This window comes from Streptosporangium sp. NPDC023963, from assembly GCF_040639135.1.
Lineage (GTDB): Bacteria > Actinomycetota > Actinomycetes > Streptosporangiales > Streptosporangiaceae > Streptosporangium.
The window spans coordinates 822,389-880,059 of the sequence record NZ_JBEZZK010000002.1 but is presented as its reverse complement, the minus strand read 5'-3'; the positions used below and the strand labels follow the sequence as shown (position 1 = coordinate 880,059).

Genomic DNA, 57,671 nt, shown 5'->3' with positions numbered 1-57,671 from the left:
CCGGCCGCGGGGCGGCGAGGACGCACATGGCCAGCACCAGCCGCTGCTGGTAGGGGCCGATGTCCAGCGCCGCCCCTCCGTCGGCGAACGCCCCGACCGGGCCCAGCACACGAAAGTCCATCCGACCGCCTCGCTCACGAACTGCGCCGAATAGTAGCCTTCCGCCTTCACCACCCCGACCCCCGTACATCCCCACGCCGCGATGGTCCGGTTGTGTCCTTTTTCGACGAAACCCCCGGAAAACACGGAAGTTTGGCCGCCCACAGGTGGGTAGTGCGACCGTCCTCACAAGTGGAGGACATGAGCGATGGGCGGATTCAAGAAGTTCCTGCTGAGGGGCAACCTCGTCGAGCTCGCCGTGGCCGTCGTGATCGGGGCGACCTTCAGCGGGCTGGTGCAGGCACTGGTCAAGGACCTCATCACGCCGTTGATCGGAGCGATCACCGGCGGCAGGAACCCGGACTTCTCGCAGTACGTGTTCACGATCAACGGTTCCCGGTTCATGTACGGCGACTTCATCAACCACCTGCTGAGCTTCCTGATCATCGCCGCGGTCATCTACTGGCTGGTCGTGATGCCGATGACCCGGCTGATCGGCTTCTTCGACAGGAACAAGAAGGCCACCGAGAAGGAATGCCCGGAGTGCCTGAGCGACATCCCGGTCGACGCCAGGCGCTGCGCGTTCTGCACCGTGGAACTGTCGCGGGTCGCCGCCGCCGACAGGCCTCCCGCGTAGCACCCGCTCGGCGGGATCCCCCTGGACTCCCGGGTTCCGTGGCTCGTTCCAACCCCCGGGCATCGTTAACGATCATTGACGGTCGGGGGGAGGTCAGGCAAACTTGGCCACTGCGAAGCCTTCCAGGGGAGTGGTATGGACTTCTCCGTCCTGGGGCCGGTCGAAGTGAGGGCCGACCACCAGCCGCTTCCCCTGGGCGGACGCAAGCAGCGGGCCCTGCTCGCGATGCTGCTCCACCACGCCAACAGGTCCGTGGCCGACGACCTGCTGGTGGACGCGCTCTGGAGCGAGCACCCGCCGAAGACGGCCGACAACAACCTGCGCCTGTACGCCTCCCGCCTCCGCCAGTCCCTGGGCCACGAACGGGTCCTGCGCCGGCACGGCGGCTACCTGCTGGTCGTGCACCCCGGTGAGCTGGACGTCCATCGATTCCAGTCGCTGGCGAAGAACGGCCGCGACGCGTTCCTGCACGGTGACCACCACGAGGCCGCGGACTTCCTCCACCGGGCCCTGCGGCTGTGGCGCGGTCCCGCGTACGGCGACCTGCGTTTCGTCGAGGACCTGTCGGGCGAGGCGGCGCGCCTGGAGGAGCTGCGGCTCACCACGCTGGAGAACCGCGTCGAGGCCGACCTCGCGGTGAGGTTCCAGCCGGAACTCGTCGCCGAGCTCACCGGCCACGTGAACGCGCACCCGCTCCGCGAGCGCCTGCGGGCGCACCTGATGGTGGCGCTCACCCGGGCCGGCCGGAGTTCCGAGGCGCTGACGGTGTACGCCGACACCCGGCGCCTGCTGAACGAGGAGCTGGGCGTCGAACCCGGGGACCGGCTGCGCGACCTGCACCGGCTGATCCTGGCCGGGGAGCGGGCGAATCCCGGGCATGCCGCGAGCGGGCCCGCGAGGGACGACCGGGGCGGGCGGCCGGGAACCGGACGGGGGCCGGCCGAGCCGCGCGAGCCCCCCGCGGAACTGCCGATGAACATCGCCGACTTCGCGGGGCGCGAGCAGCACGTCAGGGAACTCGTCGCGCAACTGGACGACCGTTCCGCGACGACCGTCTCGGTCATCACCGGGATGGGCGGCATCGGCAAGACGGCCCTGGCGGTGCGCGTGGCGCACCGGCTGGCCGACAGGTTTCCCGGGGGGCAGCTCTACGTCGACCTGCACGGCGCGCACGACGAGGAGCAGGAGCACCCCGGCGACGTGCTCGGGCGGTTCCTCGTCGCGCTGGGCGTACCCGGGTCGAGCATCCCGGAGTCGGTCGAGGCCCGTGCCGCGCTGTACCGCAGCCGCCTGGCCCGCGCGAACGTCCTGATCGTCCTCGACAACGCGGCGTCCGAGCAGCAGGTGAGACCCCTGCTCCCCGGCGCCTCCGGCTGCGCCGTGATCGTCACGAGCCGCGCGAGGCTCTCCGGCCTGGAGGGCGTGCGAGCGGTCGAACTGGACGTCCTGAGCACCCAGGAGGCCGTGGAGCTGCTCTCGCGGCTGATCGGGCAGGACCGCGTCGCCGCGCAGCTCTCCGCCGCCACCGAACTCGTCTGGCTGTGCGACCGCATCCCGCTCGCCGTGCGCGTCGCGGGCGCGCGGCTGGCCGCCCGCCCCCGGCAGAGCATCTCCTGGCTCGTCGGGCGGCTCGGCGACGAGCGCGGGCGCCTCGACCAGCTGGTCGTCGGCGACCGCGCGGTCAGGGCGAGCCTGGCCCTGAGCTACGTCGGCCTCCCCGCGGACGCGCGGCGCGCCTTCCGGCTGCTCGGCCTTCTCGACGTCCCCGGCTTCGCGAGCTGGGTCCCCGCCACGCTGCTCGACCGCCCGCACGAGGAGGGGGAGACATACCTGGAGTCGCTGGTGGACGCGCAGCTCGTCACCATCTCCGGGGTCGACGCCACCGGGCAGGCCCGCTACCGCTTCCACGACCTCGTCCGGCTGTACGCCCGCGAGCGCGCGGAGGCCGAGGAGGAACCGGCCGAACTCCTGCTCGCGACGACCCGGGCGTTCGGCGCGTGGCTCTGGCTGGCCGAACAGGCCATGGAGCACGTCCACGGCGCCTGCTACGCCGTGCTCCACGGCCCGGCGCCGCGCCGGACACTGCCCGGCGACGTCGCCGCGTCCCTCCTGCGCGACCCGCTCGCCTGGTTCAACGCCGAGCGGACCGCGCTGGCCGGTCTCGTCGAGCAGGCCTGCGCCCTGGAGCTCGACGACTTCGCCTGGGACCTCGCCGGGTGCCTCGAACGCTACTTCGACTCCCACGGGTTCTTCTCCGAGTGCCGGCGCCTCAACGAGCGGGCCATGCTGGCCTGCCGTACGGCGGGGAACCTGCTCGGCGAGGCCGTCATGCTGCGCGGGCTGCTCGACGTGACCACCTGGACCGGGGTCGAGCACGAGGGCGGCGCCATGGTGGCGCTGCACACCAACGCCGTCCGGCTCGCGGAGATGTTCACCGAGGCCGGCGAGTTGCGCGGGCTGTCGGACGCCCACGTGATGTGCGCCTGGGGCCTGGCCGCGCAGGGATTCGTCGAACCGGCCGTGGAGTCGGCGGAGACGGCGCTGCGCCTCGCGGAGGAGACCGGCCACCTCGGCGGCCGGGCGCGCGCCCACCTGGCGCTCGGCATCACGCACGGCCAGCGGGACGTCCTGTCGGCGATCCCGCACCTGGTGAGCGCGCTGGAGGTGGCGGAGACCCTGGGAAACCCCCGCTTCGAGGCGACGTCCCTGCAGTTCCTCGGCCTCGCGTACGTCGAGACCGGCCAGCCGGAACCCGCGGAGCGGTGTCTCAACCGCTCCCTCGTCATGTCCCGGGTGGCGCGGGACCCGGCGTCCGAGACGATGACCCTGGTCACGCTGGCGAAGCTCTACAGCGGCGAGGGCGACGAGCGGGCGCGCCCCACGGCCGTCACCGTGGAGGAGCTCAGCCGCCGCTACAACCTCACCCACCACCTGGCCGACGCCCTGTGGATCCTGGGCGACCTCGACCGCGCCGACGGCGACCACGCGCGGGCGGTCGAGCGCCTGACGGAGTCCGTGGCGCTGTGGCGGACCCGCAGCTGGACGACGTACCTCGGAGGCGCGCTCCGCAGCCTCGGCCTCGCCCACGCGGCGGCCGGCGACAGGGAGAGGGCCCTCAGGTGCTGGCGTGAGGCCCACGAGCTCTTCACCGTCGTCGGGGACGGGACGAAGGCGGACGACCTGGCCGGACTCCTCGAGTCGTCGATCACCGGCTGCCCCTGATCGGCTTGTCCGGCATATGCGGAAAATATGCAGCGGCTCCGTAGCGTCCGGATGGCAGGAGATCATGTGGTCGTTCGAGGCTTCACGATCCGCACAAGGATGAGCGGGCACGGCGGGCTCATCTCCGGCAGGGTCACACAGGGGCTGACCCTTTCCGCGCATCGCGAGCGCTCAGGCCACCGGCGCGTCCTCCGGGTCGATCACCCGATCGGTCCGGCCCTTTTCCACCGGGAAAGGCACCCGGAGGACAATGGAGCCGTGAGCTTCGAACTGGCCGTCTGGTACGAGCCCAAACCGATCACCAGGGAACACGCGGAGAACGTCTTCCGATCCCTCCGCCGTGGGGCGCCTCATCGCGCCGGACCTCACCTCGGGGACCAGGATGACGCCGGAGAGCGTGAGGCGGCGCTCCCGCATGGCGGGGAACCCCGTCCCGGAGAACAGGGAAAGCCGGAAGACCCCGAGGCGCACCCGGGAGTGACGGCGTTCGCCGACCGGCTGCCCGGGGCCGAGTGGCTCTCCCCTGACCACATCCTGGTCGGCGTGGACCCGGAGCGGGCCGACGAGGTGTCCGCCGAGGTCTTCGCCTTGGCCACCGAGTGCGGGCTGGTCTGCTACGACCCGCAGCGCGGCCTGGTGCACAACCTGTCTCCGCGAGGCGTCTACCCGACCATGGAGATGCGGACGGGCGACGGGATGATCGTGGTCGGGCCCGACCTCCAGCTCATCTCCGACGCGCTCGCCACCATGTCCCCGCAGAACCCGTTCACCGCCCTGGTCGTCTTCGGCGAGCACTTCGTCCAGAGCTCCCCGGAGATCTCGGGCTACGAGCTGGAGTACAAGGACAGCGTCAGGAACCGGATGTTCCGCACGCACGTCCCGGACCTGGGGGCGGTCCAGGAGGCCTTCACCGAGTACGCCACCGGCGAGCGCGCCTTCCTGGAACGCCACGACTGGCTCCTCGTCTGACAGCGAGGAGGTAGGTGAACGCCTCCCGGTGGAGAGACGGAGGCCATGGCGATGTGGTTGGCCGTGTGCGGCCAAAGCCAGGGCTGGGAGATGAGGTGCGCCCGCTCCAGATGCCGCCACCGGTCGTCGGGGTCGGTGGTTGGCCCAGGTGGACGTCGCCCAACGCCTCCAGCGACTCCTGACCGACACGACCGCCCCGAGCCGTGGGACGGCTGTCGCGGCCTACGGCGCCGCGGCCGGACTGCTCAGCGGACCCCTGACGGTGCTGATCTCCCCCGTCATCTGCACCCTCCTGCAGCCCGCCCCGGCAGCCGCCCGGACACCCCGCACGGCCCAGGAGCGGGTCGCTCGATCACCGGGCGTCAGGCGTGAGCGCCGGTGTGACGTGAGCACCGCGGTAGACGTGGAGCCGTCGGCGACAGCTGGTGATCATGGCGGTGCGGGGGCCGGGCGACGGCGTGCGATCAGGGCGGCGATCACCGTCACCAGCGGGCCGATGGCCAGCAGGACGGCGAGCGCGGCGAAGCCGTACGCAAGGGTGAACAGGGTCGCGACGCCGGCGACCAGGAGGGGGCCGCCGGCGTCGCCGAGTTCGCGGCCGAGTTCGGCCGAACCCATGGTCTGGCCCAGGCGCTCTGGCGGGGTGGCGGCGGCCAGGGCGGCGAAGCCGAGCGGGGTGATCAACCCGGTCCCTGCGCCGATCAACGGCGCGCTGATGAGGATGCCGCCCAGGCCGGGGAGCACGGCGCAGCCGAGCCCGGCCGCGGTGATCAGCAGGCCGGCGGTCAGCCCGGCGCGTGTGCTGAGGCGGCCGGCGTCCAGGGCCCGCCCGGCGAGCGGCTGAACGAGCGCGGCGCAGGCCGCCAGGACGGAGACGGCGGCGCCGGTGGCCACGGGGCCCAGCCCGGCGGCGGCGCCGGAGACGGGCAGGAAGCCGACGCCGACCGACAGCGCGGCGGTCGCCCCGGCGAGGGCCGCGGTCGGGATCAGGAACGCGGGCGCGCTCAGGCGGCGGGCCAGGTCCAGCACGGTCTGGCGGGCGCGCGGCAGCGGCGGTACGGCGGGTACGGCCAGCGCGGCCCACAGGGCGACGGCCACGCCGAGCAGCGCCATCACCGCAAACAGCAGGCGCATCCCGCCGGCCCACACCAGGACGCCGCCCAGCAGCGGGCCCAGGGTGTAGCCGATGGACTTGTAGAAGCCGTAGCCGCCGAAGGCCCGTCCGCGCTTGGCGGCCGGGTTGAGCCGGGCGACCAGCGCGGAGGCCGAGGGGGAGAACGCCGAGGCCGCCGCGCCCTGGCCGAGGCGGGCCGCCCACAACCACGACGGGCTGTCGGCGACCGCGTACAGCGCGGAGGCTGCGGCGAAGGCGACCAGCCCGCCCAGCAGCACCGGCCGGGCGCCGATGCGGTCGGCCAGGCTGCCGAAGAGGGGCTTGAGCAGCACTTCCGCCCCGTCGTAGAGGGCCAGCAGGCCGCCGAGCACCAGCAGCGAGGTGACGGCGTCGGCGGAGAAGCCGCCGAGGTTGGCGGCGATGGCGTGCGCGCCGAACGCGGTGGTGAAACCGGCCGCATACAGCGGCCACATCGCGGCCCGGGAGGCCGGGCGAGCAGCGGCAGGGACGTTCATCACGCCTGCTCCGGGACCGACCGGTGGAGTTCCGCGAAGACGCGCTCGGCGTAGTCCTCGCAGAGGCGTTCGCAGTCTTTGAGGCGCTCGGCGGCCTGGCCCGCTTCCGGTGCGGTGAAGACGTCGCGGGCGCTCAGGTCGCGGTGCCAGCGTCGCAGCCGCTCCAGGCTCTGTTCCTCCTCCTCCAGTTCGGCCAGGGTGAACTTGGCGATCCGGATCTCCTTGGCGATCTCGGCCTCGAACTTGGCGCAGTCGGCCAGGAATTCCGTCCAGTCGGCCGATCGCGCGGCGGTGAACAGCTGCTGGAAGTGGGCCGCGTCCCGGGGTTCGCGTCCGGTGGCGGTCAACGTCATGGCCTGGCCGCCGGCGGTGTCGGCGAGCTGCAGGACGCGACGGACGCCATCGGTGAAGGCGGAGACGTCCGGGACCGCCCAAGTGCCCTGTCCGAGGGTGATCGCGCCGGCTTTGCGTAGCTCGCGCCAGACCGCCACCCGGTGGCGGGACGGTTCGGCGGGTAGCTTGATCACCAATACCAGCCATTGCATCTCACGGGTCGTCACGTCGTGAAATGTAGCAGCCGTTACGTTCTCCTGGTATATCAAGCGGAAGGCCCCTCGGTTATGCCGACGCGACATGGCGCAAGCGCCACCCAGTGGCCCGGGTATGCACCGCGGTCCGTGCCTCGCGCTGAGGTGGGTGGTCAGCGTCGGCCCCCATTCCCATGACGCATCTACTGACACTCTCGTGTCGCTTGGCGGTCCGCGCGCTGACACTCTCGCGGCAGTCGGCATCAGCCGGCCGATGATTTTGCGGCGTACTCAGTCGCCGTGTCCGTCGAGTCGGCCGCCTGGCTCGGGACACCCCGCTGTACACCGGCGGCCTGATCGAACGGTGCGATGAGAGTCCGGACGTCGGCCTTGCACGGCTACGGAGGGCTCGCGAAACGGACGCCTCATGCGGCAACCAGGACGACGGCCACGCCGGCGCAGTACGCGACCACGAGGGGGATGGCGTCGTGCCGGCTGATCGAGCCGCGCCGCAGGCGCAGAGCCGGCGACTGGGATCGGTGCGGGTGCTTCGCCTGATCGGGGAGCTGGACGCGGTGACGGTTCCGGACGTGGCGGTGACGCTGGATGAGGCACCGCTCACCTTCGAGGGCCGCCCATGAAGAGATCTTGCGCATGTCGGCGCGACCCGGTCCAGGGCCGGGCGCCGAAAGCCCTCCCATGCCTGTTTCACTTCCCGCCGAGAAGTGAAGGGAAAGCCGGCCTGGTCACCTGGCCCGGATGCCCGCGCGGAAGACCGCTCGAACGTCCCGGAGCCGGTCGAGATCGTCGAGGGGGTTCCCGGTCACGGCCAGCAGGTCGGCGTCCGCGCCCACCGCGATCCGCCCCTTCCGGCCGGGGACCCCGCACGCCCGGGCGGCGACGCTGGTCGCCGCCGTGAGCGCCTCCAGTGGGGAGGGGCCCTCCGCGGCGAACTGGGCGACGGCGTACGGCAGCACGTCGTGCGGCTTGGCCGGCATGATGCCGGCGTCCGTACCGAGCACGATGCGGGCACCGAGCCTGTAGAGGGCCCTGAGGGCCTCGTGTACGGCCTGCACGCGCTTGGCGACCTCCGGCGGCAGGACGAGCGGTGAGTCGCCGGGGACGACTCCGATCGTCACGCTCACGAAGACGTCGCTCCCGGCGATGGCGGCGAGCAGGGCGGGATCCGCGTCGACGCCGTCCGCGGTCACGAATGTCGCGTGCTCGATGCTGTCCACTCCCGCCGCCAGCGCGTCCCCGATCGCTCGCGTGCCGTGCGCGTGGGCGGCGACGGGCAGGCCGAGCCGATGCGCTTCGTCGACGACGACCCGCAGGTCGGCCGCCGAGTACTGCGACTCGTGTGGCGGCGGCGAGCCCGGCGTCATGTTGCCGCCGCTCAGCATGATCTTGACCACCGCGCAGCCCCGCTCGTGCCGGTCCCGCACCGCGGCACGCAGGGCGGCGGCCCCTTCGGCCGCGCCGCCCATGAAATGGCAGTGGCCGCCGGGCGTGGTGATCGGGGGCCCGGCTGCGAGGATCTCCGGTCCCTCTCCGGGGCGTCGCTCCGTCTCCGCGCTCAGCGCCAGCGCCAGATAGCCGCGGTCACCGAGGTCACGCACGGTCGTGATACCGGCCCGGAGCGCCCTGCCGGCCGCGGTCCGCATCCTGGCCAGCAGCTCCGCGTCGTCGGCGGTGGTGAACGCGGTCACCGGGTCGGAGCCGGCGTCGAAGCCGAGATGCACATGAGGGTCGACGAGTCCCGGCATCAGGAAGGCGTCCGCTCCGAGGTCGATCAGGTCCACCCCGTCCGGCGGAAGCGCGCCCGTGGCGTCCACGCCGGTGATGCGCCCGTCCTCCACGAACACCGTCGCGGGGCCGGACAGGCTCGTGCCGTCGAACATCAGTCCGGCGTGAATCGCGAGAGGCGTCATGGTCGGGAGGCTCCTGGGGAGAGGTGGCGTGCGCGGCCCCCCGTCCCGTTCCCCGGGCGTTGCGGGTCCGGTGACGGCGGCGGGCACAACAACATCACGAACGACCTGAGAGGCTCCTGAGAAGGGCGCCTCGAACACCGGACACGGATCCCGTACATCCGACATCGATGAGCAGCCGGGGCGGCCTGTGGCGCCTCAGCCCTGGACTGGGTCCTGTCAGTGGCGCTTCAGCTACGGCGACCCGCCCTGAGCCGGTCCTTTCAAGACGCTTCAGCGGCGGTGGGACCACCGGGCGGCCGGAAAGTAAGCGACTACGGCCCGCACCCCCTACGGCCAGAACGCGCACAGCGGAGGTGGGCGGGTGTTCCGGCCGGCGTGAAAAGAGCCCGCAACCACCACGCCCGAGCAGGCCGGAGGCCTGAACCACCAGAGCGCAACCGACACGGCCGGCCGGAACACCCGCCCACCGCAGCGAGCACCGACAACGACCGCACCGAACGCACCCGGAAAACGCCCCACCCGCACACCCGGAAACCCCCAAAGCACGCGGGAAGGGAAACACCTCAGGTGTGCGGGAAGGGAAACATCTCACACACCCAGATCATTCACCGGGAAAACGGACACCCACCTGCGAGCGGACCTCGTCCATGACGCCCATCACGTCGAGAGTCGCCTGCCAGGGCATCAGCGGGCTCTCCAGCAGACCCTCGCGCAGGCAGCGCATGGCCTCGTTCGCCTCGTGCAGCATGCCCTTCCCCTCGTACGGAACGTGGAAGGTCTCCGGCTCGCCCTCCGTCGGGTTCAGGGTGAAGGTGTCGGGGCGGAAGAACGGGCCGGGCAGCTCGATCCGGCCCAGCGTGCCGGAGATGGACGCGGCGACCGGGCTGTGCGTGGTGATGCCGCAGGACAGCAGGGCGACCGCCCCGCTGTCGTAGCCGAGCAGCACGCCGGTGTTCTCGTCCACTCCCTCGGGGGTCAGCCGCGCCCAGGATCGCACCCCGGCGGGAGCTCCGAGCACCATGTGGGCGAAGGAGATCGGGTAGACGCCCACGTCGAGCAGGGCGCCGCCGCCCAGCGCCGGGTTGCGGAGCCGGTGCTCGGGCGGGACGGAGACGGAGAACCCGAAGTCGGCGTGGATGGTCTGGACCGAGCCGACGGCGCCGTCCTCGACCAGCTCCATGATCTTGCGGACGGCCGGGATGCAGCGCGTCCACATGGCCTCCATCAGGAACAGGCCCCGCTCCCGCGCGAGGTCGACCAGCTTGGCGGCCTCGGCCCGGTTGAGGGTGAACGCCTTCTCGCACAGTACGGCCTTGCCTCCTTCGAGGCAGGTCCGCACGGCGTCGTAGTGGGCGTTCTGGGTGTTGGCGACGTAGACGATGTCCACGTCGGGGTCGGCGGCCAGCTCCGCCCAGCTCCCGTGGGCCCGCGGGATGCCGTGCCGGTCGGCGAAGGCCCGCGCGGACTCCTTCGACCGGGATCCGACCGCGGCCACCTCGGCGTCCGGCAGGAGCTTCAGGTCCTCGGTGAAGGACGCGGCGATGCCGCCGGTCGCCAGAATTCCCCACTTAATCGCGCTCATAACGACATATCTCACCACGAAAGCCCGACGGGGAGGCCCCCGGTACCCGGACCTCCCCGTCTCACGTCACGCGAGACCCGACTCCCCGAGGGGAGGTCAGCCGCGCGTGTCGGCGAGCAGGGCGTTCAGCACCAGGTCGGGGTTGTCGCGCATCACGCCGCGCATGCGCCACTCGTCGGTGAACAGCGCCAGCAGGGCACCGTCGAGCGAGCGGGTGAAGACCTCCACCCCGCGCTGGCGGGCCAGGAGGGGCGCCGACTCGGCGTCGGTGAGCCTGGCGATGCCGAAGTCGAGCCGGTCCATCAGGATCTCGGTGTTGAACTCGGCGGCCATCCGGTGCTTGACCACGTCGAACTGCATCGGGCCCACCGCCGCGAGCACCGGCGACTGGTCGCCGCGGACGTCGGAGCGGAGCACCTGGACCACACCTTCGGCGTCGAGCTGCTCGATCCCCTTGCGGAACTGCTTGGACCGGCTGGAGTCGCGGACCCTGGCGGTGGAGAAGTGCTCGGGGGCGAAGCTCGGGATCCTCGGGAACTCGACGGGCGGGCCGTCGTAGAGCGTGTCGCCGGGACGCAGGGCGCTGGCGTTGACCAGGCCGACGACATCGCCAGGATACGCCTCGTCGATCGTGGCGCGTTCCTGGCCGAAGACCGACTGGGCGTACTTGGTCGCGAACGGGCGGGCGGTGGCCGCGTGGACGAGCACCATGCCGCGCTCGAACCTGCCCGAGCAGACCCGGACGAAGGCGATGCGGTCGCGGTGCGAGGGGTCCATGTTGGCCTGCACCTTGAAGACCAGGCCGGAGAACGGCTCCTCCAGCGGGCGCGGATCGTCGGCGACGTCCGGGCGGGGCGTGGGGGCGGGGGCGATGTCGACCATGGCGTCCAGCAGGCGGCCGACGCCGAAGTTGGACAGCGCGGCCCCGAACAGCACCGGGGTCGACTCGTGCGCCTCGAAGGTCTTCTGGTCGTGGTCGGCGCCGATCGCGGAGAGCAGGTCGATCTCGTCCTTGGCCCGCTCCCAGTCGCCGCCCAGCTCCGCCAGGGCCTGCTCGGCGCTCAGGTCGGTCTCGATGGCCTTGGTGGCGCCGCCGGGGGTGCGGGTGTAGCGGACGATCCGGTCGGCGGCGCGGTCGGCCACCCCGTGGAAGAAGCCGCCGGTGCCGATCGGCCAGGTGATCGGCGTGGGCTTCAGGCCGGTGCGCTCCTCGATCTCGTCCAGCAGCTCCAGCGCCTCGCGCCCCGGACGGTCCCACTTGTTGACGAACGTGATCACCGGGATGCGCCGGTGCCGGCAGACCTCGAACAGCTTCAGGGTCTGCGGCTCCATGCCCTTGGCCGCGTCGAGCAGCATGACCGCGCAGTCGACGGCGGCCAGCACCCGATAGGTGTCCTCGGAGAAGTCGGCGTGGCCGGGGGTGTCGACCAGGTTGAACATGTGGCCGCGGTACTCGAACCGGAGCGCGGCGGAGGTGATGGAGATACCCCTAGCCTTCTCCATCTCCATCCAGTCGGAGGTGACCCCGCGCCGCCCGGACTTACCGTGCACCGCGCCCGCCTGGCTGATCGCGGAGGCGTGCAGCGCCAGCGCCTCGGTCATGGTCGACTTACCCGCGTCAGGGTGGCTGATCACCGCGAACGTGCGGCGACGAGCCGCCTCCTGAAGGATCGCGGCCATTACTGATCTCCTAGCGATGCGTAAGGTGGGGTACTTCGGGCACAGTGCGGGGGCACCGAAGGGGCGCATGGGTGGCACTGAAACCAGCTTACGCGCCACCACAGGTGTCAACAGATGTGGCAACACTTCCCCAGGCCGCTTGCGCCACCATGGTGTTAAGTGGATCGTGGAACATCTCGGTTCGCCCTATGCCCATCCCAACTGTCCGAAAGCGGCTCAGCTCGTGCAACTCGACGATCTAGTGATGTGCAGATGATCACGCTGCGCTATACGGCAGGTTCCGACGTCGGCCGGATCCGGCAAGGCAACGAGGACGCCGCCTACGCGGGCGCCCGGCTTCTCGCCGTCGCCGACGGGATGGGCGGCCACGTGGGCGGGGAGGTCGCCAGCTCGGCGGCGATCGCCACCGTCGCCTCCCTGGACCAGGAGTGCCCCGGCGACCTCGCCGCCGCCGCCGAGGCGGGGGTCCGCAAGGCCAACCAGCGCCTGCGCGAGCTGGTCGAGGAGGACCCGTCGCTCACCGGCATGGGCACCACCCTGACCCTGATGCTCTGGAACGGCTCTCGCGTCGCCCTCGCCCACATCGGCGACTCCCGCGCCTACCTCCTGCGAAACGGCGACCTGTACCAGATCACCTACGACCACACCCTGGTCCAGACGCTGATGGACGACGGCCGGATCACCGCCGAGGAGGCCGCCCGCCACCCGCACCGGTCGATCCTGCTGCAGGTCCTCGACGGCGGCGACAACCTCGAGCTCGACCTCTCCCTGCGGGACGCCGAGCTCGGCGACCGCTACCTGCTCTGCTCCGACGGGCTGTCCGGGGTGGTCGACGCCGAACGGCTCCGCCAGGTGCTCGCCGAGGTCGACGACCTCGGCGAGGTGACGCGTCAGCTGATCGCGCTCGCCTGCGACGCGGGAGGTCCCGACAACATCACCTGCGTGGTCGCCGACGTGGTCGAGGGGGAACTCTCGGACTCCACGGTGGTGGTCGGCTCGGCCGCCCCCTCGTAACGGCCGCCCCCTCGTAACGGTCGCCCCCTCGCGGGACCGGGGCTCCTCGCGGGAACCGGCCTCTGCGAGGGACCGGCCTCTGTGAAGGACCGGCCTCTGTGAAGGACCGACCTCTGTGAGGGACCGGTCTCTCGTCGCGGGCGACCCGGTGCGCGCCGGGTTCTGGTCGCCGCCGGAGACAGCGGCTATCGTCGGAAATCAGCGCTCCTCGCCGATCACCGCTCCGGAGGGATGTTCCTCATGTACAAGGAGTTCGCCATCGAGGCGATCGTGTGGCTCATTCCCGTCGTGATCCTCGTCGGTCTCGCCTACATGATCACCCGCCCCGCCTGACCTCCCGGGACGGCTCTCCGGGACAGGGCCGAGGACGCGGAGCCCCGCTCCCGCTCCTCGGCTTCTCCATGCACCGGTCCTCCGTGCACCGGTTCTTCATGCACCGGTCCTCCATGCGCCGGTTCTTCATGCACCGGTCCTCCATGCACCGGTCCTCCATGCGCCGGTCCTCCATGCACCGGCTTTTCCGTGCCCCGCCGCTCCCCGCCGCCCCGTCTCCCCGCCTCGGGTGGTGGCCGGGTGAGCCCCGCGCGTCGACAGCCCCCGCGGGCGAGAAATCCATGCGAATATTTTTCCGCTTTGGGAACTATTCCCTTTAACAGATCTTTATCTGTATATAGTCACCTACACGTGCTCGGGGGAGCACGTTCCGGTATGCCGGCAGGGGGATCTCACACGCCAATGGGCCAGTTCGTCGATGCCGCGCTGTCTTTTCCGACCGTCCTGTTCACGTTCCTGCTCCTGGTGATCGTCGCGTACTGGGTGCTCGTCGTGTCCGGGGTGTTCGGGTTCGACGGCGGCGACGGTGACGGGTCCGAGGCGACGGGGGCCGGTGGCCTCCTGAGCGGTCTGGGACTCGGCGGAGTCCCCGCCGCGGTGGCCGTCTCGCTGCTGGTCGTCGTCGCGTGGTTCGCGAGCCTCGTGGGCGGCACGCTGTTCACGAGCACCCCCGCCCTGGTCGCGGTACTGGTCGCGGCACTGGTCTGCGCCTGGGCGTGCACGCGCCTCGTCGTCCTGTCACTCCGGCGTCTCGTCCCGAAGGAGCGCGTCCCCTCCCGCGCCGACTTCGTGGGCCGCGTGTGCGTCGTCCGCACGAGCCGCGTCGGCCGCACCTTCGGCCAGGCCGAGGTCACGTCCGCCGACGGCTCCTCCGCTCTCGTTCAAGTACGGCAGACCGGCGACGAGGTTTTCGCAGCCGGCAGCGTCGCCCTGATATTCGCCTATGACTCCCCCGGCGAATTCTTCTGGGTGATGCCGTACGACGCGGAACTCGACCCTGATCGTCCTATTTAACAGAGGGACCACATTGGACGTCATCTCCACCGGGCTCGGCATTCTCCTCGCCGTCGTCCTCCTCGTCGTCATCGCCGTGCTTTTCATGATCAGCCGGCTGTTCCACAAGGTGGAGCAGGGCAAGGCCCTGATCATCTCGAAGATCAACAAGGTCGACGTCACCTTCACCGGGGCCGTCGTGCTGCCCGTCTTCAACAAGGCCGAGCTGATGGACATCTCGGTGAAGACCATCGAGATCGCGCGTACCGGCCGTGAGGGCCTGATCTGCCGCGACAACATCCGCGCCGACATCCGCATCACCTTCTTCGTCCGGGTCAACAAGACCGTCGAGGACGTGGTGAAGGTCGCCCAGGCCATCGGCACCGCGCGGGCGAGCGACCAGGAGACGCTGCAGGAGCTGTTCAACGCCAAGTTCTCCGAGGCGCTCAAGACGGTCGGCAAGCAGCTCGACTTCGTGGACCTCTACACCCAGCGCGACCGGTTCCGCGACCAGATCATCCAGGTCATCGGCACCGACCTCAACGGCTACAGCCTCGAGGACGCGGCCATCGACTACCTCGAGCAGACCGCCCTGCACTCCCTGGACAAGAACAACATCCTCGACGCGCAGGGCATCAGGAAGATCACCGAGCTGACCGCCATCGAGCACGTGCGGACCAACGAGTTCCAGCGGCGCGAGGAGAAGGAGATCACCCGCCAGAACGTGGACGCGCGGGAGGCCATCCTGGAGCTGGAGCGCCGCCAGGCCGACGCGGAGACCAAGCAGAAGCGCGAGGTCGAGACCATGCGCGCCCGCGAGGAGGCGGAGACCGCCAAGGTCCAGGCCGAGGAGCGGCTCAAGGCGCACGCCGCCCACCTGCGTACCGACGAGCAGCTCGGCGTCCAGCAGGAGAACCAGGCCCGCGAGATCGCGGTGGCGGCGAAGAACCGCGAGCGGGTCCTCGCCATCGAGACCGAGCGGATCGAGAAGGACCGGCTGCTGGAGGTCATCGCCCGCGAGCGCGAGACCGAGCTGTCGCGCATCTCCAAGGACAAGGAGCTGGAGGGCGAGAAGCGCTCCATCGCCGAGGTGATCCGCGAGCGGATCGTGGTGGAGAAGACGGTCGCCGAGCAGGAGGAGAGCATCAAGCGCCTGCGCGTGGTCGAGGAGGCCGAGCGGACCCGCCAGGCCGTGATCATCCAGGCCGAGGCCGAGGCGCAGGAGAGCCTGGTCAAGGACATCAAGGCGGCCGAGGCCTCCGAGGCCGCGTCCAAGCACCGGGCGCGCGAGGCGCTGGTGCTGGCCGAGTCCCGGCAGCAGGCGGCCGAGCTCGACGCCCGTGCCAAGATCCGTCTCGCCGAGGGCGTGCAGGCCGAGGCGGCCGCCGCCGGTCTGGCCGAGGTGCAGGTACGCGAGCGGGACGCCGCGGCGATCGAGAAGGTCGGCCGCGCCGAGGCCGCCGTCGAGCGGGAGAAGGCGCTGGCGGTCGCCGAGGGCGAGCAGGCCAGGGCCCACGCCGCGGCCACCGCGGTGCGCGAGAAGCTCAAGGCCGAGGCGGAGGGCGAGCAGGCCATGGCGCTGGCCGCCGCCGCGACGGTCGGCGAGAAGCTCAAGGCCGAGGCCGAGGGTCTCACCGAGAAGGCCGCAGCGATGGCCGCGCTCACCGACGCGACCCGTGCCCACGAGGAGTACCGCCTGCGGCTGGAGGCCGAGAAGGAGATCCGCCTCGCCGGGGTGAACGTCCAGCTCAAGATCGCCGAGGCGCAGGCCTCCGTGGTGTCGGCCGGGCTGTCCAAGGCCAACATCGACATCGTCGGCGGCGACACCGTGTTCTTCGACCGGCTGATGGGCTCGATCAGCATGGGCAAGGCCGTGGACGGCTTCGTGGAGAACTCCGACGTCGCCCGCACGCTGGCCGGGCCGTACCTGGACGGTTCGGCGAGCCTCCCCGCCGACCTGGGCAGGGTCCTCGGCTCGATCGACACCGCCGACGTGCGGAACCTCTCGCTGTCCGCGCTGCTGATGAAAATGATCAAGGAAGGCGGTCCCGACGCGGACCGGCTGCGCGGCCTGCTGGGTGAGGCCCAGGCGGCCACCACGACCGAGGTCCCCGTCGCCGCGCTCACCGGTACCAATGCCGGCGCCGGCAACTCCGCCGGTAACGCCGCCGGTTCCGCCAAGCAGTGACGTCCTCCACGGCGGAGGCCGTCACCGGCGCCCCCGGCGAGGGGGCGGGGCTGGACGCGGGCACCTACGAGGTGCTCCGCGCCCGGCTGGCCGAGCAGGCCGCCGAGCTGGCCCGGCAGTCCGACGCGCTCAACGCCGAGCGCCTGGCGGTGTTCGGCGGGGCCGAGCTGCGCCTGATCGGCACCGAGCGGATACGCACCGAGAACAACTGCGTGCCGCGCGACATCGTGTCGGTCGGCGGGCTCATGCTCTTCGGCTACAACGTGTTCATCGGGATGAAGCCGGAGACGACCGTCGAGGACGTCTTCTCCGTGCACACGTTCGTCAGGGACGGCGGGGACGGCGGGGACGCGTTCCGGTTCGACCCCGCGCCGATGTTCCGCGACCCGCGCTTCGAGCGGGACTTCGCCGAGCTCTACCGGTACTACCGGGAGACCCGGCTGCTCCAGCTGCGCCGCGTCGAGGGCAAGATGCTGGCCGTCTTCCGGACCGGCCCGCAGGACACCCGCGTGCTGCGCTGGCAGGTCGGCGCGGACGGCACGCTCTCCTACATCGACGACCGGGGGGAGCGCGACCACACGTTCCCGCCCTCACACGACTTCGAGTGGATCCCGGCCACCCGCGACGACCACGTGACGGGCCGCCACCCGCACATCTCGATCGAGGGCGAGGTGTTCGTCGAGACCGTCGGCGGCGACCTCACCATCAAGATCGAGAACAACACCGAGACCGGGGAGGGCGTCTACCGCGAGCCCGTCGCGGAGCCGCTGCAGAGCCTCGCCGACGCGGAGGTGCACCACGCCAGGATCGGCCCGCTGATCCTGCTGCGGGTGCGGCCGTACAAGGAGCCCGAGTGGCGGCACCTGGTGTTCAACACCCGGACCAAGGGCGTGGTCCGCCTCGACGGCATCGGGCAGGCCTGCCAGCGCCTGCCCGAGGACCAGGGGATCATCTTCCCCGGCGGCTACTACCTGTCCACCGGGGTCAGCAAGACGTTCGACACCGACGTGTCGGAGCTGGAGTTCGAGCGGGTCATCCGCTCCCCCAACGGCGAGGACGTGCTGTACGTCTTCCACGCCCGCGCCGAGGGGCGGTCGCTGCTGCTGCCGTACAACGTGATCCGCAAGCAGGTGGAGACTCCGCTGTCCTGCCACGGGTACTCGCTGTTCGACGACGGCACGCTGGTCGTCTTCAGGGCCACCTCCGACGAGCCCACCCGCGTCCACCCCATGCAGGTCTGGCAGACGGCCTACCAGTCGGACCTCTACGCCGCCGGGCGCCCGGCCGGCACCGGGCCGCTGGAGCGGATCGGCAACGCGGAGCTGGTGCGGGGCATCTCCGACTGCCTGTCGGTGGCGCGGATGGTCGAGGAGATGGCGCCGTCCGTCCCGGTCTTCGAGGCGCTGATCGCCTCCTGCGCCCGGGTCTTCGACCACTACCACTGGCTGGGCGAGCACCGGCTGCGCGGCCCGCTCGCCGACCTGCGGGCCACCGCCGAGCAGGTGCTGGACGAGTTCGAGAAGGTCCAGTCGCTCACCCGGCAGGCCGCCGAGGCGCTGGAGAGCGCCGCCGCCGAGGTCACCGCGCTCGTACGGCACGCGCGCGGCGAGGCGCCCGGGTCCGCGCAGGGCTGGGTCGACCGGCTGTCGGAGCTGCGGCGGTCGCAGGGGCACCTGGTGACCCTGCGCGAGCTGCGCCACGTCGACACCGCCAGGATCGACGCGCTCGACGCGGAACTGGCGGCCGAGCTGGACAGCACCGCGCAGCGCGCGGCGGGATTCCTGCGGGGCGACGACGCCTTCGCCGGGTACCACGCGGAGGTCGAGCGGCTGGTCTCCGATGCGGGCGCCATCGCGACCGTGGCCGAGGCCGGACCGATCGGCGAGCGGCTGGAGCGGCAGGCCCGGGGCCTGGAGATCGTGGTCGAGGTGGTCGGCACGCTCGACATCGCCGACGCCACCGTGCGGACCGCCATCCTGGAACGGGTCGGCGAGGTGCTCGGCGGGGTCAACCGCGCCCGCGCCACGCTGGAGGCCCGGCGCGGGGAGCTGCTGGCCGGTGAGGGGCGGGCGGCCTTCGCGGCCGAGTACGCCCTGCTGGGGCAGGCGATCACCGGGGCGCTGGCGATGTCCGACACCCCCGAGCGCTGCGACGAGCAGCTGGGCCGCCTGATGCTCCAGCTGGAGAACCTGGAGTCGCGCTTCGCCGAGTTCGACGACTTCCTGGGGCAGCTGGCCGCCAAGCGGGAGGACGTCTACGAGGCGTTCTCCTCGCGCCGCCAGGCGCTGCTCGACGAGCGGGCCCGCCGCGCCGACCGGCTGGCCGACTCCGCCACGCGGATCCTGTCGAGCGTGCGGCGGCGGGTGGCCGGGCTGGCGTCGCTGGACGAGGTCAACACCTACTTCGGGTCCGACCCGATGGTGCTCAAGCTGAGGGGCGTGGCCGGGGAGCTGCGCGCGCTGGGCGACCAGGTGCGCGCGGAGGAGCTCGAAGGCCGGATCAAGTCCGCCCGCCAGGAGGCGGGCCGCGCCCTGCGCGACCGGCTCGACCTCTACACCGACGGCGGGGAGACGATCCGGCTCGGCCGTCACCTGTTCGCGGTCAACACCCAGCCGGCCGACCTCACCCTGGTCCCGTACGAGGACCGGATGGCGTTCGCCGTCACCGGGACCGACTACCGCTCCCCGGTGCGCGACGCGGCCTTCGAGGACACCCGGCCGTTCTGGAACCAGCTGACGGTCTCGGAGTCGCCGGAGGTCTACCGGGGCGAGCACCTGGCCGCCTCGATCCTGGCCGCCGCCGAGGCCGGAACGCCGCTGTCCCCCGGCACCGGCGGGGCCCCGGTCTCCCTGGACGCGCTGCACGAGGCCGCGGTGACCGGCGGGGAGCTGCTGGAGATCGTCCGCCGGGTGGCGGAGACCCGGTACGACGAGGGCTACGAGCGGGGCGTCCACGACCACGACGCCACCGCGATCCTCCAGGCCGCGCTCCGCCTGCACGCGGGCGCGGGGCTGCTGCGCCACCCGCCCGCCGCGAGGGCCGCCGCCCAGCTCTTCTGGGCCTTCGGCACCGACGAGGCCGCCCGGGCGGCGTGGACCACCCGGGCGACGTCGCTCGTGCGGGCCCGGACCCTGTTCGGCAGGGTGGAGGCGGTGAAGGAGACCCGCGCCGCCCTCGGCTCCGCGATCGCGTCCTTCAGCCGGGGTCTGCACGGCGACACAGGAGACGAGAGCCTTTTCGAGCTGGCCGGGGAGTATCTCTTCGAGGAACTGGCGGGCAAGCCGTTCGGTTTCGTGACGAGCGCGGGGGCGCGGTCGCTGCTCGACCGGTTCGACCGGGCGCTGGGGCCGGCGCGCGCGGAGTTCGAGGACGACCTGCGGGCGCTCGGCGACGACCTCGCCGCGCGCCACCGCCTGGCCGAGGCGTGGCTCTCCGCCTTCGACGTCTCGGCTCCGCGCTCCGGCCGGGAGCCGGGCACGGGTGCGGGTACGGCTGCGGGGGCCGGGTCGGCGGAGCTGGTGGAGGCGGTGGCCGTACTGCTGTGCGAGGTGCCGCGGCACGACTCCTCGGCGGCGCTGACCACCACGGTCGAGGGGCTGCTCGGCGCGCACCCCCGCGTCTCCGGGCGCGCGATGGAGCTGCGCCTGGACGAGTTCCTCGCCAGGACCCGGCACTTCCGCGACCACCGCGTCCCCGCCTACCGCGCCTACCAGCGGCGGCGCAACGAGCTGGTCGCGGCCGAGCGCGAGCGGCTGAGGCTGGAGGAGTTCCGGCCGAAGGTGATGACCGCCTTCGTCCGCAACCAGCTGCTCGACGAGGTCTACCTGCCGCTGATCGGCGACAACCTGGCCAAGCAGCTCGGCGCGGCGGGAGACGCCAAGCGGACCGACCAGATGGGCATGCTGCTGCTCATCTCCCCGCCGGGCTACGGCAAGACCACCCTCATGGAGTACGTGGCCAACCGGCTCGGGCTGATCTTCGTCAAGGTCAACGGCCCGGCCCTGGGCCACCTGGTGACCTCGGTGGACCCGGCGCAGGCGCCCGACGCGACGGCGCGGCAGGAGATCGAGAAGATCTCCTTCGCGCTGGAGATGGGCAACAACGTCCTGCTCTACCTGGACGACATCCAGCACACCTCCCCCGAGCTGCTGCAGAAGTTCATCTCCCTGTGCGACGGCCAGCGCCGGATGGAGGGCGTCTGGGAGGGGAGGACCCGCACCTACGACCTGCGGGGCAAGCGCTTCGCGGTCTGCATGGCGGGCAACCCGTACACCGAGGCGGGCAAACGCTTCCGCATCCCCGACATGCTCGCCAACCGCGCCGACGTGTGGAACCTGGGCGACGTGCTGTCGGGGCGGGACGAGCTGTTCGCGCTGAGCTACATCGACAACGCGCTCACCTCCAACCCGGTCCTGTCGCCGCTCTCCACCCGCGACCGGGGCGACATCCGCCTCCTGGTACGGCTGGCGCGCGGCGACTCGGGGGTCCGGGCCGACCAGCTCTCCCACCCGTACTCCTCGGTGGAGCTGGAACAGGTCCTCGCGGTGCTGCGCAAGCTGCTGCGGATCCAGCGGGTGGTGCTGGCCAACAACCAGGCGTACATCGCCTCGGCCGCCCAGGCGGACGCGTCGCGGACCGAGCCGCCGTTCCAGCTCCAGGGTTCGTACCGGAACATGAACAAGCTCGCGGCCCGGGTCGTCCCGGTGATGAACGACGCCGAGCTGGAGGCCGTGATCGACGACCACTACCTCGGCGAGGCCCAGACCCTCACCTCGGGCGCGGAGGCCAACCTGCTCAAGCTGGCCGAGCTGCGCGGCACCATGACCCCCGCACAGGCCGCGCGGTGGGCCGAGGTGAAGGCGGCCTACCTCCGCTCCCAGGCCCTCGGCGGCGCCGAGGACGACCCGATGACCCGCGCGGTCGGCGCGGTCGGCCTGCTGGCCGACCGGGTGAGCACCGCCATCGAACACGCCGCCGACCGCCTGTCCCCCGAACCGTGAGACCCGGGGCCGGGCCACCGCCGGATCCGCGAGGTGGGCACCCCGGCACCGGGCGACCTCGCCTCGGCCGCTCCACCGGCCTCGACCCGTCGCACACCGACATTTGCCACCACCTGTGGCTGCCCTCGCCGGTCGCCGGGGAATGGTCACCGTATGGCTGCCGAACCAGAGGTACGGGTGCGCCGGGTCTACGAGGAGCCGGAGCCCCAGGACGGTGCCCGGGTGCTGGTCGACCGGATCTGGCCGCGCGGGCTGTCCAAGGAGAAGGCGCACCTGGAGGAGTGGTGCAAGGCGGTGGCGCCCTCCACCGAGCTGCGCACGTGGTACGGCCACGATCCGGCCAGGTTCGAGGAGTTCGGCCGCCGGTACCGGGCCGAACTCGAGGATCCCGAGCGGGCCGCCGCTCTGGAACACCTGCGGGAGCTGGCGAGAGGCCGGACGGTGACACTCCTGACCGCGACCAGGCAGGCCGACATCAGCGAGGCCGTGGTCCTCGCCGGCCTGTTGCGAGGGTGAGGGACGTCGCGCTCCTCGCCGGCCTGACGCGGAGGCGAGGGCGGCCGTGGTTCTCGACGGCCGCCGTCGTTCTCGTCCCGGTCGGGCCCGGCACATGGGCAGGGCCGGGGCCGGTCGTCCGGCAGGGCGGGCGCGGGTCGTCGCCGGGTGTCGAATACGGTGAGCAGGTGTCGGTCAGCGACCGGCGGCCCGCAGACGGCCGCCGGGTCGAGCGAGAGCAAGGAACGCAGTGAAGCTTCTTCATTCCGGGAAGGTCCGCGACGTCTACGAGGATCGCGGGGACATCGTCCTCGTGGCGTCCGACCGGGTGTCGGTGTACGACGTGATCCTGCCCACCCCGATCCCCGACAAGGGGAAGATCCTCACGCGGCTGTCGCTGTGGTGGTTCGAGCAGCTCGCCGACATCGTGCCCAACCACGTGATCTCGGCGACCGACGTGCCCGCCGAGTTCGAGGGGCGTGCGGTGCGGTGCCGGAGGCTGGAGATGGTGCAGGTCGAGTGCATCGCGCGCGGTTACCTGACCGGCAGCGGGCTGAAGGAGTACCGGGCGCACGGGTCGGTCTCGGGCGTGCAGCTGCCGCCCGGACTGGTCGACGGCTCCAAACTCCCCGAGCCGATCTTCACCCCGAGCACCAAGGCGCCGCTCGGGCAGCACGACGAGCCCATCTCCTTCGAGGAGGTCGTCTCCCGGGAGGGCGCGGAGGCCGCCGAGGAGTTCAGGCGGATCACGCTGGAGGTCTACCGGCGCGGCTCCGAGCTCGCCGCGGAGCGGGGCGTCATCATCGCCGACACCAAGATCGAGCTGGGCCGGGCCGCCGACGGCGCGCTCGTGCTCGGCGACGAGGTGCTGACCTCCGACTCCTCCCGCTTCTGGCCCGCCGACCGGTGGGAGCCCGGCCACGCGCAGTTCTCCTTCGACAAGCAGTACGTGCGCGACTGGGCCACCGGCACGGGCTGGGACAAGAAGGAACCCGCCCCGGAGGTGCCCGCCGAGGTCGTGGAGGCCACCCGGGCGCGCTACATCGAGGCGTACGAGCGCATCACCGGCAAGACCTGGTGAGTTCCGGGGGCTCGTGACCCGTCCGGCGAGGACGTCCGCCGACCGGCCCGTCCGGCGAGGACGTCGGCGGGCGAGGGCCGGGTCCCGCGAGGCCGGGAGAGCCGGAGCCCGCGGGACCCGGGGATCGGGCCCGCGGGGCCGCGGGTCAGAGGGAGAGTCTCCGCTCGACCGCGGCGCCCACGATCGTCGGGCCCGCCGGAGCCGCGTCGGTGGGCGTCCCGAAGTCGGCCACGACGCAGGTGATGTTGTCGGGGCCGCCGCCCCGGTTGGCCAGGTCGATGAGCCAGCGGGCGGCCTCGTCGGGGTCGGAGATCTCGGTCAGCGTGTTGAACAGGGTCTCGGGGCCGACCACGGCGGTCAGGCCGTCGGAGCAGAGCAGGTAGCGGTCCTCGGGATAGGCCTCGCGCAGCGACAGGTCCAGCTCGCCGTCGCCGGTGCCTTCGAGGACCCGCAGCACCATCGACCGGCGCGGGTGCTCGGCGGCCTGCTCCGGGGTGATCCGCCCCTCGTCCACCAGTGACTGGACCAGGGTGTGGTCGTGGGTGATCTGGTAAAGGGCGCCGTCGCGCAGCATGTAGGCCCGGGAGTCCCCGACGTGGGCCAGGGCGAAGGTGGCGCCGTCCCAGAGCATGGCGGTCAAGGTGGTGCCCATGCCGCGAAGCGTGGGGTCCTGCTCGCTCATGTCGCGCAGCGTGTGGTTCACGTCCCTGGCGGCGCCCTTCAGCGCGGCGAGCAGGTCGACACCGCCGGCGGGCAGGGTGTCGTCCAGCTTCGCCATGGCGGTGACGGCAAGTGAGCTGGCGACCTCTCCACCCGCATGACCACCCATGCCGTCGGCTATGGCAAGCAGTCGCGCGCTCGCGTAGCCCGAGTCCTCGTTGGCCTCACGGCGGACACCCACGTCGGAGCGGGCCGCGTAGCGCAGTGCAAGTGGTTGGTTCAGTGCCATGAGGGCAGTAAATCATTGGTTGAAGCACTTCACAAGCAAAGTCGTTGTAGACCGTTGCGGCACAGTCAACTACTGTTGCCCACCATGGAGGAGAGCCAGGAGATCACCGTGAACGCGGGCGACATCGCCCGGCTCGCCGGGGTCGGCAGGGCAGCGGTGAGCAACTGGCGCCGCCGCCATGATGACTTTCCCCAGCCGGTGGGCGGCACCACCTCCAGCCCGCTGTTCTCCCTGCCCGAGATCGCCGTGTGGCTGCGCGCGAACGGCAAGTCTTTCGAGGTCTCGCTCGGCGACCTGGTCTGGCAGCGGATGCGCACCTCGGTCGACGACCTCAGGCTGGGCGAACTGGTGGCCAAGGTCGGCGCGTTCCTGCTGTTCCTGCGCCGCGAGCCCACCGCCTGGCGTGATCATGGCACGAAGTCTCTCACCCGCGTGGCCGAGGTGACGACGGATCTCCCCGGCTCCGCCGATCTGCGCCTGGACGACCTGGCCCTCGTCCGGCTGGTCGCCGAGCTGGCCGCCGAGCGCGGCCCTCTGGAGGTCTTCGAGTTCCTGTTCGGGCGCTACGCCGAGGCCCACTCCCGCCAGCTCCCGGTCACCAGGGACGACGTGGCCGCGCTCATGGTCCGGCTGGCGGCCGGGAACGGGGGTGTCGTCCTCGACCCCGCGTGCGGCGTCGGGACACTGCTGCTGGCCGCGGACTCCCGGGCCGGGCGGGGCGGCGCCTCGACGGGCCGGGGGACGAGCGCCCGGGCGGGACGCGGGGCCGTCCTGATGGGGCAGGAGATCAACGAGACGAGCGCGCTGCTCACCGCCGTACGCCTGCTGCTGCGCGGAGCCGAGGCGCGGATCGTCGCCGGCGACTCCCTGCGCGAGGACGGCCTGGCCGGTGAGCCCGCCGACGCCGTGGTCTGCGACCCGCCGTTCAACGAGCGGGTCTGGGGGCACGAGGAGCTCGCCGGTGACCCGCGCTGGGAGTACGGGTTGCCGCCGCGCGGGGAGTCGGAGCTGGCCTGGGTGCAGCACTGCCTGGCCAGGGTGCGGCCGGGCGGACTGGTGGCGATCCTGATGCCCACCGCCGCCGCCAGCCGCCGTCCCGGCAAGCGGATCCGCGGCAACCTGCTCCGGACGGGGGCGCTGCGGGCCGTGGTGACGCTGGCGCCCGGCGGCCCCGACCTGTGGATGCTCCGCAGGCCCGACGGCGGGCGTCCGCCGTCGCAGCTGCTGGTGGTGGACGCCGCCGAGGACCTGTCGATCGTGGAGCCCGCCTGGCGCGCGTACATGGAGGACCCGGAGGCCGAGCTGTCCGGGGAGAGCCGGACGGTGCGGATCATCGACCTGCTCGACGACGAGGTCGACCTCGCCCCGTCCAGGCACCGTCCCCAGCACGGCGGCCTCGACTTCCTGCGCGCCTTCGCCGACGCCCTGACCAGGTTCAAGGAGACCTCGGCCCTGCTGCCGGACGCCACTCCCGCCCTCCAGCCGCTCGCCGAGCGGCAGGACCTGCCGACCACCACGGTCGGCGAGCTGGCCAAGGCCGGGCTGATCACGATCCTGCAGGCGCCCGCGAGGATGTCCGCGGACGAGGGCCCGCTTCCGGTGCTGACCGCCGACGACACCGCGGCGGGCGCGCCGCCCTCGGGCCGCACCACCCTCGACCCGGCCCTGGTCATGATCAGGCCGGGCGACGTGGTGACCACCGCGCTGGGCGCGGTCAGGGTGATCACCCACAGCGGGGCCGCGCTCGGCCCGCAGCTCACCCTCTACCGGGTCGACCCGCAGCGGCTCGACTCCGGATTCCTGGCCGGGTTCCTGCGCTCGGCCGACGCGGCGAGGATCCATCCCAGCTCCAGCCGCCTCGACGTGCGACGGGCACGGGTGCCCATGCTGCCCCTGTCCGACCAGCGGATGTACGGTACGGTCTTCCGCGAGCTGTTCGACCTGGAGGACAGACTGCGCGAAACGCGGACGCTGGGGGAAACGCTGCTCCGGCTAGGCTTTGACGGACTGGTCGACGGCCATCTCCGGCCGTGCGACCAAGGGGCGTGACGCCCGCAGGTCCAGGGGAGGGTCGATGGTCATCGGCGACCGATACGTGCTCGACGACCTTCCTCTCGGCCAGGGAGGCATGGGGGCCGTGTACGGCGGCCACGACAAGCATCTCGACCGCAGGGTCGCCGTCAAGTTCCTGAAGTTCCTCACCGGCCCCGACGAGGAACTGAAGCGGCGTTTCCTGCGCGAGGCCCGCATCCTGGCCAGGCTGGAGCACCCCGGCGCCCCGGTCCTGTACGACTTCGGCACCTTCGACCAGCGGCTGTTCCAGGTGATGCAGTTCATCGAGGGCGTCACCGTGGCAGACGTGGTCAGCGAGCACGGCCCGCTGCCGGTGCCGTGGGCGGCGGCGATCGCCGCGCAGGCCTGCGCGGTGCTGACGGCCGCCCACGCGTTGTCCATCTACCATCGCGATCTGAAGCCGACCAACCTGATGCTCTGCCCCGACGGGAGCGTGAAGGTCCTCGACTTCGGCCTGGCCGTGCTCCGCGAGTCCGGTTCGACCCAGTTCACCAGGGTGGGCCAGATCCTCGGCACCCCGTCGTACATGGCGCCCGAGCAGATCCAGCGCGGCCTGTCCGGTCCCCGCAGCGACCTCTACGCCCTCGGGTGCGTGATCCACGAGATGCTGACGGGCCGTCAGCTGTTCACCGGTCCCACCGAGTACGCCGTGTTCGAACGCCAGGTGAAGGAACGCCCGCCGGAGGTGCCCGGCGTCCCGGACGAGCTGAACCGCCTCGTCGCCGACCTGCTGGAGAAGGATCCCGACGACCGTCCCTCGGGAGCCGACGTCCTGTACGAGCGGCTGCAGCCCTTCGCGGTGGACCTGCCGATGCTTCCCGGCTTCCTGCACCCGTCGTCGGTGCCGAGCCCGGGACGGATGTACGCGCGGATGGTCGGCCGGGTCCTGGGCTGACGGGTCCCGGGCTGGCAGGTTCCGGGCTGGCAGGTTCTGGGCTGGCAGGTCCCGGGCTGGCAGGTTCTGGGCTGAGGGGTCCCGGGCTGGCAGGTTCCGGGCTGGCAGGTCCCGGGCTGGCAGGTCCCGGGCTGGCAGGTCCCGGGCTGACGGGTTCTGGGCTGGCAGGCTCCGGGCTGAGGGGTCCCGGGCCGGCGGGTCCGCGGCCCCGGTGGCGCCGCCGGGCGGGTTCTCACCCACATGCCGCCCGCCGGGGGCGCCGGGCGGCGGCCGGCGCTCCCCCGGTGCTCCGTTCCGACGTCTCAGGCACCCTTTCCCGGGATTTTCAGTATGTAATGCAGGTCGTTCAGGTCGGTATCGGGGTTGTAGGTGCAGTAGTAGTCGCGCCAGGGGTATCTGGCGTGCGCGCTGACCTCTTCGTACAGGCAGAGGTAACAATTGCCGAAGCTTGTGACGTACGTGCTGTCAGGGCGGACGGAAGTCGGGAAGTCGCAGTTACTCACCGTGATCGACGTCGATTCCCGCATGGCGTCGTCACCGGTCACGGCCGCGCACCCTGACGCGCCCAGCGCGCTCAGGCCGAGCCACAGCGTGACACTCGTACAGGCGAGCGCGATCGCCCGAGCGGAATTTCCCTTCTTCACGAACATCCCTTTCTTGAGGTGATCTAGATGATTCCGACCGCGTGGTCGCGGTGTCCGCGGAGCCGCGCGGAAACCATGTCCCGGCCGGTCGGCACCCTGATCGGGGGCGGTGACCGCCTCCGTGGTCTCGCGGCCGGGGACGGTTGGGCAGCGGGCGAAGGGGTAAGGGCCGAGCAGTGAACCGAGGCCGGACGACCAGGTCCCAGCTGCGACGACCCCGATGACCTCGACCAGGCCGGCCTCGCGAGCATCGAGCTCGATCGGCGGCGGGGCGTTCACCGCGGCGGCGCCGGCGCGCACGACAGACTCGAGGAGAATGAGGTGGCACAGGTCAGGCGTGACGGCTTTTGGCTGGTCATCGGGCCGCACACCGTCTAGACCAATCTTTCATCAGATTTCGCCATAAGTCCAAGGCTTGTTCTGACGTCATCGATGCCCTCCGGACATCGACGAACGCGATCAGGGCGGGGGTGGCGCTCGAATGGATCTTGATCTGCGCAAGCTTCGCTACTTCATCGCGGTGGCGGAGCGGCTGCATTTCGGCCAGGCGGCCGAAGCGCTGCACATCACCCAACCCGCGCTCTCCCGGCAGATCAGACAGCTGGAACATGACGTGGGCGTCGACCTCTTCGTCCGTACCAGCCGGGAGGTCACCCTCACTCCCGCGGGCGAGCAGCTCCTGCACGACGCGGGGCGTCTGCTCGCCGCCAGCCACGCGGCCCGGGACAGGGCGCGCCGCGCCGGCGAGGACGGGCGCCACCTGACCGTCGGGTTCATGCTCGGCATAGACACCGCCCCGGCCCTGCAGTGCTTCGCCGAGCGCCACCCCGACGTGATCATCCACCTCAAGCGCCTGCGCTGGAAGGACTACGACCAGGCTCTGCTCGACGGCCGCGTCGATGTCGGCTTCGTCCGGCTCCCCCTGGTCCCCGAGGGACTGAGCACGATGTTCCTGTACAACGAGCCGTTCACCGTCGCGCTGCCCGCCGACCACCCTCTGGCGGGCAAGACCTCGCTGAGCATCGACGACATCGCCGACGAGCCCGTCCTGCACTACGCCGACGCCGACCCGGCGTGGAACGCCTTCTGGAGAATCGACCCACGCCCCGACGGGAGCCGGCCCCGCTCCGGGCCCGTCGTGCACGACATAGAGGAGATCGTGGAGTACGTCCGGGCGGGGCGCGGTGTGATGTTCTTCCCGTCCGCGATCGCCTCCTTGTTCCCGAGGCCTCACGTCACCTACGTTCCGGTCGCCGACGCCCCGCTGGGCGGGGTCGTGCTGGCCTGGGACAGCACCCGGCACTCCCCCCTGATCGCCGCCCTGGCCGAGGCCATCCTGGAGACCGGCCCCCTCGGGCGGTGAGCCGGAGGTCGTTCACCGGCCGGGCCCGGCGATCGGGGAGAATACGGCCCGTGGAAGGTCGATGGGTAGAGGTGGCGGACCGGGTGCTCGTGCGGCGGTACGCCGAGCTGGACCTGTCGGTGGGGCTGGTCATGGGCGACGGCGGCTGCCTGGTGGTCGACACGCGAGGGGACGGGCGGCAGGGGGCCGAGCTGCTCGCGGAGGTGAGACGGATCACCCCCGACCCGTGGACGGTGGCGATCACCCACTCGCACTTCGACCACAGCTTCGGCACCCGGCCGTTCCTCGGCCGTCCCGTCTGGGCGCACGAGGACTGCCGCGCCGACCTGATCGAGAACGGCGGCCGGGCCAGGGACGAGTGGGCACGCTACTACCGGGATCTGGGGCGCCCGGACGTCGCCGACGACATCGCGCGGACAGAGATCGTGCCACCGGACCACCTCGTCACCGACCGGGCCCGGCTGGTCGTCGGGGGCCGCCCGGTCGTCCTGGCCCACCTCGGCCGCGGCCACTCCGGCAACGACATGGTCGTCCACGTGCCGGACGCCGGGGTGATCTTCGCCGGGGACCTCGTGGAGAACGGCGCGCCGCCCGCCTACGAGGACGCCTACCCCCTCGAATGGCCCGCCACGGTCGCCGGGCTGCTCGACCTGCTCGACGGGGGCCCCGGCCCCGGTGGCGCGGTCGTCGTTCCCGGTCACGGCGACCCGGTCGGCCGCGCGTTCGTCGTCGCCCAGCACGCGGAGATCTCCGCGCTGGCCCGTCTCTGCGACCAGGTGACGGCGGGTTCCCTGTCCCCCGCCGACGCCGTACACCTGTCGCCGTACCCTGAGGAGACCACCAGGATCGCCCTCGGCCGCGCGGGCCACCCCTGACGGGGGCCGGGTCCCGAGAGCGGAGGGACGGATCCCGTCAGGGGTGGGTGAGGTCGGTCAGGTAGGCGGTCAGGGCGTCCAGGTCCTGGAGGAACCAGGTGTCACCGCCAAAGTCGATCATGACGTCCAGCTCCGCCTCGATGGCGTCGACCAGCCGGATCGTCGCGATCGAGGTGACCCCCATGGCGACGAACGAGGTGTCGGAGTCGAGGATCTCCCGGGCGGAGATCTCCCCGTCACACGCCGTGGACAGGGCCCCGGCCAGCCACACCCGCAGGGAGTCCCCGGAAAGGGGATCGCCCTCTCCCGCCGTTTCCCCGGCCCGATCGACCGCGGCGGCCCGCCCGGCGGGACCGGCGGGCTCCGCCGGACCGGCGACGTCTGGGTGACTCATTCGATACCTCCGGTGGGAGACAGTGGGAGACCCCCGGGTTCCGGTCCCGGGAGGGCGTCGGACTCCTCCCCGGCCCGCCGGTCGTCGTGGGGGGCGGGCCAGGGTGATCAGGGGTGAGGTGGTCAGGAACCGTCCGTGCCGAGCATCCGGGCGACCTCCTCGTCCGTCAGCGCGGACAGCTCCTCCATCAGGATCCGCTCCACCACGACCGCGAGATCGGCCACCGTGCGGTTCCTGAAGAGCTCGCGGACGGGAACGTCGATCCCGGCGGCCTTGCGCAGGCGGGAGCCGACGCGCACGGCGAGCAGCGAGTGGCCGCCCAGCGCGAAGAAGTCGTCGAGCGCGCCGATCTTGCCGACACCCAGCACCTCCTCCCAGACGCCCGCCACGAGGATCTCGGCGTCGTTCCTGGGCTCCACGAACGGCCGGTCCTCGTCGAGGTCGAAGCCGGGCGCGGGCAGCGCGCGACGGTCGATCTTCCCTCCGGTGGTCACCGGCAGCTCGTCCAGGGTCACCCAGACGTCGGGAACCATGTACGGCGGGAGCCCCGCGGCGAGGTCGCGCCGGAGCTCCGCCGGGTCGGCGGGGCCCGCGACGTAGGCGACCAGCCTGTCCTCGCGGGCGGTCACCGCCGCCTGCCGTACGCCGGGGTGGGCGAGGAGGCGTCCCTCGATCTCGGCGGGCTCGATCCTGAACCCGCGGACCTTCATCTGGTCGTCGACGCGGCCCAGGAACTCCAGCAGGCCGTCCGCGCGCCACCGGACCAGGTCTCCGGTGCGGTAGAGCCGCCCCGCCTCCGGGTCGTCGAGGAAACGCTCGGCGGTCAGGTCCGGACGTCCGAGGTAGCCCCTGGCGAGCCCCGCGCCGCCCAGGAGCAGTTCCCCCGGGGCGCCGGGCGGCACGCGGCGGAGAGTCCCTCCCGGGTCGCCGGGCGCCGCGCGGTGCGGGGGCTCGGACGGCGCGCGGTGCGAAGGCGCTCCGGAGACGCCGGCCGGTACGCGGGGGTCGACGACGACCGCCCGGGTGCCGCCGATCGGCCGCCCGATCGGCGGGCGTCCCTCGGTGTCGGCGGAGCCGAGATCGGCCGCGGTGGCGATGATCGTGGCCTCGGTGGGCCCGTAGGTGTTGACCAGCCGGACCCGGTCGCCGAACCGCTCCCGCCAGCGGGCCACGGCCTCAGCGTGCACCTGCTCGCCGCCGAGGATGACCAGCCGCAACCGTTCCGGCCAGGCCACCTCGTCGATCTGGTCGACCAGCCGGTGCCAGTAGGCGGTCGGCAGGTCCAGCACGGTCACCTCGCGCCCCCGGGGTCCGGCGAGCACCTCGGGAAGGGTGACCGCGCCGCCCGGCAGGAGTTCGAGGGCCGCCCCCGAGGCCAGCGCGGGGTAGATCTCCTCGGCGTGCGCGTCGAAGCCGAGCGCGGCGAACTGGACCACCAGGTCCCCCGGCCCCGGCCCGTACGCCTCCCTCATCCAGGCCACCCGGTCGGCCAGGGCCCGGTGCTCCACCACCACGCCCTTGGGCCGCCCGGTGGACCCCGAGGTGTAGATGACGTACGCGGCGTCGTCCCCGTCGACGAGATGCGCGGTCTCCTCGGGCTCCCCGGGCTCCCCGGGCTCCAGGTCGTCCAGGACCAGCAGCGGGACGTCCCCCGGCGGCGGGCCGCCGGGGCGGCGGGCCGTCACCAGGAGGGCGGCCCCGCTGCCGGACAGGAGCGTCCCGACCCGTTCCTCCGGGAGTTCGGGGTCGACGGGCAGGTAGGCGCCACCGGCGCGCCACACGGCGAGCATCGCCGCGACGACGTCGATCGACCGGTCCGCCAGGACCGCGACGACCGTCTCCCGTACGACACCGCGGCGCCGGAGCAGTGCGGCCAGCGCGGCGACGCGGCGCTCCAGGCCCGCGTAGGTCAGCGTCTCGTCACCGCAGCCCACCGCGGTCGCGTCCGCGTGCAGGGCGGTCGCCTCCCGGACGAGGTCCGGCACGAGGGGACCGGGCAGGAGGGCCGTCGCCTCCTCGTGGACCCGCAGCCGGGCGTCGTCCTCGTCGGTGCGCAGCGGCAGCGCGGAGAGGGCCCGGCCAGGGTCTGCGGCGATCGAGCGGCACAGGACGGCGAACCGGCCCGCGAGGCGGGCGGCGGTCTCGGCCTCGAACAGCTCGGCGTCGTAGCCGAGCACCAGGAAGAGCCCGTCGTCGTCCCGCCACATCTCCAGCATGAGGTCGAACTTGGCCTGCCGGTATCCGGCGTCGAAGAACTCCAGGTCCAGGTCGGCGAGGGAGTCCCTGGTGCCGTCGTCCTGGCTGTGCAGGATGGCCATGGTCCGGAAGAGCGGCGTACGGCTCAGGCCGCGCTCCACCTCCAGCTCCGTCGCGAGCTTCTCGAACGGCACCTCCTGGTAGGCCATCGCCTCCAGCAGGATCTTCCGCGTACGGCCCACGAGGTCGGTGAAGGAGGGGTCTCCCGACAGGTCGCCCCGCAGGACCAGGGTGCCGGCGAGATAGCCGACGACCGGCTCCAGCTCGACGCGGTCCCGCCCCGCGTAGGAGGAACCGACCATGATGTCGTCCTGGCCGGTGTGGCGGGCCAGCAGCACCTGGTACGCGGCGAGCAGCACCATGAAGAGGGTCGCCCCGCACTCCTGGGCCACCTCCTCCAGCCGCGCGGCGAGATCGGCGGGCAGGCGGAAGGAGTGGAATCCCCCGGTGTGAGCGGATATCAGCGGGCGGGGGTGGTCGAGCGGCAGCTCCAGCACGGGAGGGTCGGCGAGCCGCTCGCGCCAGTAGCCGAACGCCGCCCCGTCGTCGCGGCTCCGCTGCCAGAACGCGATGTCCCCGTACGTCACCGGCGGCTCGGCGAGACCGGGTTCCGTCCCGTTCCGGTGCGCGGCGTACAGGGCGGCCAGGTCGTCGGCCAGGACGTTGAGCGACCAGCCGTCGCCCGCGATGTGGTGGAGGACGAGGCAGAGCACGTGGTCGTGCTCTGCCAGGCGCAGCAGGCTGACCCGGAACGGGGGCGGGCCCGTGAGGTCGAAGGGGGCGTTGGTCCGCTCCGCGACCAGCCGCCGCGCCTCCCGCTCCCTGCCCGCGAGTCCCTCGCCGCTCTCTCCTCCGGCGGCTCCGGGGACGGCCCCTCCCGCGAGCCGCTCTCCCCGCCCGCCTCCGGCCGGCTCTCCACCGGTGAGCACGCCTCCGGCCGGTTCCCCGCCGGAGAGGTCGATGTGCTCGATCAGCGGACCGGTCGCGGGGTCGGTGATCGCGACCGGCCCGCCGTCCATCTCCGGATAGCGGGTGCGCAGGGTCTCGTGCCGCGCCGCCAGGTCCCGGAGAGCGTGTTCCAGCGCGGCGGTGTCGAGATCGCCGCGCAGGCGCCAGACGTTGAACATGTTGTACGCCGCGTCGTCCGGATCGAGCCGGTGCAGGAGCCAGAGCCGCTCCTGCGCGGGCGAGAGCGTGAGCGGCGCGCCGTCGGGGCGCGGACGCAACGGGACGGCACGACCGTCGCGGTCGTCCGCGGGGTCGGACACGGCGGCGCCGACCGCCTCGGCGAACCCGGCGATCGTCGGCCGGCCGAACAGCTCCCTGACGGGAACCTCCACGTCGAGCAGCGCCGCGATCCGCGCGGTGACCTTGACCGCGAGCAGCGAGTGCCCGCCCAGGCCGAAGAAGTCGTCGTCGGCGCCGAGCCGGTCGGCGGCCACGCCGAGCACCTCGGCGAAGATCCCGGCCACCCGCCGCTCCAGGGGGGTCTCCGGCGGGCGGCCGTGCCCGGCGGACGGCCTGCCGGGCGCGGGGAGCGCCTTGCGGTCGATCTTGCCGTTCGGGGTCAGGGGCAGCGCGGGCAGCGGCACCACGACCGCGGGCACCATGATCGCGGGCAGCGACCGCGCGACGTGCTCCCGGAGTCTCGCGAGATCCACCGCCCCGGTGACCGCGGTGGTGCCGGCGCCCGCGACGCCTCCTGCTCCTGCTTCGGTTCCCACCCCGGTTTCGGCCCGGGCTCCGGCTCCTGCTCCTGCTCCTGCGCCTGCTCCGGCTCCGGCCTCGGTTTCGGCTCCGGCTCCGGCTCCGGTGGCACGGTTCTCTCCGGCGACGGGTGGGACGCCGACCACGTACGCCACCAGGGTGTCGTCGACGATCGCGGCGACCGCGCGGGAGACCTCGGGGTGGGTCTCCAGGACGGCCTCGACCTCGCCCAGCTCGATACGGTGGCCCCGCAGCTTCACCTGGCCGTCGGCCCGGCCGAGGAACTCCAGCCGCCCGTCCGCCAGCCATCTCACCCGGTCGCCGGTCCGGTACAGACGCGACCCCGGCGGGCCGAACGGGTCGGGCAGGAAGCGCTCCGCGGTCAGGCCCGGCCGCTTCAGGTAGCCCCGCGCCAGCCCCGTCCCCGCGATGAACAGCTCGCCGACCACCCCGAGGGGCACCGGGTCGAGCCTGTCGTCGAGCACGTGGACACGGGTGTTGGCCAGCGGCCTGCCGATCGCCACCGGCCCGGGCTCGGCGGGCACCGGCTCGTAGGTGGACCAGATCGTCGTCTCGGTGGGCCCGTACACGTTCCACATCGCCCGCACGCGCCCTCGCAGCGCGCGGGCGAGGGCGGGCGGCAACGCCTCGCCCCCGGCCAGGGCGGTCACCCCAGGCCCGTCGAATCCCGCGTCGAGGAGCGCCCGCCAGCCCGACGGCGTGGCCTGGACGTGCGTCACGCCGTGCGCGGCGGCGAGCCTCACCAGCGCGAGCGCGTCCGGCGCCTCCGTGCCGCCCGCGACGACCACCCGGCCGCCGCTGACCAGCGGGAGGAAGAACTCCAGTACGGAGATGTCGAACGACAGGGAGGTGAGCGCCAGCCAGACGTGTCCGGGGCCGGCGCCGAGCAGGTCCCGCATGGCCAGCAGCAGGTTGACCACGGCGCGGTGCTCGATCGCGACCCCCTTGGGGCGGCCCGTCGAGCCCGACGTGTAGATCACGTACGCGAGGTCGTCCGGCGTCGCGAGCGGCGCGGGGGGCGTGCCGGGCTCACCGGCGAACGCCAGGGGGTCCTCGATGAACAGCACCCGGGTTGTGCTCCCGCCGCTCCCGCCGTTCCCGCCGTTCTCGCCGCTCCCGCCGCTCCCGGCGTCCTCGGGAAGCCGTCCGCGCACGCGCTCCTCGGTGAGGAGCAGTTCCGCGCCCGAGTCGCGCAGCACGAAGGCGAGGCGCTCGGCGGGGTAGTCCGGGTCGAGGGGCAGGTAGGCGCCGCCCGCCCTCATCACGGCCAGCAGCGCGACCAGCGTCTCCAGCGAGCGGGTGGCGCACACGGCCACGACGGCGCCGGGCCGCACGCCCTCGCGCCGCAGCCGGTTGGCCAGCCGGTTGACGCTCGTCTCCAGTTCCGCGTACGTCAGGCTCCGCCCGCCGCACGTGGCCGCGACCGTCCCGGGCTCGCCCGCGACCAGGTCGTGGAGGGTGGCCTCCGGGCGCGGGGCGGCGGTGTCGTTCCACACGGTGAGGGCCAGCTCGCGTTCGGCCTCCGGGGGGAGGCCGAGCTCCGACAGCCGCGTGCCGGGGTCCTCGACGGCCCTGCGCAGCATGACCGCGACGTGCGCCGCCATCCGCTCGGCCGTGGCGTGGTCGAACAGGGCGGTGCTGTAGACGAGGGAGAGTTCGAGGTCGCCGTCCCGCCGCCCGAACTCCAGCGACAGGTCGAACTTCGCCGACCGCGCGTCGCCCAGGTCGACCGCCTCCGCGGTGACGCCGGGCAGGGTGAGGGCGGTGCCCTGATAGTCGTGCAGGACGAGCTGGGCCTGGAAGAGGGGCGTGCGGCTGAGGTCCCTGGGGACGTTCAGCTCGCTCACCAGCCGGTCGAAGGGCAGGACCGCGTTGGTGTACGCCTGCAGGGCCGCGCGGCGGACCCTGACGAGCAGTTCCCCGAAGGTCGGGTCGCCCGACAGGTCCCCGCGGATCACCAGCGTGTTGAGGAAGAGCCCGATGAGCGGCTCCAGCTCGTCCCTGTCCCGTCCGGCGATCGGCGTGCCGACGCAGATGTCCTCCTGGCCGGAGCGGCGCGACAGCAGGACCATGTACGCGGCGAGCAGCACCATGAACGGCGTGGTGCGGGTGCGCCGGGCGAGCCCGTCGACGGCGTCGGCCAGCTCGGCGGGGAGCAGGAGCAGGGCGCAGCCGCCCTCGGAGGTCCTGACCGGGGGACGCGGCCGGTCCGTCGGGAGCTCCAGCGCCGGCGGGTCGGCCAGCCTTCGCCGCCAGTGACCGAGTTGCCCGTCCGCCAGATCGTCCGGCCGCTCGCGCTGCCACAGCGCGAAGTCCGCGTACTGGATCGGCAGCGGCTCCCACGACGGCCGCTCACCGGCCAGGAACGCCGCGTACAGCGTGGCCAGCTCGCGCGCGAACACGCCGATCGACCAGCCGTCCACGGCGATGTGGTGGAACACGACGTAGATCGCGTGCTCCCGCTCGGACAGGCGCAACAGGCCTGCCCGGAGCGGCGGCTCGCCCGCCAGGTCGAACCGCCGCTCGATCTGCTCCCGGACGAGCCGCGCGGTCCGCGCCTCACGTTCCGCCTCGGGAAGATCCGACAGGTCCAGCAGTTTCAGGTACGGCCGGTCGCCGGTCGGGTGTGGCTCGTCGACGACCTGGACGGGAGCGCCGTCCCTGCTCGGAAAGCGGGTCCGCAGGATCTCGTGCCTCGCCACGATCTCGGCGAGCGCCAGCTCCAGGGCGTCCGGGTCGAGCGATCCCCGGAGCCGTTCGGCGATGAAGACGTTGTGGGCGCCGCCGCCTCCGGCCCCTTCCAGCCGGTCGAGGAACCACATGCGCTCCTGGCCGAACGAGAGCGGCAGCTCGCGGATGCCATCGGGCCGGGGTGTGATCCCGTCCCGCGCGTCCCCCCGCGCGAGCATGTCCATCCCTAGACCTCCCGCCGGAGAGGCGCGGGAACCGTTCTCATGACGGCCTCCCTACTGGCAGACCGCGAGCCCGAAAGGAGATCCCTCATAATCACGACAAAAGACTGTCAGATAAAAACATAAATCCGCAAGGAGTAGACATTAACGCCGGATATCGGTGCCGCCTTCGGAGAAGGCGCTGACTTCGCTCCGGACCGTCCGCGCCGCCGCCGGGCGTGCCGCTGACATCATGTTGCCTGACACTAGTTGCCGGTGCCCACGCCGTGAAGGCGGGGACGGGAGGTTGACCGCGCCGCCGCCGGGAGTGTCTGATCATTGTGGGCGAGCGGCCTCACGGGCGGGTCGCGCGGCTCGCGGAATCGCGCCGGATCCGGTCCGGGCGTTCGCCCACGACGTTCTCTCCCCCCGCTCGCCGTTCCGCCCGCGCCATTGCCGGCGTCCGGCCTCGGGAGGGATTTCCGATATTCGAAGGCGGGGGCTCTGTTGACCGGACCCGGCTGGTCTCCGGACGCGAGGACGGTGCGCGACGGGCCGCTCACCTGGGCCCAGCACGAGTGGATCCAGTGGATCCCCACGGACACGGACACCTCCTACGAGGACAACATCTGCGCCGCCCTGCCGGGGCGGAACCTGCCCGTCGGCCAGGTCGTCGCGGCGGTACGCGACGTCCTCGCCCGGCACGAGGGACTGCGGTCGCTGGTCCGCCGCGCGGGCCGCGAGGACAGCCTCCAGTACGTCCGCCCGGTCGACGACCGGCTGGACGACGTGATCCAGGTGGTGGAGGACGGGACGTCCTTCAGGCGGCGGTTCGACACCCCGTGGCGGCGCACCTGCTTCAGGATCGGCGAGCAGTGGCCCGTCAAGGTCGTCCTGGACGCGGCGGGTGGGCGCGTGCGCCGGATCGACCTCGTCGTCGACCACGTCGCGATCGACCCCTGGGGGATGCGGGTCCTCTGCGACGACCTGAGGTACGCCCTGCGCGCGCGTGCCGCGGGCCGCGAGCCGTTCGGTTCCGGCCCCGCCCCCGAGCAGCCGATCGACGTCGCCCTCTCCGAGATCTCCCCCGCCGGGCGGGCCTACCAGCGGCGGGCCCTGGGCTACTGGGAGCGGCGGCTGGGCGAGATCGGCAAGGCGCTCGACGGCCACGTGCCCTTCGCGCCCTCGCGAGCCCTTCTCGGGCGACCCGGCGATGCACTGCCCGGTGGGTCACAGGCCGGTGGGTCACAGGCCGGTGGGTCACAGGCCGGTGGGTCACAGGCCGGTGGGTCACAGGCCGGTGGGTCACGGCCCGGCGCGTCACGGCCCGGCACGTCACGGCCCGGCACGTCACGGCCCGGTGGGTCCGGTCAGGCGTCACGACCCGGTGGGTCCGGTCAGGGAGAGTTCCGCTCCTGCTGGCTGACGTCCCGCCGCGCGGGGTCGGCGGCCGGCGCCATAGCGCGGGCGACGGGCGTCTCCCCCTCCGCCGCCTTCCTCCTCGCCTTCGGCACCGCCGTCTGCGCGGTGGAACGGTCGTCGCGGGCCGGGATCTTCGCGATCTCGGCGAACCGCTTCTCCGCCGGGGCGGAACGGTCGGTGCGCAAGGCCACCATGACGATGCCCGTGCTCCTGCCCGCCGTGTCCACCGGCTCGCCGGGGGCCGCGTACCGCAGGGCGCTGGCGGACTGCGCCGCCCAGCAGCTGTCCGGCCACCGGTTCGCCAACGCCGACCCGTACGCCACGGAACGGATGTGCGAGGAGATACTCGGCGGCCTGTACAAGACCGGGGTGGCCTATCCCCGGTTCAGCTACATGGACGAGGGGGTCGCGGACGACCTCAACACGCTGTGGCCGCCGGGCGACGACGGGTTCCCCGGCGACGAGGACGACCGGGTCGTCACCTTCTCACCGCCCCGCCCGCTGGGCGCCCGCTACATGATGACCGTCCTGCACCGCCCCGCGGGCGCCGTGTTCAGCCTCCAGTGGAGCGACGCGACCGGCTGGGGGGAGACCGCGGAGGACATGCTCCTGTACGTCGAGGACCTGATGGTCTGGGCCGCGTCGGAGTGCGCGGGGAGCCCCCCTGTGCTCGGCGGCGCGGGACCGGCGACCTGACGCGAGACGGCCGCCGCCGACACGGCGGTGACACGACGAGACATCGGGAGGCCCTCACTTGGACGCCCAACACGATGATCGGGGTCGCGGAGGACCGGCGGTCTCCGGCGGCGCCGCCGTCCCGCGGGACCGGCACCTCGACTGGGACGGCTGCCACAACGTCCGCGACCTGGGCGGCATGCGCACCGCCGACGGACGCGAGACGCGCTGGGGCGCCCTCATCCGTTCCGACGCCCCCGAGCGCCTCAGCCCCGCCGGATGGCGGGCGCTCGCGGACCACGGCGTCCGCACGGTCGTCGACCTGCGCAACGACGGCGACTGGCGGGGCGAGACGGTGCGCCGTCCCACCGGCCTGACCACCGTGCGCGTGCCGCTGGACGACCGGGGCGACACCGAGTTCTGGTCCGGGCTCGCCGGCCTGTACGGCACTCCCCTGTACTACCGGCCCTTCCTGGAGCGGAAGGCGGAGCGGTGCGTCGCCGCCATCTCGGCGATCGCCCGCGCCGAGCCCGGCGGGGTCGTCGTGCACTGCATGGCGGGCCGCGACCGCACCGGGCTCGTCACCCTGCTGATGCTCGCCCTCGTGGGCGTGCCGGCCGCCGACATCGCCGCCGACTACGAGCTGAGCGCGGAACGGCTGCGGCCCCTCTTCGTCAAGCTCGGCGAGGCCGACGAGAGTCCCAGGATCCAGGCGGCTCTCGCCCGCGCGAACACCACGGCCCGCGAGGTCGTCACGGCCACGGTGGAGTCGCTCGACGTCGAGTCCTACCTGCGCGGGGCCGGGCTCGGCGACGACGACCTGGCCGCCGCCCGCGCCAGGCTCGTCGGCCCCGCCACCTGAGCGGCGCCGGCGTACACCTCCGTCAGCCTGCCGACCGCCTGGTCCCAGCCGAACCGGGACGCGTGGGCGAGCGCGCCGGCGCCGAGCGCCCGCAGCAGCCGGGGCGCGGCTACGAGGTCACCGAGCACCCGGGCGTACGCGGCCGGGTCGTGCCCGTCCACGAGCACGCCGGAGATCCCGTCCCGCACCGCGGTGCGCAGGCCGCCGACGGCCGCGGCGACCACGGGGGTGCCGCACGCCTGGGCCTCGACGGCCACCAGGCCGAACGTCTCGGCGTGGGAGGGCACCACGACGGCGGTCGCCGCCCGGTACCAGTCGGCGAGACGGCGCTGCGGGCAGGGCGGCTCCAGCCGTACCTGGCCGGTGATGCCGAGGGTGGCGGCGAGCTTGCCCAGGTGGTCGGGGCGGCCCCAGCCGGTTCCGCTGGGGCCGCCCACGACCGCCACGACGAGGCGCCCGGCGAGGCCGGGGTCGCGCCGGATCATCCCGGCCGCTGCGTGCAGCAGGACGTCCGGCGCCTTGAGCGGCTGTACCCTCCCGGCGAACAGCAGCACGACGGCGTCCGGGGGAAGGCCGAGCGCGCGCCGGGCCTCGGCCCGCGAGCCGGGGCGGAACAGGGACAGGTCGACGCCGGGATTGACGGTCCGCACCCTGGCCGGGTCGGCCCCGTACAGCGTGACCAGCTGGTCGGCCTCCTGCACGGTGTTGGCGACGAGCCGGTCGGCGGCGGCCACCACCTCCGTCTCCCCCGCGATGCGCCCGGCGGGCTCGGGCTCGTCGCCCGCCGCGAGCGACGCGTTCTTGACCGCGCCGAGCGAGTGCATGGACTGCACGAGGGGAACGCCCCAGCGCGCCTTGGCGACGGCCCCCACCCGTCCGGCCAGCCAGTGGTGGGCGTGCACGAGGTCGTACCCGCCGCCCGGCCCCCGGGCGGCCCTCGCGCGCAACATCTCGGCGGTGAACGGGCCGAGGGTGTCCGGCAGGTCGTTCTTGTCGAGTTCCCTGGGCGGTCCCGCGGCCAGGTGCCTGACCAGCACGCCGGGGAAGAGCTCGGCCAGCGGCGGCGCGCCGGGTTCGGCGGCGCGCGTGAAGATGTCCACCTCGACGCCCAGCGCCGCCATCCGCCGGGCGACCTCGACGATGTAGACGTTGAGTCCCCCCGCGTCGCCCCCGCCCGGCTGGGCGAACGGGGAAGTAAGGACGCTGACGGTCGCGATCCTCCGGGGAAGGGGAAGGCGTCGCGGCACGGGCATTCACCTCCGCTTGAGCATTCGCCCGGGACGCGTCGTTCTCCGCTCCCGCGGCCGGGAATCTCCGGTGACCGGAACCCGGCACCGGTTCCGGGTTCCCGGGCGGCGCGGCGCGAGCCGTCCCGCCTCCCGGGCGACCGCGCCGTCAAGGGTCTCGGCGGAGGCGTGGAGACGTCCGGCGAGGTACGGCTGCCGCACGCGGCGCCCCCGCCGTTCTCCCGGGACGGAATCCTGAAAGTCGTGCCCGGCCGCCGTGGGATCACGGGGGCCGGGAGTGGTCGTCGCGATCCGGCGGGACACGCCGATCGCGAGCTGTGAATGATCAGACACTCTCGCCCGCGGCGTCGTCAACCTGTTGGCGGGGGCGTCACGGCGCAGGACGCTGGCAACAATTGGCCATCCCGATGGTGCCGGCGCTCTGGCGTGCGATTACGTACGCGGCCCCCGGGAGAGGACCGGCGGCGGCCGCCGCGGCCCGCCGTCCCCCGGCGGCAATCAAGAAAGCGATTCATACAGTTCTTCACAACTATCTAGCAATGTTGTGCAATTTTCTGGCACACTCTGGCAAGAATAGCCGCAAGGGGGATAAGGCTTGTGGGTGGACTATCCGACCAACTACGTGCCCTGGACGAGGACACCGCCTCCGTCTACTTCAGGGCGCTTCACAGGGGCCATATCGGTACGGCCCGCGAAGTCGCCGAAGAGCTCGGCCTCGACCCCCGCACCGTCGAGGACGCGATAGAACGGCTGACCCGCCTGCACCTGCTCCGGCCGGAGCCGGGACATCTGACCAACCTCGTGCCGGTGAACCCGGAGATCGCCGCCGCGTCGCTGATATCGCCGATGGAGACGGAGATCCACCACCGGCGCGACCTCATCACCGGCATCCGTACGCGGATGCACTCCCTGATGCACGGATACGACGAGGTGCAGCGCACCAGGAAACCGGCGAACCCTGTGGAGGCGCTGCCCGACGGCGCGGCCGTGCGCGGGTCGCTGCACCTGGCGGCGGAGGCGTGCGAGCGCGAGATGCTGGGCGTCGAGCCGAACGCGCCCTCCTGGGCCGACCTCGACGACACGCTGACGCGCAACCTCGCCATGCTGGAGCGGGGGGTACGGATGCGGATGCTCTACCAGCACAGCGCCCGCGCCGACCTGCCCACCAGGGGACACATCAAGAAGCTCGTCGCGGCCGGTGCCAGCGTGCGCACCACGCCCCAGCTGCCGAGCCATCTCGTGATCTTCGATGGGGAGATCGCCTTCATGTCCCGGCCGGGCGAGGCGGGTGCGGCGCCGGGGGCGGTCGCCGCACGCGACCTGTCCGTCGTCGGGTTCCTGTCGGAGGTCTTCGAGCACCTGTGGAACTCCGCGACCCCCTACTCCGCCTCCGACCTGGGCTACCAGGGCGCGACGGACGAGATACAGCACGCCATCGTCACCTTGCTGGCCCAGGGTTTCACCGACGAGGCCGTCGCCCGCAGGCTGGGGATGTCCGTGCGCACCTGCCGCCGCCACATCGGCGCGCTGCTGCAGAACCTGAGCGCGGTGAGCCGGTTCCAGGCCGGGATCCGGGCCGCCGCCAGCGGGTACGTCGACGCGCGGTGACCCCCGCCGGAGGCCCGGTGGCGGGAACCCGGCGGAGCGGTCACCACCGAAACAGAGAGGGCGGAGCGGAGCCATGCCGTACGACCGTCGCATTCTCCTCGTCCACGCCCATCCCGACGACGAGTCCATCGGGACAGGCGCCACGATCGCGAGGTACGTCGCCGAGGGCGCGCGCGTCTGCCTGGTGACGTGCACCCTGGGCGAGGAGGGTGACGTGGTCCCTCCCGAGCTGGGCCACCTCGCCGCCGGGCGGGAGGACCGGCTGGGCCCGTACCGCGAGGGCGAGCTGGCGGTGGCGTGCGCGGCCCTCGGCGTGGACGACCACCGCTTCCTCGGCGGGCCGGGGCGCTGGCGCGACTCCGGCATGATGGGCTCGCCGTCCAACGACCACCCGGACTGCTTCTTCCGCGCCGACCTCGACGAGGCCGCCGCGGAGCTGGTCCGGATCATCAGGGAGGTCAGGGCCCAGGTCGTCGTCACCTACGACGACAACGGCTACTACGGCCATCCCGACCACATCCAGGCCCACCGGGTGGCCTGGCGGGCGTTCGAGAAGGCCTCCGACCCGTCCTTCGGCGAGGGCGAGCCGTGGCGGCCCTCCCGGTTCTACGTCACCGCCATGCCGCTGGAAGAGCTGGAGCGCGCGGTGGGCACCGGGCCGTTCAAGCGGGTCGGCTCCGTCGAGGAGTTCGGCTTCGGCGTCCCCGGCGAGCAGGTGACGACGCGGGTCGACGCGAGGGCGCATCTGGGTGCCAAGATCACCGCACTGCGCGCGCACCGCACCCAGCTGAACATGGACGGCTCCTTCTTCGCGCTCTCCGACCACGTGGGACAGCCCGCCCTGGGCATGGAGTACTACACGCTGCTGGCGGGAGAGCCGGGCCCGCCCGGCGAGGACGGCCGCGAGACCGGCCTCTTCGGCTGACCCGCCCGGCCCGTGCCGCCGCCGCCCGCACCCGGTCCCCGTTCCGCGCCGCCGGCGGCCACGTCCGGCCCGGGACGATCGTCAGGCCGTCTCCGGGGCGTGACGACCGGCCGCGCCGGCGCGGCGCGGGCGGTCAGATCTCCTCCTTGAGCCCGGCCGCCGGGTCGAGCTGGCGCGGCTGCATCGCCGTCCTCGGGTGGTGCAGGTCGAAGGCCGGTCGCTCCGAGCGGATGGTCGGGAGCGAGGTGAAGTTGTGCCGGGGCGGCGGGCAGGAGGTGGCCCACTCCAGCGAGTTGCCGTACCCCCACGGGTCGTCCACCGTCACGCGCGGGGCGTGGCGGGCGGTGTGCCAGAGGTTGTAGATGAACGGCAGCGTGGAGGCACCCAGCAGGAACGCGCCGGCCGAGGAGATCAGGTTGAGGCCGGTGAACCCGTCGATCGCGCTGTAGTCGGCGTAGCGGCGCGGCATGCCCTGCGCACCCAGCAGGTGCTGGACGAAGAAGGTGGTGTGGAAGCCGATGAACAGCGTCCAGAAGTGCCACTTGCCCAGCCTCTCGTTCAGCATCTTGCCGGTCATCTTCGGCCACCAGAAGTAGAAGCCCGCGAACATCGCGAACACCACGGTGCCGAAGACCACGTAGTGGAAGTGCGCGACCACGAAGTACGAGTCGGTCACGTGGAAGTCCAGCGGCGGGGAGGCGAGGATGACGCCGGTCAGCCCGCCGAGCAGGAAGGTGACCAGGAACCCGATCGCGAACAGCATCGGTGTGGCGAGCACTATGTGCCCGCGCCACATGGTGCCGGTCCAGTTGAAGAACTTCACCCCGGTCGGGATCGCGATCAGGAAGGACATGAAGGAGAAGAACGGCAGCAACACCTGGCCGGTGGCGAACATGTGGTGCGCCCACACCGTCATCGACAGGCCCGCGATGGCGATGGTCGCGCCGACCAGGCCGATGTAGCCGAAGATCGGCTTGCGGCTGAAGACCGGGATGACCTCGGTGATGATGCCGAAGAACGGCAGCGCGATGACGTAGACCTCCGGATGGCCGAAGAACCAGAACAGGTGCTGCCAGAGCAGGGCGCCGCCGGTCTGCGGGTCATAGATGTGGGCGCCGAACCGGCGGTCGGCCAGCAGGGCGAGCAGCGCGGCGGCCAGCACCGGGAAGGCCATCAGCACCAGGACGCCGGTCAGCAGCGTGTTCCAGGTGAAGATCGGCATGCGGAACATCGTCATCCCCGGAGCCCGCATGCAGATGATCGTGGTGATGAAGTTGACCGAGCCGAGGATCGTGCCGAGCCCGGACATCGTCAGGCCCACGATCCACAGGTCGCCGCCGAGTTGCGGGGAGTGCGTCGCGCGGGAGAGCGGCGGGTATCCCGTCCAGCCGAAGTCGGCGGCGCCCCCGTCGGTGAGGAAACCGAAGCTCGCGATGATGCCGCCGAACAGGAAGAGCCAGAAGCTCACCATGTTGAGCCGGGGGAAGGCCACGTCGGGCGCGCCGATCTGCAGCGGCATGACCACGTTGGCGAACCCGGCGAACAGCGGGGTGGCGAACAGCAGCAGCATGAGGGTGCCGTGCATGGTGAACATCTGGTTGTACTGCTCCTGGCTCACCACCTGCAGCCCCGGATGGGCGAGCTCCCCCCGGATGACCATGGCCATCAGCCCGGCGAACAGGAAGAAGACGAAGGACGTTATCAGGTACATGTAGCCGATGACCTTGTGGTCCGTGCTCGTGAGCCAGCGTACGACGATCGAGCCCGGCGCCTTCCCGCGCGGTGCCAGCGGTGAGGTCAGCGGCTCCTCGCGCGACTGTTCGAAGGTCGTCACGACCCACCCCCCTCGAACCGGCGCGGCATCCGATTCCCACCGCCTTCCCCCCGCCATCCCCAGGGAAAGCGGCTCCCACTCGCCCGCGCCGCCATCTTGCCCGCGCGATGACCTGGCGATTAATCCTTCTTGTCTGCCTTCTGGTGACCCTCGCCCCACCGGCCGGCATCCACGGGACCGGCCCGTGCCGTACGCGCCGTCCGGGCAACATGGGACGGCCCGTCGCGCTTGACCCGGGGGCAGACAGGGCACGCCGCTGGAAACGGAGTACGGAAAGGAGCGACGTCATGGTCCAGCGACAACGAGTCGTCGTGATCGGAGGAGGGTTCGCGGGTTTCACCGTGGTCCGCACCCTTTCCCGGATCGCGAAGGGCGCGGTCGAGATCGTCCTGATCAACCCGACCGACTACTTCCTCTACCTGCCGCTGCTGCCGGAGGTCGCGGCGGGCATCCTCGATCCGCGCAAGGTGGCGGTCCCGCTGGCGGGCGACCATCCCGGGGTACGGCACCTGCTCGCCACGGTGGACACCGTCGACGTCGAGACGCGCAGCGTGAAGTGCACCGACGCCGAGGGCAACCATCGCGAGCTGGGCTACGACCGCCTGGTGATCGCGGTCGGCAGCGTCAACAAGCTGCTGCCCGTACCCGGCGTCGCCGAGTACGCCCACGGCTTCCGCAGCATCGCCGAGGCCCTCTACCTGCGCGATCACCTGATCCGCCAGGTGGAGCTCGCCGACGCGTCCGACGACCCTGAGGAGCGCAGGGCCAGGTGCACGTTCGTGGTCGTGGGGGCCGGTTACACCGGGACCGAGGTGGCGGCGCAGGGCCAGCTGTTCACCCGCGACATCCGCGGCCGGCGGCCGAGGCTGCGCGACCAGCCGGTGCGCTGGATCCTCGCCGACATCGCCCCGCGCATCCTTCCCGAGCTGGACGAGCGCCTGTCCCGGACCGCGCACCGGACGCTGTCCGAGCGAGGCATGGAGATCCGCACCGGTACGAGCGTGGCCGAGGCGACGGCGGAGGGGGTCAAGCTCTCCGACGGGGAGTTCGTGGCGACCAGGTCCCTGATCTGGTGCGTCGGGGTGCGCCCCGACCCGATGGTGGAGTCCCTGGGGCTGACGACCGAGAAGGGGCGCCTGCTCGTCGACGAGTACCTGAGGGTGCCCGGCCACCCGGAGATCTTCGCCTGCGGCGACGCGGCCGCGGTCCCCGACCTCACCCGGCCGGGTGAGTACACGGCGATGACAGCCCAGCACGCCGGCCGCCAGGGCAAGCGCGCCGCCCGCAACATCGCCGCCTCCTACGGTCACGGAGAGCTCCAGCCGTACAAGCACCACGACCTGGGATTCGTCGTCGACCTCGGCGGGACCGGCGCCGCCGCGAACCCGCTGGGCGTGCCGCTGTCGGGCATAGTGGCCAAGACGGTCGCCCGGGGCTACCACCTGCTCTCCATCCCGCGCAACCGGGCGCGCATCGCGGGAAGCTGGCTGCTGGACCTCGTGACACCCCGCCAGACCGTCCAGCTGGACCTGATCCGCGGCCCGGAGATCCCGCTCAACCACGCCACCCCCGAGCACCCCCACGGCCAGGGCGGGGATCCGCCGGAGACGGACGCCTCGCGGAAGGCGGAGGTGGCGTCAAAGGCGGGTGTCTCCTCCAAGGCGGGCGATTCGTAGAACACGGCGACTCGTAAAGGACCGCGACTCGCAAGGACCGCGACTCGCAAGGACCGCGACTCGCAAGGACCGCGACTCGTAAAGGACGGCGAGATTTTCGGCTCCTTTGGCGATGCTTCCGGGGAGCCGGGTAAGGGGCGGGGTATGGCAGAGATCGGTTACACGATGATGTGCGAGCAGACGCCCGCCAGGCAGCTGGTCAAGGACGTCACCACCGCCGAGCAGGTCGGCTTCGACTACGCGGTCATCTCCGACCACTACTTCCCGTGGCTGGAGGAGATGGGCCACTCCCCGTACGCCTGGTCGGTGCTCGGCGCGGCGGCGCAGGCCACCCGGAACCTGCCCCTGATGACGTACGTGACCTGCCCGATCATGCGCTACCACCCCGCGGTGGTGGCGCAGAAGGCGGCGACCATGGGCGTGCTGAGCGAGGGCCGCTTCACGCTGGGACTGGGCGCGGGGGAGAACCTCAACGAGCACGTGACAGGTCAGGGCTGGCCTTCGGCCGACACCCGGCACGGGATGTTCCGCGAGGCCCTGCAGATCATCAGGGAGCTGTTCGAGGGCGGGTACGTCACCTACCGCGGCGAGTTCTTCGACGTCGACTCGGCCAAGCTGTTCGACCTGCCCGACCGGCCCGTCCCGCTGGCGATCGCCGCCTCCGGCGGCCAGTCGGGGAGGATCGCCGCCGAGCACGGCGACGCGCTGGTCGCCGTCGACCCCGACGCGGACCTGGTACGCCTGTTCTCCGGGGAGGGCGGCGCGGGCAAGCCCGTCTACGGCCAGCTCGCCATCTGCTACGACCCCGACGCGGAGGCCGCCAGGGAGCGGGCGCACCGGCTGTGGCGCTGGTCGGTGTCGGGGTGGAAGGTCATGGCCGAGCTTCCCGGGCCCGTCAACTTCGCCGCCGCCGCCGAGACCGTGCGGCCCGAGGACGTCGCGGCGAAGGTGCCGTGCGGCTCCGACGTGGACGCCGTGGTGGAGGCGGTACGCGCCTACACCGACGCCGGTTTCACCCACGTCGCCCTGGTCCAGATCGGCCACGAGCACCAGGACGCGTTCTTCGACTGGTCGGAGAAGGAGCTGCTCCCCGCCCTGAGCGACCTCTAGCCGCCGCCCCCGCCCGGGGGATCCGCCGCGGCGGCGGTTCCCCCGGGCCTACGGGGGAAGGCTCACCGGGGTGGATGGCGTGTGGGATCTGGTGGTCGTCGGCGGCGGGCCCGCGGGGGCGGCCGCGGCCCTGCGTGCGAGACAGCTCAGGCCCGAGGCGCGGGTCCTGCTGCTCGACAGGGCCGACTTCCCGCGCGACAAGGCCTGCGGCGACGGCATCGCCGCCCACGGGCGCGACGAGCTCGCCCTGCTGGGCGTCCCCGACCTCATCGCCGACTACCGGCCGACGCAGCGCCTGGCGGTGGTCTCCCCCGGTGGCGCGCGCGTCTCGGCCACCTCCGCCCGGCCCAACCACGTCGTCCCCCGCAGGGTCTTCGACGCCCGCCTCGTCGACGCCGCCCGCGCCCGGGGCGTCGAGGTCCGCCGCCACCAGGTCCGCGCGCTCGCCGCCCTCGGCGATCACGTGGTTCTCGACGGCGTCTTCACCGCCCGCGCCGTCGTCGCCGCGGACGGGGCCAACTCGACCGTGCGGCGTCTCATCGGCGTCTCCCCCTCCCCCGAGAGGCACACCGCGATCGCCGTGCGCGGCTACGCCGACGTGCCCGCCGACGACGACGTCCAGTCCATCTTCATGCAGCGGGACGGGTGGCCCGCGTACGCGTGGTCGTTCCCGATCGGTGACGGCACCGCCAACGTCGGCTACGGCATGCTGCTGCCCCGGCTGCACGCCACCGGGCTGCCGGGCCGCCAGGTGCTGCACGGACGGCTCGCCGAGCTGCTTCCCCACGTGAGCGCCCGTGACCTGCGCGCCCACCACCTGCCCCTGTCCCCCGGCCGCCCGAGGCCGGGTTCCGGGCGGGTGATGCTCGCCGGCGACGCCGCCGGCCTCATCAACCCGCTCACGGGCGAGGGCATCTTCTACGCGCTGGTCTCCGGCCGGCTCGCCGGGGAGGCCGCCGTCCAGGCGGCGGGCGACCCGCTGCCCGCGTACCGGCGCGGGCTGGGGAAGGCCCTCGGGCGGCATCTGCGCACCACCGACGTGCTCGCCCTCGCCTCCCAGTCCCCCGGCTTCATCGACGCCGCGATCGACACCGCCGCCCGCCGCAAGGAGGTGTTCGACCTGCTGGTCGACGTGGGGCTCGGCGCGGGCACGGTGCCGATGCCGCTGGCGCTGGCCGTGGTCCGCCGCTGGCTCTTGAACACCGTCCGGCGACGTTGAGCAGACGTTGAACACGGGCCCGGCGGGCGCGACCGCGACGCCCGCCGGCACCGGGCACGATGCCCGGCCGGCGGCGAGCGAGGCGTTCCACCACGCCGGGCAGGCGCCGGGAGGCTAGTCCCGGCCGGAGACGACGCGGAGCAGGTGGGCGGTCTCGGCGGCCATGGCCTCCCTCGCGGCCTTCAGGCGTGGCCGGGGGTCGGCGCCTGAGGAGCCGCCGGCGAAGGAGTCGCGGAGCGCCCCGGTGAACGCGACGTTCAGCGCGGTTCCGATGTTGATCTTCTTGAGCCCGGCGGCGACGGCCCGGCGAAGCTCGTCGTCGGGCACGCCGGAGGAGCCGTGCAGGACCAGCGGGACGGCGGCCGGGAGCGCCGAGCGCAGCGCCGCGATCAGGTCGTGGTCGAGCCTGGCGCTGCGCGAGGTCATGGCGTGGGAGCTGCCCACCGCCACCGCGAGGGCGTCGACGCCGGTCGCGGCGACGAACGCGGCGGCCTCGGCGGGATCGGTGCGCGCGCCGGGAGCGTGCGCCCCGTCCTTCCCGCCCACCTCGCCCAGCTCGGCCTCCAGCCACAGCCCGTTCTCGTGCGCCCAGCGCGCAGCGGCCTCCGTCCGGGCGAGGTTGGTCTCGTACGGGTCCCGCGACGCGTCGTACATGACCGAGCCGAACCCCGCCTCGGCGGCCTCGCGCAGGAGCGCGTCGTCGGTGACGTGGTCGAGGTGGAGGGCGACCGGCACCGGGGCGGCCTCCGCGAGGGCGCGCGCCGCGGCGGCGAGGGGGTGCGGGCGGCCGAGGCGGAACCGCACGGCGTTCTCGCTGATCTGCAGGATCACCGCAAGCCCTTCCCGCCCGGCGGCGACCACGACGGCCTCGGCGTGCTCCAGGGTGATGATGTTGAAGGCGCACGCCCCGCCGGGGGCGGAGGCGACGATCGAGGCTGTCGTGGCGAGTGGCATCACGTCTCCTGGGACAGGGCGAGGTAGGCGGCGGGGTCGACGGTTCCGGCGACGGGGGACAGTACGGCGGCGGCGGACAGCGCGACCGCGTCGGCGAGGACGGCGGGCCAGTCGATCGGGCCGGGGCGGAGCAGCGCCCTGGCCAGGGCGGCCGCAGCGGCGTCCCCGGCGCGGCGGTGGACGGCGGTGACGCGGTGCGTGGCGTTCGGCACCAGCGCCTCCACCTCGTAGGTGACGTCCAGCGCGGCGTTGAGGGTGACGGTGACGATCTCGCCCATGACTACTGGAGGATCACCGAGCGGGTCAGGTTGCGAGGGTTGTCCGGGTCGAGGCCGCGCGACCGGGCCAGCTCCACCGCGAGCCGCTGGGCCCGGATCAGGTCGGCCAGCGGGTCGAGGGCGGTGGCCGTGGTCAGGGCGCCGGTGCGGGCGACGTCGTCGAGCAGGTCCTCCTGGCCGCCGAAGAACCACACCAGGCTGTTCTCGTCGGCGATGCTGATCGGCCCGTGCCGGTACTCCATCGCGGGGTACGCCTCCGACCAGGCCAGCGCGGCCTCCCTGAGCTTCAGCGCCGCCTCCTGGGCCAGGCCGTTGGTCCAGCCGCTGCCCAGGAACGTGAACTGCCGCCGCGAGAGCGCCCCCTCGGGGAGCGGCGTGGCGAGCGCGGTCTCGGCCTGGGCCGCCAGGTCGGCGGGGGCCTCCCCGAGGTGCGCGCGGAGCAGTGCGAGCCCGCTGGTGGCGAACCGGGTCTGCACCACGGACCGCTCGTCGGCGAACTCCAGCGCGATCACCGTCCCGGCCAGGCCGGTCACCGGGGTCGTGGGGTCTGCGGTGACGGCTACCGTCGGGACGTCGCCGGCCGCGCCGAGGGCGTGCAGCACCTCCGTCGTGGTCCCGGATCTGGTGATCGCCACCAGCCGGTCGTAGCGGCGCGCGGGCAGCTCGGAGGCGGGGAACGCGTCGGTCTCCCCCTGCCCCGACCGCTCGCGCAGGACCGCGTAGGCCTGTGCCATGTAGTACGAGGTGCCGCAGCCGATCACGGCGACGCGCTCACCCGCCTCCGGCAGGCCCGCCGGGTTCGCCGCGCCGAGATCCAGCGCCTGCCGCCAGCACGCGGGCTGGCTGGCGATCTCCCGCAGGACGTACGTCACGTGCGCCTCCCTCGTCGATGCCTATTTATGCTTGCAAAATGCCATATTTGAGCATGTATGAGCAAGAGTAATTGTTTCAACGCTCGATACGCTTCGCGGAGCGCCACAGGCGGAAACAGGCAGGGACAGGCAGGGACAGACGGGAACGGGCGGGACGGCGGGAACGGCCGGCGACGGCCGCGACCTCGCCGGAACGGCCAGGGGCTCGCTGGACGGCCCGCGACGACCGAGAACGGCCAGAGGCGTGCGGGGGACGCACGGGGACGGCGAGGAGGAAGCTCTCATGACGAGCCACGACCGGTGGAACGCGCTGCTCGCGATCCTGGCGAGGGACGGCAAGGTCGAGGTGGACGCCGTGGCCGGTGAGCTGGGGGTGTCGGCGGCCACCGTCCGCCGCGACCTCGACCACCTCGACCGCCAGCAGATGCTGACCAGGACCCGCGGCGGCGCGGTCGTCAACGCGATCTCCTACGACCTGCCGCTGCAGTACAAGGCGGCGCGGCACGCGCCGGAGAAGCACCGGATCGCCACGGCCGCGGCGGCGCTGGTGTCGGCGGGCACCGTCGTCGGGCTGAACGGCGGCACCACGACCACAGAGGTCGCCCGCTCCCTGGCGACGAGCGCCGACCTGCACCTGCGGGGCGGCGAGCCGAGCCTCACCCTGGTCACCAACGCGCTCAACATCGCCAACGAGCTCGTCGTGCGCAGGCACGTCAAGCTGGTGGTCGTCGGGGGCGTGGCCATGCCCGCGTCGTACGAGCTGATCGGGCCGCTCGCGGACGGCGTGCTGCGGGAGGTCTCGCTCGACATCGCGATCCTCGGCGTGGACGCGCTCGACCCCGAGCTGGGCGCCTTCGCCCACCACGAGGGCGAGGCCGGGATCAACCGGCTGATGGCCTCCCGCGCCCAGCGGGTGGTCGTCGTGGCCGACTCCTCCAAGCTCGGCATGCGGGCGTTCGCCAGGATCTGCCCCTGCGACGACATCGACGTCCTCGTCACCGACGGCGACGCCCCCGCCGTGACGGTCCGGCGCTTCGAGGACGCCGGGATCGAGGTCGTCCAGGCCTGAGGAGTTCGGGGACCAGGTCGCCGTGGGCGCGGACCGGGTCGTCGCAGAGCTCCCAGATCTGCTCGACGGTCGGGAGGAGGCGTTGGGGTCGGCCGTCACCGCGTGCCGCACTTGCTCGGGGCGGCCCTCTCCGGCGGCCCTGACGGTGCCGATGCCGAGGTAGGCGTTCACCGGGATGCGCAGCCGCTTCACCTCGGCCGGGTCGCGCAGGTACCACGGCACGTACTCGGAGGAGTGCTCGCCGGCCTCGGTCGGGTGATAGCCGAGCCGCCGGTACATGTCGACGCGCACCCGGCGCAGCAGCCTCGGGTCGCGGACGCCGGAGTGACAAGGTCCATGACCGTACGACTCATGTCAGCACGCGAGGTTCGTCCCCTCCTCTCGTTTCGTCACAGAGTTGCGCGCTCGTGCGCGAAAATCAACCATTCCAATCATTAAAAATCGGTCACATGGCCCTCGACACCCGAAACAGTCACCCAACCTCCTCAGCCCCTCGGTCGCCGCTCTCGGATGACGGCGGCGACACGACCGGCTCCCCACCGGTGGAGGCGATGCGGACGGCGAGCGCCGGCACGTCGACCGGCTTCGTCGTGTCGACGCGGTGGACGACTCCCAGCCCGAGCGGCTCGGCGACCCGCTCCCAGAATCGCCACTCCTCATCGGAAGAGCCGCTGCTCCCGGCGTGTACGGCGTGCCGGCCGGCGGCCCGCGCTGCGAAGCGGGCACGGGCGACCTCCACCGGCACGTCGCACCAGACCTCGTGCACCACGGTCACCTCCGCGCGCCGGAGCCCCTCCGCGACGACGGGACGCAGATGTGCCAGCCACGGGCTCTCCAGAACGGCCCTGCCACGCGCGTCGGCCAGCAACGTCCACAAGGTCTCGGAGGCGGCGCGGCCGAGAATCCTGCTCCACTCCCCCTGCGCGCAGTCTCGCGGACGCACCGCGCCCATGGTCTCGGCCAGCGACTCCTTCACGGAGTCCTTGCTGAACAGCGGAAGCCTCAACTCGTCGGCCAACGCCCGTGCGAGCGTCGTCTTACCGGCTCCCGGCAGCCCGTTGACCAGCACAGCGACCATGATCCGACCCTAGCCCCCGCAGGCGTTCCACCATCGGCTCACCGGCAAGGAATCCACGCCGGAAACGGACCGCGAACAGCCGGCGCGCCGTTCCGGGTACACGACCCGCGGACGTTCCGGGTACACGACCCGCGGACGTTCCGGGTACACGACCCGCGGCCGTTCCAGGTGCACGGCCCGCGGACGGGCGGCAGGTCACGGCCGGACGGCCAGCACCCGGAAGCTGACCCCGCGCGTCATCCGGGACACCGACTCGATCCGGAAACCGGCCTGCTCCAGGAACGGCCGGGGATCGCGGGTGAGGTAGTCGGCTGCGAACCGCACGAACACCGGTTCCACCAGCCGCATCCCGGCCCGGACGATCGGGTTGCTCGACGGCCCGTGCTCGGCCAGCACGAACCGCCCACCCGGCTTGAGCACGCGGTAGGCCTCGCGCGCCGCGGCCACCGGATCCGGGATGGTGCACATCGTGAACGTGGACAGCACCGTGTCCGCGAGGCCGTCCGGCAGCTCCAGGCGCTGCACGTCGCCCTGTCTGAGCTCCACCCGCTCACCGAGACCGTCCCGCGCCACCCGCCGCCGCGCCAGTTCCAGCATGCGCTCGGACAGCTCGATCCCGACCACCTCGACGTCGGCACCGTACAGCGGCAGGTTGAGCCCGGTGCCGACGGCGATCTCCACGGTGCGGCCGCGCGCCTGCCCGACGGCCCACTCCCGGCTCCCCGGGAACAGGCGCCGCTCCCAGACCCGCATCTGGTCGTCGTACCGGTCCGCCATCCGGTCGAACACCCGCCGCACGTCGGCATCGGTGGTAGCACGCATCGAGCAACCTTTCCGGAACGAGAACTCCGCACGATCGTTCACCGCCGCGAGACGGCGAAAGATCGCCCTTACCGAGACGATGACCGCACCACCGTCGTCCTGCCGAGCCCCCGCCCGCCCATCGTCACGTTCTGCCCGATCGGCCGAATGCCCGGTCTCCCGGTAACGAACCGGCCCCCGGCACCGTTCCGACGGCCCCGGCACCCACCGGCCCGGCCTGTCGAGCGTCGGCATACAACGGCCGAAAACGGGATGGACAGGGAGGGCGCAGCGCGTATCCTTCTCCCGTGCCACTGCGGTTCGAGACACGCGCGTCCGACTCATCGTGGATCGACACCGTGTGGACCTCCACGAGCGAGCAGGTCACGGAGATGACCTCCGTCGCGACGGCGTGCTGGGGCCTGGTTCTGGCAGCGTGAGGGCACGGCGTACGCGAGCGTTTCCGGCCCCGAGACCAGGACCGGCACCGCACCGGTGCCGGAGGGCGCGACCTTCGTCGGTATCGAGTTCGCCGTGGGCACGTCGCTCCGGGCCGTGCCCACGCCGGCCCTGGTAGACGGGGGCGCCGAACTCCCCGGCACCACGCGCGGGACCTTCCGGCTGGACGGCGTCCGCTGGGAGACGCCCGGCCCCGACGACGCCGAGGCCCTGGTCGACCGTCTCGTCCGCTCCGGAGCCGTGATCCGTGACCCGCTCGTCACCGAGGTGCGCCGAGGTCACCGCCCGGCGGTCTCGGAACGCACCGTCGAACGCCGGTTCCGTGCGGCGACCGGGCTCACCCAGGGCGCCGTACGGCAGATCGAACGCGCTCGCGAGGGTTCGGCACTCCTGGCCGCCGGCGCCCCGATCGCCGATGTCGTCTCCGGGCTCGACTACTTCGACGAGCCGCACCTGGCCCGCGCGCTGCGCCGGTACGTCGGCCGTACGGCGCGACAACTCCGCGAGGGCACCGGCGGTGTGATCGCCCTGAGCCTGGATCAGCTGACGACGTCGTAGATCAGCTTCACGATGCCGTTCGGGTAGGCCGCGGACTCCCGGAGGGTCAGCGTCTGCTTGGCCCTGTCCTCCTTGCTGAACAGGCTCTTCCCGGCGCCGAGCAGCACGGGGAAGACGAGCAGGTTGTACCGGTCGATCAGTCCCGCGTCCGACAGGCGCCGGGCGAGCTCCGCACTCCCATGGATGAAGATCGCACCGCCCTCACTCTTCTTGAGCGCGGCGATGTCATCGGCCGAGCGCAGGATCGTCGTCCGGCCCCATCCCTCGACGAGGGCGTCGTCGGACAGCGTGGTCGAGACCACGTACTTGGGCAGATCCTTGTAGGCGGCGTGGTCATCCGAGTCGCGCCAGACCGGCGCGAACACCTCGTAGCTCCGGCGGCCGAACATCAGCGCCGTCGTGTCCTCAAGCTCCTCGCCCTTGAGCGAGAAGGCCTCGGGCAGGAACTCGACGTCCATCACCCAGCCACCGCCGCGGTGCTCCTCGTCCGGCCCCCCGCCCGGAGAGTCCACGACGCCGTCGAGCGAAACGAACCCGGTATAGACCAGATCACGCATGTACCGTTCTCCCCATGGTCAGGCGACGAGGTCGCCGGATAGATCGATGAGCGGGCCGCGGCGCCACGCTGACGCACTGCGGCGGAGCACCCACGCCCATGCATGCTAGGGAGCCGCCACCGCGGCCGTCTTGTACAGAAACGACTCGGTACGGCTCTGTTCCGCCTCTGTTCCGCCGGAACAGGCAAGATTTCCGATCGAGCGCCACGCCAGATGCCCGAATGGCCGCCAAGATCACAATAGCCGCCGCACAGGGCCCGTGCCGACACCATGAGATCCGGTCCGGTCACACGCACTATCCCTTTTGAAGATTCCTTTCAAAGGGCTCCGTGATCACTTATAAAAGGGCCTCTGAACTGGGGTGAGGTGTGGACCGTAGGGTCTTCGCCCCGATTTTGCGCCGATGTTCACCCGAGCGACCCCGCCGGAGAACCCACCTCTGGGCAGGTGATTGAGCGCCGTGATCAGGCCGTCGCGTTGCCATCGTCGCTACCGAAGCTCTCCAACCAGCCCAGAACTTCAAGGGACTGCTCCAACTCTGGCTGATGTACGGCTGGGCGAAGCGCAGCGAGCCGGCGGCGGATCGCGACGGCTTCGGTGATCACTTCAAGCGCCTCCTCCCACCGCCCCGAACCTGCCAGACACTTGGACTGGTTGTGCAACGAGCCGGCCAGGTCGGACAAGATGGCATCAGGCCGAGCCTCGGCCAACGCCCGGCGGATCCGGACGGCTTCAGTGATCGCTTCCAGTGCCTCCTTCCACCGCCCCAGCTCCCCCAGCTGGATCGACCGATTGTTCAGGCTCATCGCCAGGCTGGGCAGGAACGCATCAGGGCGCGCCTCAGCCAACCGCCGATGGATACCGGCAGCCTCGGTGACCACCTCCAACGCCTCCTCCCGCCGTTCCAGCTCCCCCAGCCGAATCGACCGATTGTTCAAACTCGCCGCCAGGCTGGGCAGGAACGCATCAGGGCGCGCCTCAGCCAACCGCCGATAGATACCGGCAGCCTCGGTGACCAC

The 57,671-nt window shown here is 72.1% G+C and carries 43 protein-coding genes and 1 pseudogene (1 of these 44 cut by a window edge); 24 read left to right on the top strand and 20 right to left on the bottom strand.

Features of this window, described 5'->3' with window-relative positions; translation table 11 throughout:
- A protein-coding gene (locus AB0F88_RS09845) for a BTAD domain-containing putative transcriptional regulator (protein WP_362679774.1) crosses the window boundary here: on the bottom strand, positions 1 to 121 show its 5' end (the start). Its footprint begins 3,275 nt before the window's first position; only the first 121 of its 3,396 coding nucleotides appear in the window; the start codon lies at positions 119 to 121; its stop codon lies off the left edge, out of view.
- Between the two features lie 186 nt (positions 122 to 307).
- Here AB0F88_RS09845 and mscL point away from each other — a divergent pair, with 186 nt between their 5' ends.
- The 3 genes from mscL (at position 308) to AB0F88_RS09830 (ending at position 4,927) form a co-directional block, all read left to right on the top strand.
- Positions 308 to 736, top strand: coding sequence for a large conductance mechanosensitive channel protein MscL (gene mscL / locus AB0F88_RS09840; protein ID WP_362679771.1), 429 nt, complete (start codon positions 308 to 310; stop codon positions 734 to 736).
- Between the two features lie 135 nt (positions 737 to 871).
- On the top strand, positions 872 to 3,958 hold the full coding sequence (locus tag AB0F88_RS09835) for a BTAD domain-containing putative transcriptional regulator (RefSeq protein WP_362679768.1): 3,087 nt from the start codon (positions 872 to 874) through the stop codon (positions 3,956 to 3,958).
- A 258-nt stretch (positions 3,959 to 4,216) separates the two neighbouring features.
- A complete protein-coding gene (locus AB0F88_RS09830) occupies positions 4,217 to 4,927 on the top strand; it encodes a hypothetical protein (RefSeq protein WP_362679765.1) in 711 nt (236 codons plus the stop codon).
- 50 nt (positions 4,928 to 4,977) lie between these two features.
- On the opposite strand, the pseudogene AB0F88_RS09825 reads toward AB0F88_RS09830, so the two are convergent.
- The 3 genes and pseudogenes from AB0F88_RS09825 to AB0F88_RS09815 form a co-directional block, all read right to left on the bottom strand.
- Positions 4,978 to 5,052: pseudogene (locus AB0F88_RS09825) on the bottom strand (DUF3703 domain-containing protein); the annotation flags it as partial.
- Between the two features lie 304 nt (positions 5,053 to 5,356).
- A complete protein-coding gene (locus AB0F88_RS09820; protein ID WP_362679762.1) occupies positions 5,357 to 6,556 on the bottom strand; it encodes an MFS transporter in 1,200 nt (399 codons plus the stop codon).
- The gene (locus AB0F88_RS09815; RefSeq protein ID WP_362679759.1) at positions 6,556 to 7,116 is read right to left on the bottom strand and encodes a Chromate resistance protein ChrB; all 561 of its coding nucleotides are present in this window, start codon (positions 7,114 to 7,116) and stop codon (positions 6,556 to 6,558) included. Before AB0F88_RS09815 ends, AB0F88_RS09820 begins: the two co-directional genes overlap by 1 nt.
- 455 nt (positions 7,117 to 7,571) lie before the next feature.
- Here AB0F88_RS09815 and AB0F88_RS09810 point away from each other — a divergent pair, with 455 nt between their 5' ends.
- The gene (locus AB0F88_RS09810) at positions 7,572 to 7,724 is read left to right on the top strand and encodes a hypothetical protein (RefSeq protein ID WP_362679756.1); all 153 of its coding nucleotides are present in this window, start codon (positions 7,572 to 7,574) and stop codon (positions 7,722 to 7,724) included.
- Positions 7,725 to 7,829: 105 nt separating this feature from the next.
- Here AB0F88_RS09810 and AB0F88_RS09805 read toward each other — a convergent pair whose 3' ends face one another.
- From AB0F88_RS09805 to AB0F88_RS09795, 3 genes are all read right to left on the bottom strand, one after another.
- Positions 7,830 to 9,014: an amidohydrolase family protein gene (locus AB0F88_RS09805; RefSeq protein ID WP_362679753.1), complete on the bottom strand. Its 1,185-nt coding sequence runs from the start codon at positions 9,012 to 9,014 to the stop codon at positions 7,830 to 7,832.
- A 601-nt stretch (positions 9,015 to 9,615) separates the two neighbouring features.
- Positions 9,616 to 10,596 (bottom strand): Gfo/Idh/MocA family oxidoreductase, encoded by a 981-nt coding sequence (locus tag AB0F88_RS09800; RefSeq protein WP_362679750.1) that lies wholly within the window; start codon positions 10,594 to 10,596, stop codon positions 9,616 to 9,618.
- Positions 10,597 to 10,692: 96 nt separating this feature from the next.
- Complete coding sequence (locus AB0F88_RS09795; protein ID WP_362679747.1) at positions 10,693 to 12,276, bottom strand: peptide chain release factor 3; 1,584 nt, start codon at positions 12,274 to 12,276, stop codon at positions 10,693 to 10,695.
- 252 nt (positions 12,277 to 12,528) lie between these two features.
- On the opposite strand from AB0F88_RS09795, the gene AB0F88_RS09790 reads away from it, so the two are divergent.
- The 6 genes from AB0F88_RS09790 to AB0F88_RS09765 all read left to right on the top strand — a co-directional run bounded on the left by AB0F88_RS09790 (position 12,529) and on the right by AB0F88_RS09765 (position 23,380).
- Positions 12,529 to 13,290, top strand: a complete 762-nt coding sequence (locus AB0F88_RS09790) for a protein phosphatase 2C domain-containing protein (RefSeq protein WP_362680618.1) — start codon at positions 12,529 to 12,531, stop codon at positions 13,288 to 13,290.
- A 735-nt stretch (positions 13,291 to 14,025) separates the two neighbouring features.
- The gene (locus AB0F88_RS09785) at positions 14,026 to 14,637 is read left to right on the top strand and encodes a hypothetical protein (protein ID WP_362679744.1); all 612 of its coding nucleotides are present in this window, start codon (positions 14,026 to 14,028) and stop codon (positions 14,635 to 14,637) included.
- 13 nt (positions 14,638 to 14,650) lie between these two features.
- The gene (locus AB0F88_RS09780; protein WP_362679742.1) at positions 14,651 to 16,804 is read left to right on the top strand and encodes a flotillin family protein; all 2,154 of its coding nucleotides are present in this window, start codon (positions 14,651 to 14,653) and stop codon (positions 16,802 to 16,804) included.
- Positions 16,801 to 21,804 carry a DNA repair ATPase gene (locus tag AB0F88_RS09775; protein ID WP_362679739.1) on the top strand — a complete coding sequence of 1,668 codons (5,004 nt, stop codon included), beginning with the start codon at positions 16,801 to 16,803 and terminating at the stop codon, positions 21,802 to 21,804. The genes AB0F88_RS09780 and AB0F88_RS09775 overlap by 4 nt, the downstream gene beginning before the upstream one ends.
- Before the next feature lie 153 nt (positions 21,805 to 21,957).
- The gene (locus tag AB0F88_RS09770) at positions 21,958 to 22,320 is read left to right on the top strand and encodes a DUF488 family protein (protein WP_362679736.1); all 363 of its coding nucleotides are present in this window, start codon (positions 21,958 to 21,960) and stop codon (positions 22,318 to 22,320) included.
- 229 nt (positions 22,321 to 22,549) lie between these two features.
- On the top strand, positions 22,550 to 23,380 hold the full coding sequence (locus AB0F88_RS09765; protein ID WP_362679733.1) for a phosphoribosylaminoimidazolesuccinocarboxamide synthase: 831 nt from the start codon (positions 22,550 to 22,552) through the stop codon (positions 23,378 to 23,380).
- Positions 23,381 to 23,525: 145 nt separating this feature from the next.
- Here the strand turns inward: AB0F88_RS09765 and AB0F88_RS09760 are convergent, their stop codons facing one another.
- Positions 23,526 to 24,329, bottom strand: coding sequence for a protein phosphatase 2C domain-containing protein (locus AB0F88_RS09760; RefSeq protein ID WP_362679730.1), 804 nt, complete (start codon positions 24,327 to 24,329; stop codon positions 23,526 to 23,528).
- An 84-nt stretch (positions 24,330 to 24,413) separates the two neighbouring features.
- Here AB0F88_RS09760 and AB0F88_RS09755 point away from each other — a divergent pair, with 84 nt between their 5' ends.
- Both AB0F88_RS09755 and AB0F88_RS09750 read left to right on the top strand, forming a co-directional pair.
- Positions 24,414 to 26,378, top strand: coding sequence for an N-6 DNA methylase (locus tag AB0F88_RS09755; RefSeq protein ID WP_362679727.1), 1,965 nt, complete (start codon positions 24,414 to 24,416; stop codon positions 26,376 to 26,378).
- A 25-nt stretch (positions 26,379 to 26,403) separates the two neighbouring features.
- Positions 26,404 to 27,297, top strand: a complete 894-nt coding sequence (locus AB0F88_RS09750) for a serine/threonine-protein kinase (RefSeq protein WP_362679724.1) — start codon at positions 26,404 to 26,406, stop codon at positions 27,295 to 27,297.
- Positions 27,298 to 27,599: 302 nt separating this feature from the next.
- Here the strand turns inward: AB0F88_RS09750 and AB0F88_RS09745 are convergent, their stop codons facing one another.
- Positions 27,600 to 28,310 carry a hypothetical protein gene (locus tag AB0F88_RS09745; RefSeq protein WP_362679720.1) on the bottom strand — a complete coding sequence of 237 codons (711 nt, stop codon included), beginning with the start codon at positions 28,308 to 28,310 and terminating at the stop codon, positions 27,600 to 27,602.
- A 112-nt stretch (positions 28,311 to 28,422) separates the two neighbouring features.
- Between AB0F88_RS09745 and AB0F88_RS09740 the strand changes: the two genes are divergently transcribed.
- Positions 28,423 to 29,304 carry a LysR family transcriptional regulator gene (locus AB0F88_RS09740; RefSeq protein ID WP_362679717.1) on the top strand — a complete coding sequence of 294 codons (882 nt, stop codon included), beginning with the start codon at positions 28,423 to 28,425 and terminating at the stop codon, positions 29,302 to 29,304.
- A 50-nt stretch (positions 29,305 to 29,354) separates the two neighbouring features.
- On the top strand, positions 29,355 to 30,179 hold the full coding sequence (locus tag AB0F88_RS09735; protein WP_362679714.1) for an MBL fold metallo-hydrolase: 825 nt from the start codon (positions 29,355 to 29,357) through the stop codon (positions 30,177 to 30,179).
- A gap of 37 nt (positions 30,180 to 30,216) precedes the next feature.
- Here AB0F88_RS09735 and AB0F88_RS09730 read toward each other — a convergent pair whose 3' ends face one another.
- Positions 30,217 to 30,573 (bottom strand): acyl carrier protein, encoded by a 357-nt coding sequence (locus AB0F88_RS09730; protein ID WP_362679711.1) that lies wholly within the window; start codon positions 30,571 to 30,573, stop codon positions 30,217 to 30,219.
- A 122-nt stretch (positions 30,574 to 30,695) separates the two neighbouring features.
- Positions 30,696 to 37,472: an amino acid adenylation domain-containing protein gene (locus tag AB0F88_RS09725; protein WP_362679708.1), complete on the bottom strand. Its 6,777-nt coding sequence runs from the start codon at positions 37,470 to 37,472 to the stop codon at positions 30,696 to 30,698.
- 483 nt (positions 37,473 to 37,955) lie between these two features.
- On the opposite strand from AB0F88_RS09725, the gene AB0F88_RS09720 reads away from it, so the two are divergent.
- Both AB0F88_RS09720 and AB0F88_RS09715 read left to right on the top strand, forming a co-directional pair.
- Positions 37,956 to 39,566 (top strand): hypothetical protein, encoded by a 1,611-nt coding sequence (locus AB0F88_RS09720; protein ID WP_362679705.1) that lies wholly within the window; start codon positions 37,956 to 37,958, stop codon positions 39,564 to 39,566.
- Positions 39,567 to 39,624: 58 nt separating this feature from the next.
- A complete protein-coding gene (locus tag AB0F88_RS09715; protein WP_362679702.1) occupies positions 39,625 to 40,407 on the top strand; it encodes a tyrosine-protein phosphatase in 783 nt (260 codons plus the stop codon).
- Here AB0F88_RS09715 and mshA read toward each other — a convergent pair.
- On the bottom strand, positions 40,332 to 41,654 hold the full coding sequence (mshA, locus tag AB0F88_RS09710; protein WP_362679698.1) for a D-inositol-3-phosphate glycosyltransferase: 1,323 nt from the start codon (positions 41,652 to 41,654) through the stop codon (positions 40,332 to 40,334). The genes AB0F88_RS09715 and mshA overlap by 76 nt on opposite strands.
- Positions 41,655 to 42,251: 597 nt before the next feature.
- Between mshA and AB0F88_RS09705 the strand changes: the two genes are divergently transcribed.
- Positions 42,252 to 43,262: a hypothetical protein gene (locus AB0F88_RS09705; protein ID WP_362679695.1), complete on the top strand. Its 1,011-nt coding sequence runs from the start codon at positions 42,252 to 42,254 to the stop codon at positions 43,260 to 43,262.
- Between the two features lie 73 nt (positions 43,263 to 43,335).
- Entirely contained in the window at positions 43,336 to 44,187 is an 852-nt protein-coding gene (gene mshB, locus AB0F88_RS09700; RefSeq protein WP_362679692.1) for an N-acetyl-1-D-myo-inositol-2-amino-2-deoxy-alpha-D-glucopyranoside deacetylase, read from the top strand.
- A 133-nt stretch (positions 44,188 to 44,320) separates the two neighbouring features.
- Here the strand turns inward: mshB and ctaD are convergent, their stop codons facing one another.
- Positions 44,321 to 45,898: a cytochrome c oxidase subunit I gene (gene ctaD / locus AB0F88_RS09695; RefSeq protein WP_362680615.1), complete on the bottom strand. Its 1,578-nt coding sequence runs from the start codon at positions 45,896 to 45,898 to the stop codon at positions 44,321 to 44,323.
- Positions 45,899 to 46,308: 410 nt separating this feature from the next.
- On the opposite strand from ctaD, the gene AB0F88_RS09690 reads away from it, so the two are divergent.
- The 3 genes from AB0F88_RS09690 (at position 46,309) to AB0F88_RS09680 (ending at position 50,026) form a co-directional block, all read left to right on the top strand.
- Positions 46,309 to 47,697 carry an NAD(P)/FAD-dependent oxidoreductase gene (locus tag AB0F88_RS09690; RefSeq protein WP_362679689.1) on the top strand — a complete coding sequence of 463 codons (1,389 nt, stop codon included), beginning with the start codon at positions 46,309 to 46,311 and terminating at the stop codon, positions 47,695 to 47,697.
- Between the two features lie 144 nt (positions 47,698 to 47,841).
- Positions 47,842 to 48,807, top strand: coding sequence for a TIGR03557 family F420-dependent LLM class oxidoreductase (locus AB0F88_RS09685; RefSeq protein WP_362679686.1), 966 nt, complete (start codon positions 47,842 to 47,844; stop codon positions 48,805 to 48,807).
- Between the two features lie 79 nt (positions 48,808 to 48,886).
- Complete coding sequence (locus AB0F88_RS09680; protein WP_362679683.1) at positions 48,887 to 50,026, top strand: NAD(P)/FAD-dependent oxidoreductase; 1,140 nt, start codon at positions 48,887 to 48,889, stop codon at positions 50,024 to 50,026.
- A 114-nt stretch (positions 50,027 to 50,140) separates the two neighbouring features.
- Here the strand turns inward: AB0F88_RS09680 and AB0F88_RS09675 are convergent, their stop codons facing one another.
- From AB0F88_RS09675 to AB0F88_RS09665, 3 genes are read right to left on the bottom strand one after another with little or no spacing between them, the layout of a single operon-like run.
- Complete coding sequence (locus AB0F88_RS09675; protein WP_362679680.1) at positions 50,141 to 50,980, bottom strand: class II fructose-bisphosphate aldolase; 840 nt, start codon at positions 50,978 to 50,980, stop codon at positions 50,141 to 50,143.
- Positions 50,980 to 51,258, bottom strand: a complete 279-nt coding sequence (locus tag AB0F88_RS09670) for a hypothetical protein (protein WP_362679677.1) — start codon at positions 51,256 to 51,258, stop codon at positions 50,980 to 50,982. Before AB0F88_RS09670 ends, AB0F88_RS09675 begins: the two co-directional genes overlap by 1 nt.
- A gap of 2 nt (positions 51,259 to 51,260) precedes the next feature.
- Positions 51,261 to 52,130, bottom strand: coding sequence for a sugar isomerase (locus tag AB0F88_RS09665; protein WP_362679674.1), 870 nt, complete (start codon positions 52,128 to 52,130; stop codon positions 51,261 to 51,263).
- A 283-nt stretch (positions 52,131 to 52,413) separates the two neighbouring features.
- Here AB0F88_RS09665 and AB0F88_RS09660 point away from each other — a divergent pair, with 283 nt between their 5' ends.
- Complete coding sequence (locus tag AB0F88_RS09660; protein ID WP_362679671.1) at positions 52,414 to 53,199, top strand: DeoR/GlpR family DNA-binding transcription regulator; 786 nt, start codon at positions 52,414 to 52,416, stop codon at positions 53,197 to 53,199.
- A gap of 472 nt (positions 53,200 to 53,671) precedes the next feature.
- Here the strand turns inward: AB0F88_RS09660 and AB0F88_RS09655 are convergent, their stop codons facing one another.
- Both AB0F88_RS09655 and AB0F88_RS09650 read right to left on the bottom strand, forming a co-directional pair.
- The gene (locus tag AB0F88_RS09655) at positions 53,672 to 54,277 is read right to left on the bottom strand and encodes an AAA family ATPase (RefSeq protein ID WP_362679668.1); all 606 of its coding nucleotides are present in this window, start codon (positions 54,275 to 54,277) and stop codon (positions 53,672 to 53,674) included.
- Positions 54,278 to 54,472: 195 nt separating this feature from the next.
- Positions 54,473 to 55,099, bottom strand: a complete 627-nt coding sequence (locus AB0F88_RS09650) for a methyltransferase domain-containing protein (protein ID WP_362679665.1) — start codon at positions 55,097 to 55,099, stop codon at positions 54,473 to 54,475.
- Between the two features lie 287 nt (positions 55,100 to 55,386).
- Here AB0F88_RS09650 and AB0F88_RS09645 point away from each other — a divergent pair, with 287 nt between their 5' ends.
- Positions 55,387 to 55,518, top strand: coding sequence for a hypothetical protein (locus AB0F88_RS09645; protein ID WP_362679662.1), 132 nt, complete (start codon positions 55,387 to 55,389; stop codon positions 55,516 to 55,518).
- Between the two features lie 94 nt (positions 55,519 to 55,612).
- Positions 55,613 to 56,095 carry a helix-turn-helix domain-containing protein gene (locus tag AB0F88_RS09640; RefSeq protein ID WP_362679659.1) on the top strand — a complete coding sequence of 161 codons (483 nt, stop codon included), beginning with the start codon at positions 55,613 to 55,615 and terminating at the stop codon, positions 56,093 to 56,095.
- Here AB0F88_RS09640 and AB0F88_RS09635 read toward each other — a convergent pair.
- Positions 56,077 to 56,652: a dihydrofolate reductase family protein gene (locus tag AB0F88_RS09635; protein WP_362679656.1), complete on the bottom strand. Its 576-nt coding sequence runs from the start codon at positions 56,650 to 56,652 to the stop codon at positions 56,077 to 56,079. The genes AB0F88_RS09640 and AB0F88_RS09635 overlap by 19 nt on opposite strands.
- Before the next feature lie 464 nt (positions 56,653 to 57,116).
- Positions 57,117 to 57,671, bottom strand: a 555-nt coding sequence (locus AB0F88_RS09630) for a tetratricopeptide repeat protein (protein WP_362679653.1), incomplete at its 5' end; no start/stop codon positions are given.

What these genes read in the sequence shown, in the direction of transcription:
- mscL (WP_362679771.1), top strand. Translation starts at nt 308, where the DNA reads ATGGGCGGATTCAAGAAGTTCCTGCTGAGGGGCAACCTCGTCGAGCTC.
- AB0F88_RS09835 (WP_362679768.1), top strand. Translation starts at nt 872, where the DNA reads ATGGACTTCTCCGTCCTGGGGCCGGTCGAAGTGAGGGCCGACCACCAG.
- AB0F88_RS09820 (WP_362679762.1), bottom strand. Translation starts at nt 6,556, where the DNA reads ATGAACGTCCCTGCCGCTGCTCGCCCGGCCTCCCGGGCCGCGATGTGG.
- AB0F88_RS09805 (WP_362679753.1), bottom strand. Translation starts at nt 9,014, where the DNA reads ATGACGCCTCTCGCGATTCACGCCGGACTGATGTTCGACGGCACGAGC.
- AB0F88_RS09800 (WP_362679750.1), bottom strand. Translation starts at nt 10,596, where the DNA reads ATGAGCGCGATTAAGTGGGGAATTCTGGCGACCGGCGGCATCGCCGCG.
- AB0F88_RS09795 (WP_362679747.1), bottom strand. Translation starts at nt 12,276, where the DNA reads ATGGCCGCGATCCTTCAGGAGGCGGCTCGTCGCCGCACGTTCGCGGTG.
- AB0F88_RS09790 (WP_362680618.1), top strand. Translation starts at nt 12,529, where the DNA reads ATGATCACGCTGCGCTATACGGCAGGTTCCGACGTCGGCCGGATCCGG.
- AB0F88_RS09785 (WP_362679744.1), top strand. Translation starts at nt 14,026, where the DNA reads ATGGGCCAGTTCGTCGATGCCGCGCTGTCTTTTCCGACCGTCCTGTTC.
- AB0F88_RS09770 (WP_362679736.1), top strand. Translation starts at nt 21,958, where the DNA reads ATGGCTGCCGAACCAGAGGTACGGGTGCGCCGGGTCTACGAGGAGCCG.
- AB0F88_RS09760 (WP_362679730.1), bottom strand. Translation starts at nt 24,329, where the DNA reads ATGGCACTGAACCAACCACTTGCACTGCGCTACGCGGCCCGCTCCGAC.
- AB0F88_RS09755 (WP_362679727.1), top strand. Translation starts at nt 24,414, where the DNA reads ATGGAGGAGAGCCAGGAGATCACCGTGAACGCGGGCGACATCGCCCGG.
- AB0F88_RS09750 (WP_362679724.1), top strand. Translation starts at nt 26,404, where the DNA reads ATGGTCATCGGCGACCGATACGTGCTCGACGACCTTCCTCTCGGCCAG.
- AB0F88_RS09740 (WP_362679717.1), top strand. Translation starts at nt 28,423, where the DNA reads ATGGATCTTGATCTGCGCAAGCTTCGCTACTTCATCGCGGTGGCGGAG.
- AB0F88_RS09730 (WP_362679711.1), bottom strand. Translation starts at nt 30,573, where the DNA reads ATGAGTCACCCAGACGTCGCCGGTCCGGCGGAGCCCGCCGGTCCCGCC.
- AB0F88_RS09725 (WP_362679708.1), bottom strand. Translation starts at nt 37,472, where the DNA reads ATGGACATGCTCGCGCGGGGGGACGCGCGGGACGGGATCACACCCCGG.
- mshB (WP_362679692.1), top strand. Translation starts at nt 43,336, where the DNA reads ATGCCGTACGACCGTCGCATTCTCCTCGTCCACGCCCATCCCGACGAC.
- ctaD (WP_362680615.1), bottom strand. Translation starts at nt 45,898, where the DNA reads ATGTACCTGATAACGTCCTTCGTCTTCTTCCTGTTCGCCGGGCTGATG.
- AB0F88_RS09690 (WP_362679689.1), top strand. Translation starts at nt 46,309, where the DNA reads ATGGTCCAGCGACAACGAGTCGTCGTGATCGGAGGAGGGTTCGCGGGT.
- AB0F88_RS09685 (WP_362679686.1), top strand. Translation starts at nt 47,842, where the DNA reads ATGGCAGAGATCGGTTACACGATGATGTGCGAGCAGACGCCCGCCAGG.
- AB0F88_RS09675 (WP_362679680.1), bottom strand. Translation starts at nt 50,980, where the DNA reads ATGCCACTCGCCACGACAGCCTCGATCGTCGCCTCCGCCCCCGGCGGG.
- AB0F88_RS09670 (WP_362679677.1), bottom strand. Translation starts at nt 51,258, where the DNA reads ATGGGCGAGATCGTCACCGTCACCCTCAACGCCGCGCTGGACGTCACC.
- AB0F88_RS09660 (WP_362679671.1), top strand. Translation starts at nt 52,414, where the DNA reads ATGACGAGCCACGACCGGTGGAACGCGCTGCTCGCGATCCTGGCGAGG.
- AB0F88_RS09655 (WP_362679668.1), bottom strand. Translation starts at nt 54,277, where the DNA reads ATGGTCGCTGTGCTGGTCAACGGGCTGCCGGGAGCCGGTAAGACGACG.
- AB0F88_RS09650 (WP_362679665.1), bottom strand. Translation starts at nt 55,099, where the DNA reads ATGCGTGCTACCACCGATGCCGACGTGCGGCGGGTGTTCGACCGGATG.
- AB0F88_RS09635 (WP_362679656.1), bottom strand. Translation starts at nt 56,652, where the DNA reads ATGCGTGATCTGGTCTATACCGGGTTCGTTTCGCTCGACGGCGTCGTG.